Here is a 48,191-nt window from a genome sequence, read left to right on the forward strand (position 1 = left end):
AACGCGAGGGACTTAAGCGAACCACCAAGAACGGGACGACTTCGGGATGCCCCCCTCCGTCGCTGTTCCATAAGAAACGAAGGTCTCCTAAGGCGCAACAAGAGAGAGAGGACTCCGCAGGCGCCTTCGCTTCTTTTCGGACGCATGTTGCACAAATATCACGGCACCGTGAGTGCGCGTGATCGAATAACACACTGAAATACTTAGCTTATTTTGCCTCAGCGTCGGACTGAAATTTAGGCACTCATCAGAAGGGAACTCGATAGCGCGTGCGCGGAGAGGTTTACGACGGCATGAGATGTACCCCACGAGAGAATCATCGGGGAGAATCATTCTTCCTTGGTGTCGCCGATCGATTGCTGGACCCATGTGCCTCGCAACCCGCCAAGACCTTGCGGCGAAGGAGCCGACGAAGGCGCAGGCGATCGACCAGGCGATCAATGAGAGGTTGTCGCTGGCTCAAGATCAGGTGCTCACGCTGCAAGATGCCGCATGGCATCGATCTCGCCATCCTGCCGCACATGGCGACCATGGCAGTCCATGAGCTTGCCATCCGGCTGCACCGCCAGGAATGCGCCGAGCAGGTGCTCCAGCTAGCGTTGCAGGGCACATCGCCCGGTCCGCCCCATTGATCTACGTCAATATGTAGTTGTTACCGTTCTTCCCTTTATTGCGGGCGGCCTTGGCACCGTGGGCGGGCCGAGCACCTTTCGGATTGTCGTAACGCCCGCCCCGATCGGATCGAGACCCGCGCTACGCTGCTATCCAACGTCTTCAAGGAGGAAAATATGCTGAACATGCGAACACTGTTGGCAGTCGCCATACTTCCATTCCTTGCAATCTCATCATCGGCACAAACAGGACAACAGATGGATAGGACTAGGGCCATACGCGCTGAATGCTTCAGGCAGGCCAATGAGGCGGCAAGATCCCAAGTGGGCATGGCTTCTGCTAATCCCGCTGCCACTGCCGAAGGGAACGCTGTCGGCGCAGACGCCTATTACTCGTGCATCCGTAGAAACGGGCTCCGAAGGTAAACACACCCTCGCCGAGGATCGGTCTCACCTGCATCCACTTGCGCTTGGACTGCCGAAATATCCCGGAGCGCGAGATACTCACGCAGGTCCGGCAGATCCTCGACGAGTGCTGCCGCCAATGCACAAGCACTTGCCGTACAGGCTATTGCGACCGCCGTCGTCTGAACCAGCTGCGATGCCGCGCTGTCATCGACACGGCTATCATCGACGTGCGGAGCAATATGCATTTTGTGCCAAGTATTCGAGCAGTTGCCCACAGGTAATACTGGTCCTACAATACAACCGAGATCTCGGCCCGCCTCGGATCTCGAATCGACTTGATGGCGTTGCCCGCTCTTCTTTTGCGACCGAAATCGCTCTTCCCGATTCCCAGTGTTCTCCTTGCTGTAAGCTTAGTTGTCCCGAGTGATTAGTAGCTCTGTTTTCGGGAGAGAACAGAAATGGCGTGGAGTAGAGTTTTTAATTTATCTGATCCGTCACAGTGCAAGGCAGTTATTTGGTCCGCGGACATAGAACTTTTTCCGACGGCGAAAGGAAGCTTTCATGCCGAAATTGCGCAGATCGGCATAAACAGGCTTTTGGTGCAACGATATCAAGTGTCGCTTCCGCAGGTTAACACCCTCGCGATCAGTCCAGGCCGCAGATCAATTGGCTTTCTTACCGAACCCAATGAATCGGCCTTCCTGCACTGCGGCCTGGAGGTCTTGGCCAGCGATCTCGTCGTAAACAGGTCCGACGTCGTACATCAACGATCTGGCGCAAACCTCCACTATGGCACGATCTCTCTCGCGGCTGATGACTTTGATGCTGCTGCCGAGGCAGTACTCGGTCGCGAGTTTGTCGAAATGCCGCAGAATCGAATTGTCCGCCCGCATTCTGCGGCGATGCTCCGACTGCTGAAACTGCACAAGAGCATTGGGCTGCTCGCTCATGACATGCCGGATGTTCTCGAAATCCCGGAAGTGGGACGGGCACTCGAGAATGAGCTCACTTATGTCATGGTGAGGTGCGTTGCCCAAGGCGCCGCTGTAGAGTCGAGGACCGGTAGCCGTCGTCACGACGCCATCGTCGCACGATTTGAGGAATTCCTGGAGGCCAATCCCGACCGGCCGCTTTATCTTGCGGAAATCTGCGCAGCGATTGGCGTCGCGGAGCGCACGCTCCGCGCCTCCTGCGAAGAGCATTTAGGAATGGGGCCGATCCGTTATCTCGCCCTGCGCCGAATGCACCTCGTACACCGCGCGCTCCTGAGCTCGGACCATTCAAAGCGGACCGTCACCCAGATTGTCACCGACCACGGTTTTTGGGAACTCGGCCGCTTTTCGGTTGCCTACCACGCACTGTTTGGCGAGGCGCCATCGCATACCTTGCGGCGATCGGTCGAGCTGCCGGAAACGCGTCCCAATCGCCCAACATCGCTTGCAGCCACAAACTTGCGGGCAGCTTGAGCCAGACAGGGACTTAATACAATGTCGTGGGCAAGAGTTCTCAGATTTACCGATCCGTTTCCCTGTCAGGCGGCCGTTCAAGCGACTGATGTCGAGATACTCCCCACAACGAAGGGAGATTTTTGGGCCGAGATTACACAGATTGGCATGACCAGACTTTGGATGCAGCGTTTCACTGTATCTTTGCCGCAAATCAGCAACGTTGCGTGCAGACCCGACCGGCGATCGATCATCTTTCTCACCGAATCCAATTCGTCCCCACTACAGCACTGTGGCCAAGACGTCTTGCCTGGTGACATCATCATTAACAGAACTGACGTTGCACATCATCGATCCGGCCATGATTATCATTTAGGGGCGATGTCTCTCCCGATCGATGAATTCGACGCCGCGGTCGAAGCGATAGCTGGCGGTGGTTTCAGCAAGCGGCTGGATGAGCGTAGCGTTCACCCGAATCCTGCGTTGATGTCGCGGCTGCTGAAGCTGCACAAGGTGGTCGGACAACTCGCCCATGAAACCCCCGATGTACTCGCAATACCGGAAGTGCTTCGTGCCCTCGAGAGCGAACTGGTGCATGTCATGGTCCGGTGCCTCGTGGAATGCGTCGTGCTGGAAACGACCATGGGCGACCGTCGCCATGACGCGATCGTCGCGCGGTTCGAGGAATTTTTGGAGGCCAATCCCGACCGCCCACTTTATCTCACGGAAATCTGCGCGGCGATTGGTGTCGCCGAACGCACCCTTCGCGCCTCCTGTGAGGAACATTTTGGCATGGGACCGATCCGTTATCTCACCTTGCGCCGAATGCACCTTGTGCGGCGGGCGCTCTTGAGGTCGGACCCATCAACGGCAACTGTCACGCAAATCGTGGCCGACCACGGCTTTTGGGAACTGGGGCGCTTTTCAGTTGCCTACCGAATGTTCTTCGGAGAAACGCCGTCGTGCACCTTGCGGCGCCCGCCGGCGGACCCGAGGGTTCGGCTCGACCGCCCATCAACCCTTGCTTTTGCCGGGCCCGGCCTCGCCTGAACCGGGTGCGCGTGATCGCAAACGCGCGGTCGCCTGCGACAAAATCATGCCACTACGCGCGGAAAATCGCTAAATTCGGAAAAACCTCCGGATAAGGCGGTGAGTTCGATTGCTCTCTTGCTGGCTTCGCTCTCCCCTGCAAGAGGGGAGAAGGAGGCCCTTTGGAATGCGCAAACGCATTTTTTACGGGGCACTCGTTGTTTTCGTTCTGCTCGCAAATACGCAGCGGATTTCTGCGGCTTGCGTCGATCCCACACAGGTTGCGCACTCAGCGGTCAGCATCTTCAGGCATTTCGATGACGCGGAGCGCGAGTCGCATCGGGGCCTCGTCGGCGTGCGAGGCACCGGTTGGTTCCTGTCACCAACAACGATCGTCACCGCTGAACATGTCACCGCCGGCATGGAGCTATCGACGCAGGACTGGAAGTCGCTTGAAATCGTGGACGGGAACGACAGTCAATTCATCGCCGCCCGAATCCTGCGCCTGGCTGGAGGGCAGATGGAAAAGCTGGCCGTAATCGAACTCGGACGCGCCGTTCTCAACGCCCAGAGTGCGGCGATCCGCCACGAGCCACTCGTTCCGGAAGAGCAGGTCGTGGCGCTTGCCTATGGGGCAGGCCGCCCGCAACTCGTCGGAGGACGGTTCGTTCGATTTGGAGACGGCGGGAAGTTGTCGGGCATGGCACTCCTTGAAATGTATGAGGGCGAGAATCGCCTTATCATCGATCACGGTGCGTCGGGAGCACCGGTTCTTGATTGCGGAGGTCGCGTTACGGCGGTCCTGAGCCACGTGTTTACCCAGAACGTTGGGTGGGCCCACCGGCAGATCAGGACTTCGACAGCATGGGGAATGCCCAACGTCGCGTCCGTGCCGGTCCAGGCGTTGGAAGAATTTGCCGAGACGAGATGAGAGCCGGGTCGTCGCATCGTCAGTGTCGCCACAAAATGGGCATCCGGCCACAATTGCTCCGCCAACTACGAAAGACCGCCCGCGGGCGGTCTTTCCACTGAGGGGGCACCTATGGTCGCAGCACCTGGTCGAGATTATCGACCGGCTTGCCGGATTTGCATATTCTTCACATTCCACCCCCGCCATCGACCTTCCGAACCCGCATAGCCGACGACGGCCGACTGCTTGATGCTGCCTTCCTCGATGAGACCGGACCGTGCACCGGTCCGACGGGACGGCGCAGATGGCAGAAGGCGCGACACTCACGTTTGGCGACGCTGACGGCTATGCCGCAGGATTCGGCGATGTCCGTATCAATCTAACGATAACGGGTGCCGGCGATTTCGAGGCACGGCTAACACGGTTGAGATTGAACCACCTGGAATTGTGTCGGTGCCGGGAAATCCTTCCGCGCATCGCATATATTTCGCTGCCCCCCGAACGGATATTCCTTTCTTTTCCGCTGGGTACCGCGTCCCTCGTGTCCGATGGGCTTGTCTTGCGGAACGGCGACATGGTTTTGCACGGTCGCGGCGAAAGCACCCATCAGCGCTCCCACGGCGCGTCCCAATGGGGCTTGATAGCCCTATCGCCGGACCAATTCGGGACTTGCAGCAAAGCCTTGACTGGACGGGAAATCGCGCCGCCGCCCGTGAGCAGAGTGCTCCACCCTACCCGCGCGGATATATCAAGATTTCGTCTTCTCTTCAGAGAAGCTTGCTACCTTGCAGAGGCTGGACGGAAATTGATCGAGCGCCCCGAGGTAGCAAGAGCGCTGGAGCAGGAATTGCTCCACGCGATCATCGATTGTCTGACCGCCGACGACATCGACAACAATAACTCCAAGGCAAGACACCATCACACTGCCGTCATGCATCGATTCGAAGATGGCCTAAGCAAACGCATCGATCAAAGACTCAAAATGCCTGCGCTTTGTGCCGAGATCGGCGTGCCGGAGCGTAGCCTGCGGATGTGTTGCGCGGAGTTCCTCGGCGTAAGCCCCGCACGATATCTCTTGTTGCGGCGATTGAACCAGGCTCGTTCGGCACTGCGACGCGCCGATCCTTCGATAGCCACCGTCGCGGAGGTCGCGCGAAATCATCAATTCCTGGAGCTTGGACGCTTTGCGGTGACGTATCGCACCACCTTCGGAGAGTCGCCTTCCGTCACGCTGCAACGCGATCCGTGATCTGATCCGCCGAAAGCGCACAGCCAGCCCTGCGAAGCCAACATTAGCCTCAGCCTCGTAGGCGAGGCTTTCAATCCTTTGTGCCGATTGACGACTGCGGGCCTAGTCGCTGCGGAACGGCGGCAACGCGCTTTGGTATACCGCTTTCCATCACGCCCTCAATCTGCCGAATGTGCATAGCGCATTCAGGGCCTTTCGCCCAATTTGCCGTCGCAAAGCGTCGGACCGATTGCCGGTTGCGATCTCGCATGAACCGGCAAAGGCAAGTTGGTCGGCGGGTGGAGGTGGGCGAAGGCTGCGGCCCGGGGCTTTCGGCAGCCGCCAACTAAGGAAGCAACCATGAGCTTGTTCCGACCAATTTCGGGCGCTCTTGTCTTGGCGTGTGCTGCGCTCGGCGCCCCGGCGACTGCCTTCCAGTACGACTGGAACCTGTTGCCGATCGGTCAGCAGCTATGGCTGCAGCACCTCCTGACATACGAGAAATTCCCGCCGCTGCAGGCGCCGGAGAGCTACAACCTCAGCGGGATCCTGGACGAGGTCAAGAAGGCCCATTCCCGCGCAGCGAGCGACTAAGCTGCATGAAGCGTGCGCGATGTGAACAGGCAGACGCCCTACGGGGCGTCTGCACACGACAGTTGGAGCGAAAGATGGCTTCTACGCCTGCCCAGAATATTCAACCTTCGCTCCGATCCGTTCGAGCGGGCTCAGCACGAGTCCGGCGACTACGTGCGCTGGGTCATCGAACACGCCTTCCTGCTCGTGCCGCGCAAGCGATCGTGGCGCAGAATTAGGAGACGATCATGCAAGCTCTCTTGCACTATCGCACGAACCGCCGCGTTCTGATTTCGATCTTGACGCTGTTGCCTGCCTTGTCCAGTCCGCTCCTGACGATCCCGGCATTGGCGCAAACAACGTCGCAGGCTCCATTGCCTTCATGGAACGATGGGGCCGCGAAACAGGCGATCCTCGACTTCGTGCGCGTCACGACCGACACCGCGAGCCCGAACCACGTGCCACCGGAGAATCGAATTGCCGTCTTTGACCAGGACGGCACGCTCTGGGTCGAGCATCCGATGTACACGCAAGTGCTCTACTGCCTGGAGCGCGTCCCGGCGGTGGTCGAGAAAAAGCCGGAGCTCAAGAACGTCGCGCCGTTCAAGACCGTGCTCTCGGGCGATCGGGAGGCGATCGCCAGGCTTTCCTTGAGGGACCTGGAGGAGATCCTGGCTGCGACGCTGACGGGGATGTCGGTGGAGGAGTTCAAGGCCGAAGCGAAGCAGTGGATCGCGACCGCGCGGGATCCACGCTGGAAGCGCCCCTACACCGAGCTCGTTTATCAGCCGATGCTCGAAGTCCTGCAATTCCTGCGTGATAACGGTTTCAAGACCTTTATCGTGACAGGTGGAGGGCAGGACTTCGTGCGTGTATACGCCGAACAGGTCTATGGCATCCCGCCTGAGCAGGTCGTCGGTACCGCGGGGGGAACGAAATACAGCTACGGCAAGGACGGCAAGCCGTTTTTGACCAAGGAGCCTAAGCTTATCCTGAACGACGACAACGCCGGCAAACCGGAAGGGATTCACCTCATGATCGGACGTCGGCCGTATGCGGCGTTCGGCAACTCGACGGGCGATCGCGAGATGCTGGAGTGGACCGGTGCGGGTGCTGGTGCGCGTCTGAAGATGCTGGTGCTGCATGACGATGCCGCCCGCGAATACGCCTACGGCCCGGCACAAGGTCTGCCGGACACCAAGGTCGGCACTTTCACGCCCGCGCTCTATGACGAGGCCAGGAAGGACGGCTGGACGGTGATCAGCATGAAAGACGATTGGAAGCGACTGTTTCCGTTCGAGCAGTAGCACCGATTCTGAAGGGGACCCGGCAGGCGATGGACCGGCTCAGCCGGCAATGTCGCGCGGACATTTTGCCGAATCTGCATAGCGCGGGACAGCACCAGAGGATTTGCTGGAATTCGTCCTTAGCCTGCAGCGGGTAGCAATTCGTGGCGCGCAGCGACAACAGAGCAGATAGGAACCAGAGGCCACCGACGCGCGCCGCCACGTGGATGGCGATGGCAGTTCTCGCGTTGGGTGGTTGTGCACTCCTGTTTGCCACCAATGGCGGTATCGTCCGCCCGGCGGCTTTTCGTTCAAGCAAGGCCGCCTCTGCTGCCGTCTTTGTCGGCAGTGAAGCCTGCGCCAGGTGCCATCAGGCCGAAACCGCGTTGTGGAAGGAGTCCCAGCACAAGCATGCCATGCAGCACGCCACCGCCGCTTCCGTGCTTGGGAATTTCAATGACACCGGTTTCGACTATTTCGGCGTCCATTCGCGGTTCTTCAAGAAGGAGAACAAATTCTTCGTCGAGACGGATGGTCCTGACGGCAAGCTTGCGAACTTCGAGATCAAGTACACCTTCGGCATCGATCCGCTCCAGCAATATCTGATCGAGTTCCCCGATGGTCGTATTCAGGCGCTTTCAATCGCCTGGGATAGCCGGCCGAAGGACAAGGGCGGGCAACGCTGGTTTCATCTCTATCCCAATGAGGAGATCAAGCACGACGACGTGCTGCACTGGACCAAGCTCAATCAGAACTGGAATTTCATGTGTGCGGAGTGCCACTCCACGGGCATCCGGAAGAACTACGACGCGGCCGAGGACCGCTTTCGCACGACCTGGACGGAGATCAGCGTCGGCTGCGAGGCATGCCACGGCAAAGGCTCGCGGCACGTCGCTTGGGCGCAGAGCCAGCGGAACTGGTTTGGAAAAGACGATGACACGCGCAAGGGGCTAGCCGTCTTGCTGAACGAGCGGGATGGCATTAGTTGGCACCCCGATCCGAAGACCGGCAACCCGCAACGCAGCATCGCTCCTGCGGTGACACGCAGGGAGGTCGAGACTTGCGGATTGTGCCACGCCCGACGCGGTGAATTTTCGGAAGACTGGGTACCAGGACAACCATTGTCCGACACGCATGCCGTTTCCCTCCTTGCTCCTGGCCTGTATCACGCGGACGGGCAGATGCTCGATGAGGTCTATAACTACGGCCCGTTCAAGCAAAGCAAGATGTTCGCGGCTGGCGTGACCTGCAGCGACTGCCATGACCCTCATGCGGCCAAGCTCCGCGCTTCAGGCGACGGCGTTTGCCTGCAATGCCACGCCTCCGACAAATATGAAGTTGCCTCACATCATCGCCACGAAGGCGTTGTGCCGGCCGTGGCTTGCGCGTCGTGCCACATGCCGGTCAGCACCCACATGGTGATCGACAAGCGGCATGACCACAGCCTTCGAATTCCGAGGCCGGATCTCTCCGTAAAGCTTGGCACCCCGAATGCCTGCAACAATTGTCATGCCGACAGATCCGCACAATGGGCGGCCGACGCGATCGAGCGCTGGCACGGACCGGTCCGGAAAGGCTTTCAGAATTACGCCGAGGCTTTCCAGGCTTCCTGGACCGGCCGCGCCGACGCTGCCACACTGCTGGCCCTGGTGGCGGCCAATCCCACCGCGCCGACCATCGCACGTGCGAGCGCGCTTGGCGAACTTCATTCGCGGGTCTCGGGCGCGAATATCGAGCTTGCGCGCAAGGGATTGGCAGATGCCGACCCGATGGTGCGGGTCGCAGCGCTTGACATGCTCGACGGCCTTCCGGGCGAGCGGATCTGGCCGTTGGTCGCGCCGCTTCTTGCCGATCCAAGCGGCGGCGTTCGTATCAGGGCGGTGTCGATCTTGGCCGCCGTTCCGAGCGCGGCCCAGCCCTCGGCGGACCGCGCAGCCTTCGAAGGGGCCGCTGCCGAGTTCATTGCGGCGCAACGTCTCAACGCCGACCGACCCGAGGCACGATCGACCCTCGGAAACTTCTTTGCGCGGCGCGGATTGGCAGCCGATGCAGAGAGCGAATACAAGGCGGCCCTGCGGCTCAGCCCGCAATATGCGCCTGCGGCGATCAATCTGGCGGACCTTTATCGGCAGCTTGGCCGGGACCGCGACGGCGAAAGTGTTCTGAGAACTGCGATCACGTCTTCACGCCAGGACGCCGGCTTGCACCACGCCCTCGGGCTCAGCCTGACGCGGCAGAAGCGGCCGGATGACGCGCTTGGCGAATTCCGCACGGCGAGCGAGCTCGAACCTGACCGGTCGCGCTACGCCTATGTCTACGCCGTGGCACTACATTCGTCGGGCCGCATCGGGGAATCGATTGAAGTCTTGAAGGCGAACCTGACCCGCCATCCGGACGATCGCGAGTCCCTGTCTGCCCTCGTCTCGTTCAGCCGCGATTCCGGCAATATTGCTGCCGCCCTTGAATACGCCGAGCGACTGTCTCGCCTCCTGCCGAATGACCGTGAACTGACCCGCCTCGCCGACGATCTTCGCGCACGTTTGAAGTGAGTTGACAGCGCTTTCCTGCCGCTGCGGACGAACTGCGCATCGCAGGAGAGTATCGGCGGCACACCGAGTTATGTCAGTCTGCTGACCCTTCAAATGTCGAACTGGAAGTGATCCTGCCTCGCAGAACAGGACCATATTTTCGTGATCGTGATAGCGTGCGTAGCTCGCCGATCTTCCTTGCCGATCGACGCTGCCTTAACACGTCAGCACAGCTTACCTAGCGCCGCCGACACTGTGCTGATTCGGCGCATCTATGTCTTTATCTTTGCTGGGCGAGATGAGACCTTGTCATCGGACGCGATGATAACAACGATCGGAATGGCAGGAAGACCCAGGTGGGCCGAACGAACAAGGAAGTGGCCATGTCCACGTCTGCGTGTGCCGACCGTTTGAACAGAATGCGTCGCATGCGGCAGACCGGACTGCTGATCTTGGTAGCTCCCGTGCTGCTAGCGGCTTGTCAACGTGAGCCAGAAACATCGGCTCCAGCAATCCGTCCGGTTCGAACCGTAACCGTTGAAAAGAGCAAGGCCGGAACACCGCTCACATTTACCGGCAGGATTGAAGCCGAGGACGAGGTCTCGCTTTCATTCCGTATTGGCGGTCGGCTTCTCGAGAACAACGGCAAGCTCGGAGATCGGGTGAAGCGCGGTCAGGTCGTCGCGCGCCTTGAACCTCAGAACGAGATGAACGGCCTGCGGCAGGCGCAGGCTGCTCTCGCAGCCGCCCAGGGCCAATTGGTCCAGGCCCGCAATCAGTTCGAGCGCCAGCAAACTCTCTTCGCGCAAGGCTGGACCACGAACGTCAACTTCGACCAGGCAAAACAGGGCCAACAGACCGCTCAATCGCAGGTCGATGCGGCCGAGGCCCAGCTCAAGATCGCACATGATCTGGTTGGTTTCACCGAGCTCAAGGCCGACGCTCCGGGTATTCTGACGACAATTGGTCCCGCCGCAGGTGAAGTCGTCCAGCCCGGACAAAGCATCGTCAGGCTTGCCCGCAAGGATGGCCGCGATGCCGTTTTCGACATCCCGGCCCAGGTCATCCGAACGGCGCCGAGCGATCCTGAAATCAGTGTGAGTCTGACCGACGACCCCGCGGTGACCGCGCGAGGCCGCATCCGCGAGGTCGCCCCACAAGCCAATCCGGCGACACGCACCTTCGAGGTCAAGGTTGGCCTGACCGATCCTCCGCCGGCCATGCGCCTCGGCGCAACCGTCACCGGACGCCTGGAGACGGAGGCTGTTCCGATCATTGAAATCCCGGCCACGGCGCTAACGAGAGTAAATCAACAGCCCGCCGTGTGGGTCGTCGATCCCTCGAAGAATACCGTATCATTGCGAAACGTCGACGTGCTGCACTTCAACCAGGCGCTGGTAGCGGTTTCCCAAGGAATCGACACCGGCGAAATCGTGGTCACGGCAGGCGTGCAAGCCCTGCACCCCGGCCAGAAGATTCGCATACTCGGCTCGGGGCGGTCATGAGATTCAATCTTTCCGAATGGGCGCTGAATCACCGCTCGTTCGTAGCTTTTCTCATGATCATCGCTGTCGTTGCCGGCGTTGTATCCTATTTCCGTCTTGGGCGCAGCGAGGATCCCACCTTCATCATCAAGACGATGGTTGTTCAGGCGGCGTGGCCTGGAGCAACCATCGAGGATACCCTCAAGCAAGTGACGGAACGACTTGAGCGCAGGCTGCAGGAAACGCCGCATCTCGACTTCCTGCGCAGCTATACCAAGGCCGGCATCACGACGATTTTCGTCAACTTGAAGGGCAACGCAAACGCCAAGGAGGTGGCCGACACCTGGTATCAGGTTCGCAAGAACATCGGTGATATCAGGCATACACTGCCAGCCGGGATCGTTGGGCCCGGCTTCAACGACGATTTCGGCGCTACATTCGGGATCATCTACGGTTTTACGAGCGATGGGTTCACCCATCGCGAACTTCGCGATTACGTTGAAGACATCCGCTCGAAGCTGCTTCTTGTTCGCGACGTCTCGGAAATCGAACTGCTGGGCGCCCAGGACGAACGGATCTTTGTCGAGTTCTCGACCCAAGAACTCGCCGGGCTCGGCATCGACCGCACGGCGCTCATTGCCGCGCTCCAGGCCCAAAACGTCGTGCGTCCGGCCGGCACGATCCAGACCGGCGATGAGAGTCTTTCGCTGCAGGTTTCAGGTGCATTTCGGACGGAGCAGGACGTCGCCAACGTCAACTTCATTGCGGGCGGACGGACGCTCCGCCTGAGTGACATAGCGCAGGTTCGGCGCGGCTATTCCGATCCCCCGCAGCCCATGTTCCGCGTCAACGGCGAGCCAGCGATCGGGCTTGCCATCGCCATGCGGGAGGGGGGCGATATTCTCGCCCTCGGCAGGAACATCAAGCAGGCGATGGACCAGATCACCGCGGATCTGCCGATGGGGATCCAGCCAATCCTGGTCGCCGATCAGGCCGTTACGGTCGATGGCGCGATCTCCGAGTTCATGACGTCGTTGTTGCAGGCGATTGCCATCATTCTCGTGATCAGCTTCATCAGTCTGGGCCTCCGCCCGGGGTTGATCATCGCACTTTCGATTCCTTTGACGCTCGCCATCGTGTTTCCGATCATGCAGATGGCGGGCATCGACATGCAGCGGATATCGCTCGGCGCCCTCATCATCGCGCTGGCCCTGCTCGTCGATGACGCGATGACCACCACCGACGCCACGCTCAACCGGCTCGTTGCGGGCGATGACAAGATTGAAGCTGCGACTTTCGCATTCCGGACCTATGCGTTCGCCATGCTCGCAGGAACGCTGGTAACTATCGCCGGATTTGTTCCCGTCGGCTTTGCAGCCAGCTCCGCGGGAGAATACACCTTCTCGCTATTTGCCGTCGTCAGCATCGCACTGCTCGTATCCTGGTTCGTGGCGGTCGTCTTCGCGCCACTGCTCGGTGTCGTCATTCTGAGACCACCCCAGACCTTGCAAACCGCGACCCCCGGCAGAATTCTCTCTTGGTATCGAGGCTTCCTGACCGCCGCTATGCGGGCAAAATGGGTGACTATTCTTCTCACCGTGGCGCTCTTCGTTCTGTCCTATCTCGCCCTTCCGCTCATTCCCCGCCAGTTCTTTCCGTCCTCCGATCGTCCGGAGCTTCTGGTCGATATCAGCCTGCCGCAGAATGCGTCGATCTATGCCAGCGAAGCCGCCGCGAAGCGCTTCGACGCGGCGCTGAAGGGCGATGCGGACGTGGCGCGCTGGAGCACCTATGTCGGACGCGGCGCCATTCGCTTCTATCTGCCGCTCAATGTCCAGTTGGCGAACGACTTTTTCACGCAAGCGGTGATCGTTGCAAAAGATGTCGCCGCACGCGAACGAATTCGCGTCAGGCTTCAAGAACTCCTGGCCAATGAATTCCCGAATGCGATTTCCCGGATCTCTCCGCTCGAACTCGGCCCGCCGGTCGGCTGGCCTGTGCAATATCGTGTGAGCGGCCCCGACATTGACCAGGTGCGGGACATTTCGCTGACGCTTGCCCAGATCATCGCGACCAACCCGCAAGCCGCGCAGGTCAATTTCGACTGGATCGGGCCGGCGCGTCAGCTCCGCATCCGTGTCGACCAGGACGAGGCGCGATCGCTGGGTCTGAGCTCGCAAGCCGTGGCTAACGTCCTGAACACTGTGATTTCAGGCACGCCTGTCACCCAGGTTCGCGACGACATCTATCTTGTCGATATCCTCGTGCGCGCGACCGACGAACAGCGCGTCTCGCTGGCGAACCTGAGCACCTTGCAAGTGCCGCTGCCTAACGGGCGAACAGTTCCGCTCAACCAGTTCGCTACATTCGAATACAAGCAGGAATATCCGTTGGTCTGGCGGCGCGATCGCATACCTACGCTCACGGTGCAGGCCGATGTGGCGCCCGGGGCGCTTCCGGAAACCGTGATCAATGCGCTTGCGCCGGCGGTCGATAAGCTGGCAGCAACCCTTCCCCGCAGCTATCGCATCGTCGTGGGCGGAACCGTCGAAGAAAGCCAATATTCGCAAGCTTCCGTCATCGCCGTTGTTCCGGTCATGCTGTTGCTGATGTTCACGGTCCTCATGGCCCAGTTGCAGAGTTTTCAGCGGCTGTTCCTGGTCCTCAGCGTCGCGCCTCTCGGCTTGATCGGCGTTGTCGCGGCGCTTCTCGTGTCCCGCAGGCCGCTCGGCTTCGTCGCCATCCTTGGCATTCTGGCTTTGATCGGCATGATTACCAAAAACGCCGTGATCCTGATTGGCCAAATCGAAGCCGAACGCGCACGGGGAGAGAACGTCTGGTCAGCCGCAATCAATGCCAGCAGCTCCCGCTTCCGCCCAATCATGCTGACCGCCGTATCGACCGTTCTCGGCATGATCCCGATCGCTCCAACGGTGTTCTGGGGACCGATGGCCTTCGCGATCATGGGAGGATTGCTGGTCGCGACGATACTTACACTTATCTTCCTTCCTACCCTGTATGTAGCTTGGTTCAAGGGAACCGAAAAATCAGCCGATCCGCAGATGCCGGCGGAGATCGGTATTCCGAGGATCAACGCATAACACTGGGTTGCTGACAGTCTGGGTTGCTGACAATGGCGCCAAATCAGCCCGCCAGCGAAACGACCGAGCGGTTTCCTATGGCTATCGGTGCTTCTCACATTTATCTGGTTCGCGGCGAACTCGCCCTTCGCCATCAGCGCGCGCGACCGCGCGTTGATTTCCGTCGCTCTGGCCTACATGTTCACGCGCAAACCGAGCGCGTGGCGAGACGTCCGTCAGCGGCATCACGCAGAGGATTTGCCACGCCAGATATTGGCTCGATCGCAGCGGGCTAGTTTCCACGAAAGACTGGCCTGCGCTTCTCTCGCTGAGCCGCCCGACCCTCCGCATAATCTTGACTGGCATAACATCGATCCGCCGCCCGCTGCGCACGTTCGAGATCCGGCGGTCCGTCGCGCCGAGCAAGTTCATGGAATGCGATCCGCGCTGCGGCCAGACTAAGCGGTGCACCAGACAACAAATCGCCTACCGCCGTGTCCACGATAGTTGCCATCGCTCCGACGCTGTCGGCCAACCAGTTTACCAAACCAAGACGAAGCGCATCCTCGCCTCCGTAGCGTCGCCCTAACAATACCATCTCGCGTGCCTGAGCCAGCCCGACCACATTGAGGATGGTCGCTATATCTTCGAGCCGATAGGGCAGACCGAGCCTTACCGCAGGTACTCCAAACTGCGCGTTCTTCGTGCAGACCCTCATATCGCACATCAGAGCCAGCTCAAAGCCAGCTCCAAGGCAATAGCCGTTGATCGCAGCAATGCTCGGCTTTATCAGCGCGCGAAACTGAGTAGCCACATCGCGTTGCAGGGCGTTGTAAGCCGCTGCAGCGACAGGATCGGCCCGAACCTTGTCGAACTCGCTGATATCGTTGCCCGAGCAGAAGCTGCGGTCGCCCGCGCCCTGAAGCACCAGGACACGGACGGCGGCATCATCCTGCACCTTCGCCAGAAGCTCTGGGAAGGCGCGCCACATGTCCTGGTTGATGGCGTTCAGCCTGGATGGATTGTCGAATGTGAGCCGAGCAACACCTCCGTCAATCGTCAGACGTAACATTCTCCCAACTCCGTCCGTTTCGGCATTCTCAGGGAGATCATCGGCCGACCCATCTCCCCGTGAAAGGCTCGAGCTCCTACGTCGACGCGATCACTACGTCCTCTAGGGGGTGCGCTCGCTGGCGGCTTTGGCAAAAGGCGGCGCCAGACGGCTGGCAATCTCCAGATGCCGGCGTAGGAGCGTCGCGGCCCAAATCTGGTCGCCTGCCAGGAGGGCATCCATGATCTCGCAGTGTTCGCGCACCAACGTCTGGATACGATCCTCGTCGTCGTAAACGTAGTATTCGCTGAGTTGACGAAGCCTATTCTGCTGTTCGACCGCTTGTGCAACGAACCGGTTTCCCGACATGACGGCGAGCATTTCGTGGAACTTCGCATTGGTATCGAATATTTCTCTGCCGCTCAGTTTCCCGCTCTTCGCGCGGACAAGCATCTGCTCATGCGCCGCGCGGCACCGCTCCGTCGCCGGCCTGTCCAGCACAAAGGTCGCCTCCATCAGCCCTGCCGGCTCTACGATGATGCGAAAGCGATAGCTGGCGGCATAAGCCTTCGCTGAATTAAGGCTCGGCATAAATATCCAGCCATGACCGGTGCTTCGTCTGACCAGGCCATCCTGGGACATCTTCGTGAGAGTGCGGACGAGCTGAGCACGCGATACGTCGTAGCGCCTCATGAAGCTTGCTTCGGTGAATTGCTCTGGAACTCTGTCGCGCATGCGGTCCATGGCAATTCGGTCATACAACGACACATCCGGTGGCGGCGAGATAGGCAGATCGATCGCGTCCAAGGTGCCACCATCGCGAGCGAGATAGTGCCCTTTGTTCGCGGCTGAGATCACGATACCCTTCTCGGCCAGCAATTGGAGCGCAGCCCGGATTGGAGAGCGTGAGACACCGACCTCCTCAGCCAGCTGACTTTCCGTCAGTCGAGAATCAACGGGTAACTTTTCACGTCTGATATAGTCGATGATCTTGGCGACAACGTCGCTTTGGACCCTGGTGAGTGTGGTATCGCGTATATTGCTCATGGCCCTGACGCCTATAGTTCGCTCTCGATTCCACAACGCTCCACTTTAGTCGCCCATGGACCCGATTCTGGCGAGATCATCTCTTGAAATCATCTGCAGGACCAGGCCCGCGCCCGCAAGCACAATCATGGCGGTCGATCCGAGGCCCACGTAAAGGCTTCCTGTTGATTCGCGGAGCCATCCAATCAATGACGGAGAAACGGCGCTACCGACAGCCCCTACCATACTGACGAAGCCGATCGCACCGGCGGCTCCTCTGCCATGCAGATATGAAGTTGGAATGGTCCAATAGATCGCCAGTAACGAAACGCCTCCGATGGCTGCAGCGGCCATCAGCAGAACGGTCCCCAGCATGCTCGCAGAAGCCAGAGGTAGCAGCAGATAGGCCCCGGCCGTCATCAACGCGCAACCAACGAAATGCCAGCGCCGCTCCATGAAAGCGTCGGAACTACGCGCGATCAGAAGCATTCCTGCAGCCGCCGCGATAGAAATGCCGCCGGTGACCCACCCGATTCCATCAAAACTGGCGAACCCAGCATTTTTCAGTACGCTGGGGGTCCAGAAGGTTGCTGTATTGGAGGCTGTGTTGGCCGCGAAGTTCAAGAGCGCCATCACATAGATGCGCGGATCCCGCATTGCTTCAGCAAAACTGCCTGTATTTCGCCTGTTGCCGACGGCTTCATCCGACTTCAGCTCGTCGGCGAGACGCTGCTTTTCGTGCTCGCTCAGCCATCTGGCGCTCTTTGGGTCGTCGTCGAGATAGAAATATGCGATGATGCCAAGGAAAATGGCCGGAATGGCGAAAAGCAGAAACAACCATTGCCACCCGCGAAGGCCGAACACGTCGTTCATGCTCTGCATGATCATGCCCGACAGCGGCGCACCGATGATGGATGATGCCGGACAAGGGAACACCAAGGAAGAACAAACCGGTGATGCGGGCCCGATAGCGAACCGGGAACCAGAAAGTAAGATACAGCATGATCCCCGGGATGAAACCGGCTTCCGCGGCGCCGAACAGCAGGCGCAGGACGTAGAGATCGGATGCATTGCGGATGAACATCTGAGCTCCGCTGACAACTCCCCACAAGATCATGATGCGGAATAGCGTCCTGCGCACGCCCACCCGCGCAAGCATCAGGTTGCTGGGAATATCGAACAGACTGTAGGTGACATAGAACAGTCCGGCTGCCAGTCCATAGTGCGCGTCAGTCAGATGGAGGTCGCCGAGAAACTGTAACTTCGCAAAGCCGATGTTTACGCGGTCAATGTAGCAAACGAAGTACAGCAGCAGGATGAAAGGGATCAATCGGTATGACACCTTCCGGAAAATCTCATCCGATGCTTCGAGCGGCGGTGAGCTGGCGATCTGCATGTCCCGACCTCTCTCCTTCGCTATGCCGCTGGAAGGTTGGAAGCAGACGACGAAGCCCCTTCCTCACCCTGAAGCGCTTCGTCCCGAGAGCGGCGCAGTGAGGGAAGCGCGATCAACACCACGAGCACGGCCGTAAAGATCATTAACCCGAGTGCAATCGGATGCCGGATGAACGTCGTCCAATCTCCATCGGAGAGCAGCAGCGCGCGGCGCAGTTGTTCGTCAAGCTGCTTGCCCAGCACCAGCCCCAGCAACAGCGGCGCCACAGGAAAATCCAGCTTCTTGAGCGCGTATCCAAGGACTGCAAACCCGGTCAGCACATAGATGTCGAAGACTTGATTGCTCTCCGCGAACGCACCGATCGCCGCGAGCACGAGGATGCCGGGAAACAGAAATACATACTTGATGCGAAGCAGGGAAACCCAGATTCCGATCAAAGGAAGATTCAGGATCACCAGGATCAGGTTTCCGATCCACATGCTGGCGATCAGTCCCCAGAAAAGGTCCGGCTGACGTATCATGACCTGCGGCCCCGGCGCGATGCCGTGCGTGATCATCGCCCCCATCATGAGTGCCATCAGCGCATTTGGCGGGATGCCAAGGCTTAGCATGGGAATGAAATTGGCCTGAGACGCAGCATTGTTGGCTGATTCCGGACCGGCCACACCTTCCACCGCGCCGCGCCCGAACATTCCTGGTCGTCGCGAGACTTTGCGCTCCAGGCTATAGGCGCCAAACGCCGCGATGGTCCCGCCGCCGCCTGGCAAGATCCCGAGCAGCGTTCCGAGAGCAGTGCCGCGCAGGACAGGCGCCCACGACCGCTTGAAGTCATCGCGGGTCGGCCAGAGGCTTGTAATCTTTGCAATGTTGCGCCCCTTGCCGTTGGTGTCCTCCAGACTAGAGGCAATCTCGGCGATTCCGAACAGGCCGATCGAGACTGCCGTGAAACCCAGCCCATCCGAGAGTTCGAACATTCCAAAGGTGAAACGTTCGACGCCCGAATTGACGTCCATCCCTACCAGACTAAGCAATATCCCTGTCAGCACCATGGCGATGGCTTTCGCAATGGAGCCTCCGGACAACAGCACTCCTGAGACGAGGCCAAGTGCCAGCAACGCGACGTATTCCTCGGGCCCGAACAGCAGCGCCAGCTTGACCAGCGTCGGCCCCGCGATGGCGATGAACACCGTAACGACGCAGCCGGCAAAGAACGAGCCGAGCGCGGCTGTGGCCAGCGCGGCACCCGCGCGCCCTTGCAGCGCCATCTGGTGACCATCAAGACAGGTGACGACAGTCGATGCCTCGCCGGGAATGTTGACGAGGATCGACGTGATCGAGCCGCCGTACTGAGCGCCGTAGTAGACGCCGGCGAGCATGATGATCGCGCCGACGGGCGGAAGATAGAACGAGATCGGGAGCAGGATCGCGAAAGTCGCCAGTGGCCCGATGCCGGGAAGAACACCGATCAGTGTCCCCAAGAGTGCGCCAAGGAAACAGAAGCCGAGATTCTGCAGACTGACCGCGACGCTCATCCCGTAGATGAGATTGTTCAGGAGATCCATGTCGGCCACACGCTGATATTGAGTCCGAGGAGATATTTGAAGATCAAGACGGCCAAAGTGCAGATGATGATGATGGTGGCGCAGCGTTGCTTCCAGCCGGGAAATGGAGCGGCGAGCGATCCGATGAAAGCGCAACAGCCGCCGGCGAGGACAAGTCCGGCATGTTCGATCAGAAGGCCGAAGGTCAGCACGCCGAGTATCAGCGCGCTGAGAGGACGCCACGACCAGGCCGCCATTTTCACCGGCGCTCTCAAACCCTGCGCGCCAATGAAGGCGCCTGTCGCGAGTACTCCATAAGCAATAAGCCTGGGCAAATAAGCGGCGCCGGCCGTCCCCCCTGCATCAGCAGGCAATCGTGCGACAAGCAGCAGCGTCACTATGCCGATTGCGAGCACCAGCAATCCTGCAATCACGTCCCGGTTCATCTCGATCCTTTCGAAGGATGTCAGCGCTGACCGGCGGCGCGAGCCAAGCACGCACCGCATTCGGACGAACGGCTCACTGTTTGAGAGCCGCCTTGATGCGCGTGAGTTGCTCCTGTTGAGCTGATGCAAACTCCGCTGCATTCCGATAGTTGGAGGGCTCGCCGACCCGCTCGGCAAATTTTCGCCAGGTATCGCGATCCATCGCCTGATGGAACCTATCGTGGAGATATTTGACGACGTCAGGCGGCAGACCGGCCGGACCAACAAGACCCTTCATGTTGGTGCACACCACGTCGTATCCCTTTTCCTTCAAGGTCGGCACGTCGGGATAATGGCTGGAGCGCTCCGCGCCAGTGCTGGCAAGGATACGGATCGTGTTCGCCTGCACCTGGCCTTCGATTTCCTCGGTCGCTCCCAGCGCAATGTCAATCTGGCCAGCGATCAACGCCTGAATCGCCGGCGAACCGCCCTGATACGGAACGTGTTTAAGTTTCACACCCGCGGCACGCTCGAGCAGCACTCCGGCAGAATGCGTCAGACCGCCGAGGCCGGTATTGGCCTGCGAAATCTCACCGGGCTTGGCTTTGGCCGCGGCGATAACGTCCTCGATCGTCTTGAACGGTGAATTGGCGGCGACGATAAAGAAGAAGGGATTGTTGGTCAGGCGGATGATCGATGTGAAATCTTTGTCCGGATCGTACGGCACTTCGCGATGGGCCGGAACGGACGTCGTCTCCGAGCCGCCGGCTACGAGCAACGTGTATCCGTCGGGCTTGGACCGCGCGACCTGCTGCGCGGCGAGAACGCCCGCGGCACCGGGCTTATTGGTCACGACCAAGGGGACCGGAAAGCTTTCCTGCGCAGCCGCAGCAATTATTCGGGCGGCTTGATCGCTACCTCCACCTGGGGCGAATCCTACGACAATTTCAATCGGTTTCTTCGGCGTCCATTCTTCCGCGTGGATCGCTCCCACCCACAAAGAGAAGAGCGCCGCACCGATTGCAGTCCACGTGCCTGTCTTCATTTCGTCCTGCCTTGGGATTCCAACCTGTTGTTGTAATAATTTCCTAAATGGGTGCCGCGCCGAAGCCGCCGCCTCCTGGCGTCTCGAGCGTCAGCCGGGCGCCGGGCTGGACGATCAAGATCTCACGGGGATCCACCGGCGCGCCGTCGAGAAGAACCCGCCCTGTTGCTCCGGGCCCGCCTCCCTGCAATCCGGGGGCGGGAGTCCTGAGACGATCCGCCATGAAGGACACGGTGACCGGACTATCGGCGAGCAACAGGAGTTCGAACACCTGTCCGTCTCCGCCGCAATGCAGCCCACGGCCGCCGGTGCCTCGTCTCAGGGCGCGACGCTGGATGCGCACTGGTGCTTGCGATTCGATGACCTCGATCGGCGTATTGGAAAGATTGCTTGGAAAACTTAGAGTCGGCAGACCAGCACCGTTCGCACCGGCGCCCTGCCCTCCGTTGAGGAAGAAGGTGGACGTGAAGCGCTGGCCTTGGTGCTGTCCTGATAAATGAACGCACCACAAAGGCGAGCCAGACGCCGCCCGCACCTTGTTGGGTATGACAGGCGCGAGCGCGCCCATGACGGCTGGCGGAATGAGGTGCCCTGTCATAGCCCGTGCGCTGACCGCCGCGGGAAAACGTGGATTGAGGATTGAGCCCAGCGGAGCCGTGGCGGCAATGGGCCGGAACGAGCCATCGTTGTTGGGTACGTTCGGCGCCAGCACGCATTTGAGAGAGTAGGCCGTATACGCAAACGTGTAGATCGGAACGACGTTGATGGCCTTCGGCAGTTGGAGCGATGAACCGGCATAGTCAACGCTCACGGCCTCGTCACCGACATCGATGCGACAGCGAATGACCACCGGCTCGACGAAGCCGTCGACGCTGATTTCATTTTCATAGGTGCCGTTCGGCAGGGCACGAATTGCGTCACGCATCGCGCCTTCAGCGCGGAGCTGCATTTCGTTTCCGACGGATGTCAGCTCGCAACCGGTATCTTCGAGCGTGTCGAGCAGCCGTCTTGCCAGCATCTTGTTCGCTGCGACCTGCGCCCACAGGTCGCCCATGACCTGATCAGGCACACGCACATTGTTGCGGATGATTTCGATCAGCGTCTCGTTGGTGACGCCACCATCGACCAGCTTTGTCGGCGGAATGCGCAGCCCCTCTTCGAAAAGCTCCGCGGTGCTCGGCGAACGCAGCCGTCCGCCGATGTCGGGTGCATGGGCCGCTGTGCCGGAAAAGCCCACCAGCTCCTCGCCGCGGAAGATCGGAACCGCAACGTTGATGTCGGGAAGATGCCCGGTGCCGAGCCAAGGATCGTTTGTGATCATGACGTCGCCGGGACGCAGCTTCTCCCGCGGAAAAACCTTCAGGAAATGGCGAACCGTCGCCGGCAGCGTGCAGATGAAAGACGGAATGCTCTGGCTCGACTGAGCAAGCAATTGGCAATCGCGATCCAGCAGCACGACGGCGTAGTCGTTGGACTCTCGTACGATTGTCGAGAATGACGTGCGCACCAGGGTTGCCGCAGCTTCATCGACGAGGCTGACCAAGCGGGTCCACAGAATTTCCAGCGAAATCGGATCGATGCCGTTCATGGCCGAACCTCCAAATGAACGAGGACACTGAGATTCTTGAGAATCTCCACCCGAGCTGCCATTGGAACGACGATGGTTGATTCCTCTTCCTCCAGGATCAGTGGTCCTTCCAGGCAGCAGCCCGCCGGCACGGCGTATCTTTCGTACACCGGCACCTCCTCGAAGGTGTCTGTCTCGGTCCTGAAGATGACTCTGCGAGCCTTGGGGCGGGCCGCGCCCCCGCGATCCTGCTTGGTCGGCCAGACGAAATGCCTGACGTCCTGACGGGTCGCGCCCACGACGCGCCACGTGACAGTTTCGGGCGTACCCGACGGCAACAACCCGCCATAGTTCTCTTGATATTTGCGCTGAAACGCATCCACGAGATCGGCCCTGAACGCTGCGTCCGGATTCCGGAAAGGGAATGCGACCGTGAGATTTGCGCCCTGGCCCGCATAGCGCATCTCGACCAGCAGTTGCCAATCAACCTCGGCGTCACGCGGCGCCGCTGCGCTCAACTCGGCCTCGGCATCGACCTTCAGGCCGGCAAGCACTCTCGCCAGCTCGGCCCAATCAATGGCATCGATTCGCGTCGACCGTGACCAGGACCGATCGACTCGCACCGGCGCAGCCAGAAAGCCAAGGCATGACCCCGTGCCGACGGCGATGGGAAAGAGCACCCTCGGGACGCGCAGCTTGCGTGCAATTTCCACCGCGTGAACAGGACCCGCACCTCCGGTTGCCACCAAGGTGAATTTGCGCGGATCTTGCGCTTTCTCCGCAATATGAACCCTGGCAGCCCCCGCCATCGCCTCGTTGACAACATTGAAGATCCCCTTGGCGACCGCCTCGGCCGAAAGCGTCAGACGCTCACCCAGAGTGCGAAGCGCTCGCATCGCCGCATCAAGATCGAGATGCATGCGCCCACCCAGAAAATAATCTGGATTGAGATATCCGAGCGCCAGATCAGCGTCTGTTACCGTGGGCTGTTGGCCGCCTTGGCCATAGCAGGCTGGACCCGGCTCCGCGCCGGCGCTTTGCGGGCCGACGGTGAGCAACCCCAGCTCACTCGTCCTCGCGATGCTTCCGCCGCCCGCACCGATTTCAATGAGATCGATGCTGGCCACCAGAAGCGGAAAGCCACTGCCCTTCTTGAAGCGCCGCACGCGGGCAGCCTCGAAGACGTGCACAACAGAGGGAGCGCCAGAGAGGATCGTGCAAATCTTGGCGGTTGTGCCGCCCATATCAAAAGCCAGAATGTCATCGAAACCCGCGGCGCGGCCGGCGTTGGTCGCACTCAGCACACCGCCGGCGGGACCGGACTCGATCGTGGAGATCGGCACTTCCGCAGCCGCGGCCACCGAACTGGTACCGCCGCTCGATACCATGATGCGCAAGCTCGCATCGATTCCCGCCTGCCGCAGCCGGCTCTCCAGCTCACCGAGATATCGCCTGACGATTGGCTGCACATAAGCATTGGCGATGGTGGTCGTCGTCCGCTCATATTCGCGGATTTCGGCAGCGACCCGCGACGAGAGGCTCACGCACATTCCGGGAAAGGCATCACGGAGCGCCGCTCCAACTTCATTTTCGTTGGCCGCATTGACGCAGGAATGAAGAAGCGAGACGGCGATGGACTGCACATTGGCCGTCCGCAGCTTCGCGACGAGATCGCCAAGCGCATCTTGGGGGCGCTTCAGAACTACGCCGTCCGCCGTGGTGCGCTCAACGATCTCGAAGCGACGCTCGGCAGGAACCAGCGGCTCAGGCATCTCGATATCGAGATCATAGAGGTCATAGCGAACCTCGCGCCGGATATCGATCACGTCGGCTGTCCCCGCCGTGGCGACGAGCGCAGTGGGAACGCCTTTTCGCTCGATGAGTGAATTCGTGACGAGCGTGCTGCCGTGAATCACCTCCGCTACGTCGGCGGAGACATTTCGCTTCGCACGTGCCGCAACCGCCGCAAGCAGGTCATTGACGACATTGGAGAGTGCCTCGCCAGGGTCACTTGGGGTCGTCAAACGCTTGGCCAGGTAAACTCGACCGTCGGAGATTTTCTCGATCACGCCGTCGGTAAAGGTCCCGCCGATATCCACGGCAATACGATAGCCCATAAACTCGATCCTCCCGGCAACGCCTTCTGTGGAATATTATCTACATAAAAAACAATATCGTGCAACCTCCGAGATGCGCTGAATTCCATCAATGCTTCAAAATCTCCGCACCATTCGCGAGCAGTATGCCTCACTTTTCGTCATCCCGCCTTCTTCCCGCCTCATGAGCCATCTCTTGCAAAATGTTTTTTAACAACATAAAAGACCATTGGTCGAATTGAGATGAACCAACCCGGGCGGACACCCGGTCGCGTGCATCGGCGGCTTCAGTCGTCGAATGCGACAAAAATCATGAAGGAGACGGTGACTTGGACAATCTGCTGATGCTGCGGGGCGCCCGCAAACTGGTGACGACGTGCGCGAATGTGCAGCCGGGGGAGGAAGTCGTAATCGTAACTGATTTCGCCGGGCATCGTGTCGCCGAAGCGGTCGCTGCGGCGGCACTCGAGCGTACCGACGCGGTCAACATCATTGTCATGCCGCCAAGGTCGATCGACGGAGAAGAGCCGACCAAGACAGTTGCTGCGGCCATGTCCGCGGCCAACGTCCTGTTCACGCCGGTCAAACAGTCAATCACTCATACCTATGCAACCCGCACCGCGATCGGAAATGGCGCGCGCGGCATCATGCTGTCGCAGTTCAATCCAAACATGCTGGTGACCGGTGGCATCAACGCCGATTTTGAAGCGATCCGGCCACTCTGCTTTAAAGTCGGCGAACTTCTCGCCAACTGCGACAAGGTGCATCTCACCACACCCGCAGGAACGGATTTGCGTCTCGGCCTGAAGGGCCGTCCCTCGAACCCGCATTGCGGCTTGGTTCGCAAGCCGGGCGACTTCACGACCGTGCCCAACATCGAATGCAGCTCCTCTCCCATTGAGGGGACCTCGGAGGGCGTAATTATCGTGGACGCGAGCATCCCCTATTACGGGGTCGGCCTCGTGAAGGAGCCGATAAGGTTCGATGTCGCCAGTGGTCGCGTGACACGGATCTCCGGCGGCTATCAGGCGGACTTCCTCGATCAACTGTTGGCTCGTCAGGGAGACCCGGCCGTCTACAACATCGCCCAGATATCGTTCGGCCTCAATCCACATTGCCCCATGGAAGGCGTGATGCTGCACGACGAAGGCGTTTACGGGACGGCCCATATCGGCATCGGGACCAGTGTCCTGCTCGGCGGTGAGGTGAAGACCCTCACTCATTTCGATTCACTGATGTGGAAGCCGACCCTCTCGCTCGACGGCAAGGTCGTCCTGAAGGACGGCAAGTGGTTGTTGCCGGAAGCCGAAGTTATTCATAGCGGGCGCGCTTAGCCCGGATCCGTCGCGGTCAAGATCGCGGCGGATGCTCTCCTTGATATTATTCCCATCATCTCTGGAGAACCCAGATGCACGATCCTGCTCGACAAAGCGCGTCACAAGACCGTCTAGCTCGCTTGAGAATTTCTGGCCGCGCCGGCTTGGGAGGCAAATCAGTACGACAAGCGGATCTCGATTTGCTGGCCAAGGCCCCAGCCGGTTTTCTTGACACAACCCATTTCGACACCGTGAGGTTTCCGCCACCTCCCTGGGCCGACGAGACATTCGGCCGCGCCGCGCGCGATGGAGCCCTCGCCTACACGGGTTACCGCGGCCATCCCGACGTCCTCAAGAACGTGGCGGATAGCACGGGCAAGTTTATTGGGATCACGCTGCGCCCCGGCGAAAACGTGATCCTGACGCCCGGCACGCAAGGCGGATTGTTCGCGTCCCTGAGCGCGCTGGTGCAGGAAGGCGATCGTGTCGCTCTGATGGATCCGGACTATCTCTTCAGCGAACGGATTGTGCGTTTCCTTGGCGCAGAGCCGGGCCACGTTCCGCTGCATCTCGATGCCGGCGACCCACATCCGGACTTCGACGTCCTGGAAGCCGAATTTGCGAACCGCGGCGCTCGGCTGTTCGTATTCTCTCATCCGAACAATCCGTCTGGCGCAGTATTTTCGGAGGCAGTGATCGGCCGTATTGCGGAGCTGGCAAAGCGCTACGATGTCACTGTCCTGGTGGATGAACTCTATTCCAGGCTGATACACGAAGGATCTTTCACTCACCTGGCCGCGCAGCGCGGAATGTTTGAGCGTACAGTGACATTGCTGGGGCAGAGCAAGACCGAATCCTTGAGCGGCTATCGCCTTGGCGTGGTGGTTGCACCGGAGAAGATAGCTACGCGCATTGAGGACGTGCTGTCCGTCACTGCGCTGCGTGCGCCTGCTTATGCGCAGCACCTCCTCACTTGCTGGCTGCGCGACGACCATGCCTGGCTGGCGGAGCGAATGACCGCCTTCACCGCGCTAAGGACACTCACCGAGCAGAAGCTGCGTCAGCTTCCCTGGCTCAAGTGGCAGCCGCAACGTGGCACCGCCTATGCATGGGTCGACATCAGCGCCCTTGAACTGCCCGGGCCGGCCGTGGCCGAGGCTCTTCTCACGGAGGCTGGAGCGTTGGTCAGTCCCGGATACCAATTTGGCCCTGCAAGTGGCGGCCACTTTCGGGTTTGCTACGCGCGCGATGAGACCGAGTGGAGCTCAGCGCTGGATCGCACGGTTCGCACGCTGGACACTCTGAAGAAAAGGCGCGGGGCGGTTGCATGACGACCCGCCAGGCGATCTCGACCGTCGCGGCGCCCCCACCGGCGGGTCCCTATTCGCAGGCCATCAGCGCAGAAGGACGATTCGTCTTTCTTGCCGGCCAAACACCTCGGACAAGGGACGGGCGGCGCATCAGCGATGCGCCGTTCGTTGAGCAAGCTCGTCTTGCGCTCGACAACCTCGAAGCCGTGGCGCGTGCAGCGGGTCTTTCGCTTCGGCACGCCGTGAAGATAAATGTCTATCTTCGGTCTCTCGAGGACATCCCCGCGTTCAATCAGGTGTTTGCGGAATATATTGGTGATCCACCACCGGCCCGCACGTTGACTCAGAGCAGCTTCATCGATTTCGCCGTCGAGATCGATGCCATCTTGCTAACGTGACAAAAGAGCGGTTCGAACAAAGAGGTGACATCATGATCCCAATCCGATCATGATCTCATCGACCAATCGTTTCGGGCGCAGGCGTCAGGCCAAACCGCTGCCGGAAGATTCGCGAAAAATGCGTGGGCAAGCGGACCGCAGAGTTGGTGCGGTGCACATTGCTGACACAGCATGCATTCGCAGGGGAGCGCAACCGGTCTCAAGACAGACCTTTAGATCAGCGCTTCAAGTTGCGGAGGTCACGCGGCGAAATATCATAGCTCGCCTTGAACGCATGACTGAAACTCGCACCGTCTGAAAAGCCGTTCCTGAGCGCAATTTCGGTAATGCTCACGTCAGGGGCATCCAAGATTTCCGCTCGCGCGCGCTCCAGACGGAGCTGTTTGATAAAATGCGCTGGCGTTAGTCCAATCCGACCGAATGCATTGTACAGAGATCGCCTCGAAAGACCGAGATCGTGCGCCAGTCGATCCGGACCATAGCTCTCGTCAGCGATGTTTTGCGTAACCATCACACGCGCGCGAAGAATGATTGCTGGCAGCGGCCGGTCGAACGAGGATCCGGCTCCAGGGCCAAGTGAAAGAAGCGCGATATCGATCAGAGATTCAACGGTCAGCGCATCTGCAGGTGAACGATGCCCATGCCATAGCAGCGCCTTCGATCCTCCCGCGGCCGCCGCAAGCGGCCCGCTAGAAGCGTGGGGCGCCCCCATCTTCTCATGCACCGTCTCTTGCCACGAACGCTTCGACATTGGGTCGAAGATGAGCACGAGTCCCTCGTAACCTTCATCCATCTCAAGATGATAGGTCCAGGCCATCGAGGCAATCAGCATCTCACCCGGCTGCAATGCGAACGATCGGTGGGCATCCTCGTACCGCATTGTCCCCTTGAGCTGCCAAATAAGCTTAACGTACGTACCAAAACCAGCCAGCGCTGCTTTCTTACCCGAGGCGTCGACCATCGTCTGGGGAGTCAAAAGATGCGCAATCGAATGACCTTCGATTCGTCGGGACAAGACCGAGCGACGGACGCTGTCGTTTCGGAGCGCAACCGACAGATTTGGGAAAACTCGGTTGGCCTGCGCGATCGCTTCCGCGCTCGAGTAACGGCACGAGGGCGTGCCTGCAGAGTTGGCGGAAATCATTGGATACGCAATCGACGCCATTAATGCCTATCCCCCAGCTAGGCCGATATCTTTCTATTTCAAGCATCCGGCTCGTCCCGACGGCGCTCCGTTGCAACTGTAACAAACAACGCGAGGTGGGTCGTTGGCGCGACAAATTATGTCACCACGGTGACAAAACTCGAAACACCGAAATCGCGCCGTAACAAAGCCGATGTACTGCCCTCCCCCAATTGGAGCAGCAGAGAAGTAAGAGATGACACGAAGGCGACACGCACGACGTCCGCTGGTCGGTCGGACCGATTACCGTGATCGCGAAGCCAAGGTGTGCTGCGGGCATGACGCCCTGCGCCGTCCTCGCCCGCCAAAGCTCTACAGCCTGCAACGTCAGATTTCTCGTCCTGGAAATTAGGCAGTGGCTTTATTGTTGCGGCTGTTTGACCTGGTGGCGTTTGCCCTTCTGCCTGGAATCGCAATCCAGTTGTACAATGAGTTCGACCTCCGTTTCTCGCACCAAATGGAAGTGCAAGAGCTGGCGCTTGGTCTCGCCAAGCTCGCCGCCGCCGAGCAGCAGCAGATCATCCAAGGAATTCGCCAGGCATTGATTGCACTCTCGGAGCTTCCCGCGGTCAAGGCAAAGGACGCCCGCGGATGCGAGGCTTACCTCTCCAGAATCAAGGAGCGCTATCCGGAGTTCATTGATTTTATTGTGGTCGACATGAATGGCGATTCGTTCTGCGACTCGACCAGCGATTACAAGCCCTCGACCGCCGCCGGGCGCGCCTACTTTGCCAACGTCCTGAAAACCAGCAAGTTTACCGTCGGAGAGTTCGCGCACGGCCGAGCGACCGGCCGCAACGTTCTCCACTTTGCCCTGCCATTCTACGACGACGATGGCCACATGGGCGGCGTCGTAATAGCCGCCCTCAGCCTCGATTGGCTGGCTCATTATCTCGCCCAGAAGGGCCCGCCCCCCGGCGTCGCCCTCGCCATTAGAGACCGCAACGGCACGTACCTCGCACGCTATCCTCGCAACGACCAGTTCGTCGGCCGGAGGATACCCGATGACCGTTACTTGCACTCGGATCCCTCGGGCACAACAACCGCGCGCGACATTGACGGTGTGGAACGGATCGTAGGCTACACGGCGCTGCAAGCAGACGCCGGAGAGATTTTTGTTACCTTCGGCGTCGACAAGACGCTGGCCTTCAGTCAGATCCAACGTCGTACGCGGCTAGGCATCCTTCTGATTGTCCTGGGCACGTCGGTGGTGCTGGCCTTGACCTGGTTTGGTGCCCGTCGGTTCATCCAGCATCCGCTGGGACAAATGGTTGATGCGGCCAACCAATGGCGGCTTGGCGACTACGCGCGTCGAGTGCATATCCGGGACAAAGGATCAGAGATTACCCGGGTCGCCGACGCATTCAACACCATGGCCGATGCGCTCGCGAACCGCGAACACGAGCTGCACGATGCCAAGGAGAAAGCCGAGCAGGCAGCGGCTCGGATCACGACAATATTCGAGAGCACGACCGACTGCGTCCTTATCGTCGATACAGGATGGTACATCACTTATCTGAACGAGAGGGCGAAGGCGCAGCTCGCTGTAGGATATGACCTCATCGGCATGAATCTGTGCGAGATCTTTCCGGATTGGACCGACAAAGACCTCTCGGGCCGAGCACATACGGCTATGTCGGAACAGAGCTCCGCGTCCGTCGAAACGTTCTTCCGAGATGTCTGGTACGCGGTCAATGCATTCCCATCCGGCGAAGGCATCGTCATCCTGTTTCGAGACATCACCGAACAGAAGCATGCCGTGGAGGCGCGGCGCTTGATGGAAGAACAACTTCATCAGAGCCAAAAAATGGAGGCCGTCGGTCAGCTCACGGGCGGCGTTGCCCACGACTTCAACAATTTGCTGATGGTGATTTCCGGCAATCTCGAACTTATCGAGAGCCGTACGGCAGACGACAAATGCGTCCAGAGACTCGCAGTAGCGGCGCGGAAGGCCGCCGACCGGGGTGCGAGCCTGACCGCGCAGCTACTCGCTTTTTCCCGACGGCAGAAGCTGAACCCGAAGACCATTCACATTGATGCTCTCATTCGGGATTTTCAGGGACTGATCCTTCGCGCACTCGGGGACAGGTGCAAGATCAACCTTGTCGCGGATGATCAACTGTGGCCATGCCATCTTGACCCTGCGCAGCTGGAGACAGCACTCCTCAACCTGGCCCTGAACGCGCGCGACGCCATGCCGGACGGCGGCAGGCTGGATATCGAGGCACGAAATATAACCCTTGACGAGGGCGCCATTGCCGGCGTCGCGTCCGGATCGTACGTCAAGCTCTCCGTCACCGACACTGGCTGCGGCATGCCGCAAGACACGCTGGATCGGGTGTTCGAACCGTTTTTCACCACGAAGGAGGTCGGCAAAGGAACCGGGCTCGGCCTCAGCATGGTTTATGGGTTCGTCCGGCAATCCGGCGGCCATGTCGCCATCGAAAGCACAGTCGGAATGGGAACCACGGTCAGTCTCTATCTGCCCAGATCCGGCCAAGCGTCCGATGTGGGGAGGGATATCACCCAACTCCAGGACATAGCAGCAGGGTCAGGCAGGGTTCTCATGGTCGAAGATGATCACGACGTCATGGACGTCACGTCAGCAATACTGAGAGAGCTCGGCTATGAAGTCCTCTGCGCCCAAGATGGCGCCGACGCCATCCGGATTCTGAGGGATAACAAGAAACTGGATCTGCTATTCAGCGATATCATGATGCCAGGAGGCATCAGCGGTGTTGAACTGGCTCGCGAAGCGAAGCACCTCTGCAGCGGCATCAAGATTTTGCTCACTTCAGGCAACGCGGCAGACACTTTGTCGCGCCACGGGGCAGAGGGCGAGTTTCCCGTTATCGGCAAACCCTTCCGTCGCGCCGAGCTGGCGCAATATCTGCGGGCGGTTATGGGCGCAGCCTGAAATCATTGCCGGCTGGGAACGTTTCAACGCAATGCACGGGGCCTCACTCCCGCTCCGAATCCTTCCGCATCAACCTAGTCGTGTAACTATATCGATCGGCCGGGTGAATGCTGAGCGATACTTCGGCCATCTCGTTCGAGCTGAAGAGATATTGACGCCGGATCGCAAGCGCGTGCGCGCCCGGCGTGGCCTTCAAAGGCACTGCCATGTCATGGGACACGCCGACCGCACGGATATCCTGACGAATTTCGCTGAATCGCCGGCCGGATATCTTTTCCACCAGCGTGCCGAAGATGTCGCGATGGTCCTCCATCCTGGATCGAACCTCGCGCGCAAAAGCGTCGTCAATGTGGACATCAGTCCAGCAGATCGGAGTCTTCGTTGCATCGCCGGGGATCATGCGGAGGCTCGATATGCGCAGCCAGCGACGCCCGGGCTGGCATCCGAGATCCCGTGCCAGCGCATCATCGGCGACGACCTCGGCAACCCGCTGGACGTGGCGTTCGGTTTCGACGCCGAACCGCTGCACGGCCTCTATGGATTCGAGCGCCTGGGTAAATCCGCCACCGCTGCGCTGCGGCGTCAGCGCTTCGACGCGGGTGCCTGCATTCCGCTTGCGGCTGACGAGGCCTGACGCCTGAAGTTCGCGCATCGCGGCACGCACCGTCGAGCGGCTCACGGCAAACTGTTCGGCCAGCTCGAACTCGTTGGGCAGAACCGAACCTATGGGATGTCGACCGCCCGCGATTGCCTCCGTGAGCAGGCGAGCAACGTAAGCGTAACGCGTTTCCACACCTGCCTCCGTTCTATCCGGTCAATGGAAGCCCAATGGGAGTGGGATTCGTCAAGAAAGGATGTTGACTCGTCCTTTATGTACGTACATATTAATATGTAGGTACATAACATAACACAATGATCCAAAGGGGGTCGACGGATGGGCAGCACAGTTTTCGATTCGGCTTTGTTTCGCGACATGTTCGGGACTGCCGAAATGCGGGCGGTCTTTGCCGACGAAGCGCTCATCGCGCGCTATATCGAAGCCGAAGTCGCCCTTGCCCGTGCCCAGGCCCGATTGGGCGTGGTGCCGAAAGCCGCCGCCGACGCCATCGAGGCGGCTGCGCGCTCCATCAAGATCGACGTCGAAAAGCTGCGTCACGAAACCGAGATCGTCGGTTATCCCATCCTTCCGCTTGTGCATCAGCTTTCGGAAGCTGCGGGTGAAGCTGGTCGTTACGTTCATTGGGGGGCGACGACCCAGGACATCATGGACACGGCCAACGTTCTGCAGATCCGGGCAGCGCTTCAAATCGTTGCGCGTGACCTGCGCGAGGTCCGTGACATCCTGGCGACGATGGCACGGAAATACCGCGACACGCCGATGGCCGGGCGAACCCATCTCCAGCAGGCGCTTCCAGTGACGTTCGGCTACAAGGCCGCGGTCTGGCTGTCCTCCATTGACCGGCATATCGAGCGTGTCGATCAGGCGCTGCCGCGTATCCTGCTTGGCGAATTCTCCGGAGCCGCCGGCACGCTTGCCTCTGTCGGCGCCGCCGGCCTCGAAATGCAGAAACTGTTCTGCGACGAGCTGGGACTGCATCAGCCGTCAATCACATGGCACGTCGCCCGGGATGGCATCGCTGAGTCCGTGACTTTGCTGGGCCTCATCACCGGCACATTGGGGAAGATCGCGACCGACGTGATGCTGATGTCGGCGTCGGAATTCGGCGAGGTCTCCGAGCCGTTCGTGCCTGGGCGTGGTGCCTCGTCGACGATGCCGCAGAAGCGCAATCCCATTTCCAGCGAGCTGATGCTCGCGGCGGCGAAGGCCGTGCGGCAGTACGTCGCCGCGATGCTTGACGGCATGATCCACGATTTCGAGCGGGCGACCGGCCCCTGGCATCTCGAATGGGTGTCGCTGCCGGAGAGCTTCCTGCTGACGGCCTCGTCGCTGGCTAACGCCAAGTTCATGCTCGCCGGCCTTGTCGTCCATGAGCGGCGAATGCTGGACAATCTCGATCTCACCCAAGGCCTCATCGTTGCGGAGGCCGTGATGATGGCCGCCGCGCCAAAGCTCGGGCGGCAAAAAGCGCACGACGTCGTCTATGACGCCTGCCGCAAGGCCATCGAAGGCGGCGGACAACTCGCCGACATTCTCGCTGACGTGCCGGAGATCGCCGAAGCTCTCGGTGGCAAGGATGCGATCAGGCGTCACTGCGATCCCGCGAACTATTTGGGCCTGTGCGGCCCGATGGTCGATCGCGTTTTGGACATTTCAGGCGCGAACGCCGCTCGCGACGACTGATATCGCCCGCGCAGAGCACCCGATCTCATTAATGCGCCGCAGAGCGCCGCTTCAGCCCAACAGATGACCCAGGAGGACACCATGGCCGCCATGGCGACAACGCAGCGCGACGACATCGCTCTCGAACAGACCGTCAAGCCAACGAAGAAGGCCCTGTGGAAGAACCTCGGTCTCCAGGTTGCCGTCAGCATGGTGCTCGGAATCATCGTTGGTCTTGTGTGGCCCGAATTCGGCGCTTCCCTGAAGATCCTCGGTGATATCTTCCTGCGGCTGATCAAGACGGCGGTCGCGCCGCTGGTTTTTCTCACAGTCGCCGTCGGTGTCGTCGCGGCCGGAGACATCAAACGGGTCGGCAAAGTCGGGCTGATCGCCATGATCTATTTCGAGATCGTCTCGACGATTGCACTGGCACTTGGCCTGCTGTTCGGAAATCTCGTCGGGGTCGGCAAGAACCTCGATCATATCACTGCACCGGCAACAGCGACCAAAGGCGCCGAAGCCGCGACGAAGGCTGCGGCAACCTCGCACACAACATTCGACCAGTTCCTGCTCAACGTCTTCCCGGACAATTTCGTCGGGGCCTTCGCGCGCGGCGAGTTGCTTCAGGTTCTCGTCATCGCCTTGATCTTCGGCTTCGGGCTGATGGCGCTCTCGCCGGAGAAGCGCGCACCCATCGAGAGCGGACTGAACACGATCTCGACCGCGTTCTTCGAGTTCATCCACATCATCATGGCCCTGGCGCCGATTGGAACGTTCGGCGCCGTCGCCTATGCCGTCGGCTCCAATGGAACAGCCGTACTCATTTCGCTCGCATACTTCGTGCTGACGTTCTACGCCTTGGTTATCCTCTTCATTGTGGTGGTCCTCGGCGCAGTCTGCGCCATGTTCAGTATCAATATCTTCCGGCTGCTGCGTTACATCCGCGACGAAATCATCATCATGCTGGGCACCGCCTCCTCGGAAAGCGTGTTGCCGCGCCTGCTGGAGAAGCTGCCGGCGTATGGAGCCTCGAAGCAGACGGTCGGGCTCGTCCTGCCGACCGGATACGCCTTCAATCTCGACGGCACCTCCCTGTTCATGTCGATGGGCGTGATCTTTCTGGCCAATGCCTATGGCGTGCCGCTCAGCTGGGATCAGGAAATCGGAATTCTCGCGATCATGCTTTTGACATCGAAGGGCGCGGCCACGGTCTCGGGTGGTTCCTTCGTCGTCTTCGCCGCGACCGTCACGGCATCCGGAATTCTGCCGGTCGACGGCCTCGCGCTGATCTTCGGCGTCTATCGCTTTCTCTCAATCGCGCTTGCGACGTGCAACGTCATCGGCAACACGGTGGCAACGGTGGTCGTCGCGAAACTGGCCGGAGAGTTCGACGAGACCGCCTGGAAGCGCGTCGAAACTGCCTAGCGCAAACTGAACTTAATCTCCGGTTTCGAGTCTCCACGGGAGGACAGCCAACGTGGTCCAGTCACGCATCGAACATGACGCATTTGGCGCCATCGAAGTGCCAGCCGATCGCTATTGGGGCGCGCAGACGCAACGCGCGCTTGGGGTATTTGAAGTCGGTGACGAGCGTTTTCCTGTGTGTCTGTTTCGCGCTTTTGCTGTGCAGAAGATCGCGGCGGCCCGTGCCAACGTTCGGCTCGGCGCGCTTGATCGGGCGATTGGCGAGCCGATCGAGCTGGCTGCCGTGGAACTGCGGGAGGGCCGCTTCGACGATCATTTTCCATTGACGATCTGGCAGACTGGTTCTGGCACGCAGACCAACATGAACGTCAACGAGATCATTGCCAACCGCGCCAACGAAATGCTGGGTCAGCCACTCGGCACGAAGGCACCGATCCATCCCAACGATCACGTCAATTGCTCGCAGTCGTCCAACGACAGCTTTCCAACGGTGATGCACATTGCCGCCTCGCTGGAGATACGCGACCGCCTGCTGCCGGCTTTGAAGACGCTGCGCGACGAACTCGCGGCGAAGGCCGTATCTTTTTCGGACGTCGTGAAGATCGGACGCACGCATTTGATGGATGCGGTTCCCATGACGATGGGACAAGCTTTTCAGGCCTTCTACACCCAGATCGATAATTGCATGGCCCGGATCGACGATGCGTTGCCTCGCCTCCATGTCGTCGTGCAGGGCGGGACCGCGGTCGGATCCGGCCTCAACGCGGCCGCCGGCTTCGACGTGGCGTTCTGCGATGAACTGAGCGCATTGAGCGGCTTGGCCTTCACGTCCAATCGGAGCAAGTTTGAGGGGATGGGCGCACACGACACCCTGGTTGAAGTTTCCGGCACGCTCAACACGCTTGCAGTGTGCCTTCTCAAAGTCGCGAACGACATCCGGTTTCTGGGTTCAGGCCCGCGCTGCGGCCTGGGTGAGCTCGTCATCCCGCATGACGGACTGACCTCGTCCATCATGCCGGGCAAGCGGAACCCGACCATCGCAGAAGTGGTGACGCAGGCTGCCTTTCAGGTGATCGGCAATCACGCGACCGTCACGGCAGCGGGCGCGTCGGGTAACTTCGAGCTCAACGTCGCCAAACCCGTGCTGATCTACAACATCCTGCAGTCGATCCGGATTCTGGCGGACAGCAGCCGGACGTTTGCGGTGCGTCTCATTCATGATCTGGACATCGACCGGCAGCAGCTTGATCGAAACGTGTCGAACGCCCTTCTGCTCGCGACCGCTCTGAATCCGATCCTTGGTTACGACAAGGTTGCGAAGATCACCGCCAAGGCGTTGAGCGATTCCACGACACCGCGCGAATCTGCGGTGGCGCTCGGTTTTCTTAGTGCCGAGGACTATGATCGTCACGTCGATCCGCATATCATGGCAGGGATCGGAAACAGAAACCGATAGGTGGCGATTTTGATTCCAATGCGAACGATGAACGCGATTCCGTCTCGCGGGCGATCGCGCTCCAGCGAGTCCACGCCTCCCCCAGATTCATAAGCGCGTCGCGGGCACTAGCCAGCCAGTGTCACAATCCCATGTCGGACATGGTACACACGGGTCGCTGCAATGCTGGTATTATGATGTCGATGGTTTTGCGAGCGCCCGGCTGTTCGTGACCGAGCTTAGCTCGCGCTCGGCTTTATGCGTGCTGGACAAGCGAATGCAGCGCCTTGACCGCGGCCTCGCGGTTCTCCACCGGGACGAACAGACTGACCGAATGCGGCGACAACACGTAACTGTCGGGGACGATCCCGTGTTGTCCGAGAACCTGCAACGCCCTGAACGGCAATTCCGACGAAACGCCGCCGAAGCAGGTGAGACTGACCGAGCTTGAGGCTTCGCGCTGCGTGCGCAGATCCTTGGCGTGCTCCAACGTGCGGAGCAGGGCGTCGAGCCACTCTGCATCGCAGGCCACGGTCATGCTGGTTTTTCCCAGGGTGAAGCTCGAGGCGAGGAGCTGCGGCCAGGACAGGCTGCTTTGCTTGAGATGTTGCGCGAATACTTCGAAGCCATGATTGAGATCGTTGGAATCGATTTCCACATGCTCGATGCGCGCCATCGAGTTGACGGCCAGAACCCTTCCGTTTTCCATGCCTGCAACCTCCTTCATCACTTGCGTGCTGTGTTCGACGCCGCCCCACCGCTTGATGACCAGCGGCACATCCTGACTTTGCGCCAGCTCTACGCTGCGAAAATGCAGGATCTTTGCACCCCAGAAGCACATTTCGGACAGGGATGCGAAGTCCACTCGCCGCAGGGGTCTTGCATCCGGCGCGATGCGCGGATCGGCCGAACAAATTCCGTCGACCTCTTTGATGATTTCACAGCGTTCGGCTTTCAGCGCCGCGGCCATCGCAACGGCCGTGGTGTCGCTGCCGCCCCGGCCGAGCGTGGTGATTTCCCTGGTCGCCGGGTTCACGCCCTGAAATCCTGCCAGCACCACGACGCGACCGCGATCAAGCTCCTCACGCACGCGAATGGGCCGTACATCCAGAATGCGTGCCGAGGAATGCGAGTCGTCGGTCATCACACCGGCCTGGCTGCCGGTGAAGCTGATCGCGGGTACACCGAGGTCGGCAAGCGCCATGCTCATCAGGGACATGCTGATGCGCTCGCCGGTCGTCAGCAGCATGTCGAGTTCACGGCGATTGGGAGCAGGACTTACCTGATAGGCCATCTGGATCAACTGGTCGGTGGTCTTGCCCATGGCGGAGACAATCGCCACGACACGATGACCGCGGCCTTGCAGGTCGGCAAGACTGCGCGCGACCGCGCGAATTTTCTCCGGTGTTTCGAGACAGACACCGCCATATTTTTGCACGATGATGGAATGGTTGCGCATCTAACCTCGGTGAGAAGCCTCGCCCGTCTCGTCCATTGAACCGACACCGCCTATCCATGTGCCGACGACTTCAAAGTTCGGATTGAAGGCGACAAGGTCCGCGCGGTATCCAGGCGCGATCCGTCCAAGCACGGACTCAAGGCCCAGGAATGAAGCGGGCGTCCGAGAGGCCATGATGAGGGCATCGAGAAGAGAGATTCCGGCGAGCTCAACAGCGTTGCGCACCGCCTCGATCATGGTGAGGTGAGCACCCGCGAGGCTGCCATCGGGGCCAGTCAGGCGATTTTCACGCAACGTGATTTGCCTTCCCTGCAGCGTGAATTGTCGGTCGTTCGTGCCCACGAGTGGCATGGCGTCAGTGACCAGCATCAATCGATCGCGTCCCTTGCAACGGAAGGCAACACGCAAACCGGCGCGGTCAACGTGGATGCCGTCGCAGATGATCCCTGCAAACAGCCGGTCATCCCAAAGCGCGGCGCCCACCAAGCCCGGCTCCCGGGCGTTCAACTGCGACATGGCATTGAACAGGTGGGTCACCCCCGAGACACCGCGATCGACCGCCTGGCCGATTTCGGCTGCGGTGGCGTCGCTGTGGCCGGCCGCGATACGCAATCCGGCGCCAATCAATTCATCGATCATGGACGCGGGCACGCATTCCGGGGCCAAGGTCACAATGGAGCGGCCGCGGCCCCCAAAACTTTTGATCGCGGTGAGATCGCGCCGATCGGGCACGCGTATCTCGGCTTCCGGATGAATGCCCTTGCGAGACCTGTTGAGGGCCGGCCCTTCCAGATGAAAGCCGAGCACGCCGGGAATCGTCAGACAAGCCTGGGCGACTGCAGCCAATCGCTCGATGACCTCGCTGCGATCGGTGATGAGGGTCGGCAGGCAGCCCGTGGTCCCCTGCTTACGGTGCGCCTCAACGATGCGTCGAACGCCAGCCTCCGTCGGCTGGTCGTTGAGAAGAACGCCCCCGCCTCCGTTCACCTGGATGTCGATGAATCCGGGTGCAAGGATCGCGTCTGCGGGAAGGTGGATGGAGGCGTGTGCCGCCGCCTCGCCGAAGGTGATGCTTTCAATCCGCCCCTGCGATATCCTGACCGACCCCGGGCCGCGCATGTCGACACCATCAAAGATGTGTTGCGCGGCAATCGAGAGAGAGGCGGAAGACCAAGCGTGGCCCATCTGTATTGATCCGAGAATGGCAGTCACGGACTCGTGAGGCGAGTCTGGTACAACACCCCATATGTACACCAAGCGGCTTCGGGAGGGACCCGGAGCGAAACCCTGGCGTTAACTTTCCATGGGAACAAAAGGTACCACGTATCTCGGCATTGATGGCGGCGGAACCCGCTGCCGCGCCCGGATCGAGGACGAAAGCGGCAGGGCGGTCGGTGAAGCGAGCTCCGGACCTGCTACGACGCGGATCGGCTTCGAGAAGGCCTGGCGGTCCATCATGGAGGCCACCGAAGCGGCAGCCGCACAGGCCGGACTGACGCACGAGGATTTCGCGCGGATGCACGCCGGATTTGGCCTTGCCGGAATTGGTCGCCGGGGCGCGGAAGCGGCGCTCAACAAGATCGCGCATCCCTTTGCGTCTGTCATCTTCATCAGCGACGGCCTCGCGGCCTGTCTCGGCGCCCATAGCGGCGCGGAAGGGGCCATCGTGGTAGCCGGTACAGGCTCGGTGGGTGTCGGCCTGATCGACGGCCGCGAAATCCGTCTCGGCGGTTACGGCTTTCCCGTGTCGGACGAAGGCAGCGGCGCTGACATCGGCCTGCAGATTGTTCGATTGGCACTGCGGGCCGCGGATCGCCGCGGCGAGCTGACCCCATTGCTTTCAGAGGTGCTGGGTGCATTCGATCATGACCCCTATCAGGCGGTGGCTTGGTCTGAAGAAGCCAGAGCCACGGACTACGCTGCGTTCGCGCCGATCGTGATGCGCCACGCCAACCAGGGCGATCCGGTCGGCCGTCGCATTGTCGAACGCGCGGCCGATGCCATTGGCGATCTGCTCGATCTGTTCCTGGCGAGAGGAGTTGACCGGCTCTCGCTGGTGGGCGGACTCGCGGATGCCATTACCCCCTGGCTGACGCCTGACCTGCGCGCTCGCCTGAGGCGTCCCGACGCCGACGCGGCGGCCGGCGCGTTGCTGGTGGCGCGAGGGCGGCTTGACCTGCCCAAAAGAGAAACCGACCATGAACAGGATTCAAAGTTCCGCGTTTGATGGCGCACGGATCAACTATATGGCCACCGAAGAAGTCGATCCCCGCTTTGCCGATCTTGATGCATGGTCGCTGACGTCAGCGATGGAAGCGATGTGGGAGGGCCAGCTTGCGGCAGTCGCGGCGATCGGCCATGCCCTCCCCGCGATCACTGCGGCGACCGAAGCGGCCAAGGCGGCGCTGGGCGATCACGGACGCATTGTATATGTCGGCGCCGGCACCTCGGGCCGCGTGGCGGTCCAGGACGGCGCCGAGTTGCTGCCGACCTTCGCCTGGCCCAACGAGCGCGTCCGCTTCATCGTCGCCGGCGGAGACAGCGCGTTCGTCACCAGCGTCGAGGGCGCGGAGGATGATGTCGATGATGCGGTCACGCAAATCAATGCCGCGCGGCTCACACCGCACGACGTGGTGATCGCCGTTGCCGCCAGCGGGACAACACCATTCACGGTCGCGGCGCTGCAGCAGGCAGGCTCTTTCGGTGCCGTGACGATCGGCGTCGCCAACAATCCCGGCACCGCACTGCTGGCATCGGCAAAGTTTCCGATCTTGATCGAGACCGGCTGCGAGCTGATCGCTGGCTCGACGCGGATGAAGGCGGGCACCGCGCAGAAGGTTGTGCTGAACCTGATCTCTTCAGGGATCATGCTGCGCCTTGGCCGGGTGTATCGCGGCATGATGGTGAACATGCAGCCGACCAATGCCAAGCTGAAGCGGCGCGCCGAGGCCATGGTGGCGCAAATCGCGCAATGTGATCCGTCCCACGCGGCACGCTCGCTCGAGCAGGCCGAGGGAGACATCAAGACGGCTAGCCTTCTGGCGTTGGGTGTCGACAGGGTTGATGCCGAGACCATTCTGAAAAACTGTGACGGCAACCTTCGGCACGTGTTTGCCGAGCTCGCCAAGGATAGTGACAAGGATCGTAACAAGGATGGTGACCGGCATCCCAAGGGAGCAGCGGCGCGCAAGCAAGGCGGAGAGATTGACCCGTGACAACATCCGCGATGGCGAGCGAAATCGGGGAAAGCGCGGATGTCGTCGCCAAGATTGTTCGTAACCGCCCCGCCACGCGCGACATCGCGCAGCGAATTGGGATTGGCTCCGCGCCCCTGTGCGTTGTGTGCGGCCGGGGAAGCTCCGGGCATGCGGGGGTTTTCCTAAGATACCTTGTCGAGACGCGGCTTCGCCTGCCCGTTTCCGCCAGCGCTCCTTCGGTGATCACGGCATTTCGTACGCCCTTGATGCTGCGCGATGCGCTGTTCGTCGTAATCTCGCAATCCGGGCGCAGCCCGGATCTTGTCGCGGCGACCAGGTCGGCGCGATCAGCGGGCGCCCGCACCGTCGCCATCGTCAATGCGACGTCGTCGCCGGTGGCTGACGCAGCGGAGTTCGTGATTCCGATCGAAGCCGGCAAAGAACACTCCGTAGCGGCGACCAAGACCGTGATCGGCTCGATGGCCGCCAGCGCCGGACTTGTTGCCGAGCTGGCGGAAGATCGTGCGCTGCGGTCAGCCCTCGACAGGCTGCCCGAGCGCCTGCACCGCGCGCTGGCGCTCGACTGGTCCGGGATTGCCGATGATCTCGCCAAAGCGTCGGCCGTGTTTGTGGCGGCGCGGGGCCTGGGCCTGGGCTCGGCGCGGGAGATCGCGCTCAAACTTTCGGAAATCCTGCGCCTGCCTTCCATGGGTCTGAGCGCCGCCGAGCTGCAGCATGGGCCGCGGGCCGCGTTATCATCGCGCACGCCGGTTATCATGATGCGCCTCATGGATGAAACGGCGGCCACGGTGGACGCGCTGGCAGAAGAATTGCGCGCACAGAAGATCGCGCTGCATCTATGCGGCGGACCGCATGGCTCGCTGCCCTGGCTCGCCGAGGATGACCCCGCAACCGACCCGATCACCATGCTCGTTCCAGTCTATCGGATGATCGAGCAGACGGCGCGCGCGTGCGGATTTGACCCGGATCGCCCCCCTCGCCTGAGCAAGATTACCGAGACGTTTTGACAGGTACTGCCGTTGACTGGCGACCGAAAGCTGGACCACCGCCGCGCCAGTTTCGCAGAACAAGCGACCTCATGAAAACGTAACAAATGCGACAAAGACCAAACGAACCAGCAAAATCAACGAATTCGCGGGTGTCCGCGTGCTCGACACGGTCTGGTTGCAGGTTGGTGTGATATTCAAATGATAACGAAACAATGGCGAGACAGGAGGCTCGATGCGGCCGCGACGGGCTTTTGCTGCAAACACCAGGAGCGTTAGCGACAGTCCGACAACTCCATCGCGCGAAAATTCATCCCTGATCCAGGCCTTACCTGTCTCTAACGTCGTCCCATTTTTGTGATTAATAAATTTTAAATATTTAATTGACGTCTAAATTAAACGAATTAAACATTTAAAACTGTGTCACTCCGAATACTAAATCGATTGTTCGAGGGTGATTGCCATGCTGACACAGACGCCGAGCCTTTTGTCTGGGGAGCCACTCCCTGTTCCTCTGCCGCCAGAGGCCGGGCTTTCTTCCGTGAACTCGACGCAGACTTCGAATGCGACCCCATCCGGCCCTCCTGTCGGTTCGAGCACTCCTGCGGATACCGGCAGCCTTACAGCGGACCCGCCGCCGAGTGATCTGCTCGCGACGACGTTGCCCGAGGCGGCGACGACGGCCAACTCAGAGGCGGAGTTCAATCCGCCGGCGTCCGAAACGGCGAGCGAGCCGAAGCAAGACCTGATGATGGCTCGAACGGTGCCCGACAACTTGGCCAACCTCCCTCCGAGCACGATCGCCCACTGGAGCAATCCGGGCGGCGGGTCCTGGAACGCCGCGACGAACTGGACTACCGGTGTCCCTGGGCGTGCCAATAACGTGGTGATGGATGCGGCTCGAGCTTATACCGTCACGAGCGCGAGCAGCGTCGACATAAACAACCTGGTCGTCCATTCAGGCGTGAATTTGTCGAGCAATCCGGGCACGCTCTTCACCGTCGAAGGCAGCGTAGCCGATAACGGAATCATCCGAGCCGGCCCGTCCGATGGAAACCAAATTTCCACCGTAGATATCAAAGGCAACGTCCACGGCACCGGATCGTTGCACATTTCAGACCAGGCAGTCCTCGAGATCGGAGGTGCTGTTTCCGGACAACTGACAAAGGGGTCGTTTTCCGGGATCATCGTATCTTTCGACGCGGCAAATGGTGAACTCGTCCTCGATGATTCGGCGCAGTTCCAGGGCCTGATCACAAGCTCGTCGCCGGGGGCGGCGCTTGCGGCGGGTCAGCTCATCGATCTGAAGGACCTTGCGTTCACCTCGTCGATGTCGACGTCTGTTCAGTACGACGTCACCTCAAACACCAGCAAAGTAAACTTCAGCAACGGTTCTACCGCCATCTCCTTGCTATTTTCCGGACAGCATTCGACCTGGACTCTGAATAGCGACGGGCATGGCGGCACCGTTGTCGCCGATCCCTCTGGCACGCATCCGTTGGAGGCGGCTCTTGCGCCGAGCAACATGGTCGGCGCGTCGTCCGCAACCCTGGCGCAGTCGGCCACAACAGACCCGACCGGTTCACCGGGGACGAATGCGTCCCCATCCGACCCTCCTGTCGGTTCGAGCACTCCTGCGAATACCGGCAGCCTTACAGCGGACCCGCCGCCGAGCGATCTGCTCGCGACGACGTTGCCCGAGGCGGCGACGACAACGGCCAACTCAGAGGCGGAGTTCAACCCGCCGGCGTCCGAAACGGCGAGCGAGCCGAAGCAAGACCTGATGATGAGTCGAATGTTGCCGGACAACTTGGCGAACTTCGCTCCGAGCACGATCGCCCACTGGAGCAATCCGGGCGGCGGATCCTGGAATGTCGCGACGAACTGGACTACCGGTGTCCCTGGAGTTGCCAATAACGTGGTGATGGATGCGACTCGAGCTTATACCGTCACGAGCACGAGCAGCGTCGACATAAATAACCTGGTCGTCCATGCAGGCGTGAATTTGTCGAGCAATCCCGGCACGCTCTTCACCGTCGAAGGCAGCGTCGTCGATGCCGGAATCATCCGAGCCGGCCCGTCCGATGGAAACCAAATTTCCACCGTAGATATCAAGGGCAACGTCAACGGCACCGGATCGCTGCACATCTCAGACCAGGCGGTTCTCGAGATCGGAGGTGCTGTTTCCGGACGACTGACAAAGCGGTCATTTTCGGGGATAACCGTATCTTTCGACGCGGCAAATGGTGAGCTCGTCCTCGATCATTCGGCGCAGTTCCAGGGCCTGATCGCAAGCTCGTCGCCGGGGGCGGCGCTTGCGGCGGGCCAGCTCATCGATCTGAAGGACCTTGCGTTCACCTCGTCGATGTCGACGTCTGTTCAGTACGACGTGACCTCAAACACCAGCAAAGTGAACTTCAGCAACGGTTCTAGCACCGTCTCCTTGTTGTTTTCTGGAAAGGATTCGACCTGGACTCTGAATACCGACGGGCATGGCGGCACCGTTGTCGCCGATCCCTCTGGCACGAATCCGATCGTGCAGGAAAACCAGTTGCCGGGCACGCCGAGGAGCACCTGGTGGGTCAATCCAGGTGCCGATTCGACTAACCTCGAGGGATTCACGACCGCGATCAGCACCAATATAGGCGACACGGTGCAGTTCAAGATCGATGATCTGACGGGCAGCTCGAACTATCAAATCCAGATTTATCGACTTGGGTACTACGGAGGAAACGGCGCCCGTCTGGTGACCACGCTGCAACATCAGGGCACGGCCCCGGTCCAGCCGGCCCCGACCACGAACCCGGCGACCGGAGAGGTCGACGCCGGCAATTGGAGCGTCACTGATTCATGGTCCATTCCGACCACGGCCGTATCAGGCGTTTATGTCGCCAACGTCGTCCAAGGCACTCAAGTTTTCCAGATTCCGTTCGTCGTCAAGGATCCCAACTCCACAAGCGACATCGTCTTTCAGACGTCTGATGAGACCTGGCAGGCTTACAACGGTTGGGGCGGCGCCAGCCTATATGGAGGCAACGGTCCTTCCCAGGGCGGCGCGGCCTACGCGGTCAGTTACAACCGCCCGATCATGACCCGGGATGGAGTAGGTCTGTACGCAAATTCAGATGATAGTGTGTTTACAGGCGAATACCCCGCAATCTACTGGCTGGAAGAAAACGGCTACAACGTAAGCTACATTTCCGGCATGGATACAGCGACCAATGGCGCGTTGCTGCTCAACCACAAGGTGTTCATGGATGCCGGACACGACGAATATTGGACCGACAGCCAGGTCGCGAATGTTCAGGCCGCGGCAAACGCGGGCGTCAACCTCACGTTCCTCAGCGGCAACGAGATCTTCTGGCAAACCCAGTTCACACCGAGCATAGACAGTAGCAAGACAGCCAATCGCACACTGGTCACCTACAAGGACAGCCACTTTGAGCAATTGATCAACCCTAGCGGGCAGGGGACGGGCACCTTTGAGGCCCCCACCAATTGGGGCGGTGCCGCCATGCCGTCCAATGCGCTGACGGGAACGGTGTTCTCGGTTGACGAGAGCGGGAGTCTTGGGACCATCAAGATTCCCTACAGCATGACCCAGTTGCGTTTCTGGCGCAACACAAGCGTCGCGGCCACGACACCCGGCCAGACAGCTTCGCTGGAAAGCGGCCTGCTAGGATATGAATGGGACTCCTCTCCTGATAACGGCTTCATGCCTGCCGGCCTGATCGACCTCTCTTCGACGACGGTCCAGGAATCGTCGGCGTTCAATACGGAGTTCGGGAACGTCGACACAAGCGGTACCGCAACCCACAATCTGGTCGAGTACCGTGATCCCACCAGCGGCGCGCTGGTGTTTGGGGCGGGCACCGTCTTTTGGTCATGGGGCCTGTCAAACCAGCACGATTCTTCGCCGGACGGCAATCAGACAAACGCCGATCCGAACGTCCAACAGGCGATGGTGAATCTGTTTGCGGACATGGGCGTCCAGCCGCAGACGCTGCAGGCAAGTCTGGTGATCGCGAGCCAGTCGACCGATCACACCGCGCCAACGTCCAAGATCACCAGCGTGTCATCCTCGTCCGTGATCGAAGGCCAAACCGTGACCGTAAGCGGTACCGCGACTGACGTCGGCGGCGTGATTGGCGGCGTTCAGATTTCGACCGACGGTGGAAAGACGTGGCACGTGACGAGCGGTCAAGTTGGCACGCAAACAGTCAATTGGACCTACACTTTCAATGCGCCGGCCAAGGGGTCGTACAGTATCGAAACCCGAGCGGTCGATGACAGCCTAAATCTCGAGACACCGGGTTCCGGCGTGTCGTACACGGTTTCACCGTCCACGTCCCTCAACCTGTTCGGCTCGAGCGCCACGCCTGCTACGGCTGATGTAAGTGACCCACACGGCGTGGAAGTCGGTCTCAAGTTCACGTCAAGTACCAACGGCCAAATCACCGGGATCCGCTTCTATAAGGGGTCCCTGAACACCGGCGCCCATGTGGTTGATCTTTGGAGCGCCAGCGGCACACTGCTGGCGACCGCCACGTCCACCAACGAGACCGCCAGTGGCTGGCAGCAGGTCAGCTTCTCCAGTCCTGTGAACATTGTTGCAGGCACGACCTATGTCGCCTCGTACCACATGACCAATGGCCAATACTCAGATACGCCTTACTATTTCGACACGCTCCAAAATCCGACAAACGGATCTCTGTCCGCAACGGCTAACGGTCTGAATGGCGTTTTCGCCTATTCCTCAGGGAGTATCTTCCCCACTAATATCCCTGCCTCTGGCGACAACTACTGGGTCGATGTCGTCCTTAACGATACCGGCTCGACGACCGAGACGCCGCCGGTGCTGGTGACCCAGACCGCCAACCAGAATGCGGTCGTCGGCTCGGCCTTCTCGCTGACGCTGGCTGGCACCTTCAACGATCCCGATGGCGGTGCCCTCACCTATTCGGCAACCGGCCTGAACGGCGCGGCGCTCCCCTCATGGCTGACGTTCAACGCGGCGACGCAGACGTTCAGCGGCACGCCGGCATCGGCCAATGTCGGCACCCTTGGCGTCCAGGTTTCGGCCACCGATCCGGCCGGCCTCTCTGCCAGTGAGACCTTCAATATCGCCGTGACCACGACGTCCACGACGGTGAGCCTGTTCACCGCGTCGAACACCCCGACGCAGACCAGTTTGAACGATGGCTCCGCGCTCGAGGTCGGAGTGAAGTTCACCTCGTCCACTGCCGGCCAGATCACCGCGCTCAAATTCTACCGCAGTCCCGGCGATACCGGCACCGATCTCCTCGACCTGTGGAGCTCGACCGGCACCAAGCTTGCCAGCGCCACCTTCACCAACACCACCGCAAGCGGCTGGCAGACCGTGACCTTGGCGACGCCGGTCTCGATCACCGCCAACACCACCTATGTCGCGTCCTACCACACAAACGGCGCGTATGTAGCGACCAGCAATTTCTTCACCAACGCCGTCTCGAGCGGCGCGCTGACGGCGCCCTCCTCCGCCTCGTCCGGCGGCA

The 48,191-nt window shown here is 60.3% G+C and carries 33 protein-coding genes and 1 pseudogene; 21 read left to right on the top strand and 13 right to left on the bottom strand.

The genetic code is table 11. The annotated features are described in order from the left end of the window. Positions 1-485: 485 nt before the first annotated feature. The 10 genes from AC5ZGW_RS02065 (at position 486) to AC5ZGW_RS02110 (ending at position 14,603) form a co-directional block, all read left to right on the top strand. Positions 486-632: a hypothetical protein gene (locus AC5ZGW_RS02065; RefSeq protein ID WP_165435048.1), complete on the top strand. Its 147-nt coding sequence runs from the start codon at positions 486-488 to the stop codon at positions 630-632. Between the two features lie 845 nt (positions 633-1,477). Beyond that, positions 1,478-2,485: an AraC family transcriptional regulator gene (locus tag AC5ZGW_RS02070; RefSeq protein ID WP_130223244.1), complete on the top strand. Its 1,008-nt coding sequence runs from the start codon at positions 1,478-1,480 to the stop codon at positions 2,483-2,485. 162 nt (positions 2,486-2,647) lie between these two features. Then, positions 2,648-3,514: an AraC family transcriptional regulator gene (locus tag AC5ZGW_RS02075; protein WP_165435049.1), complete on the top strand. Its 867-nt coding sequence runs from the start codon at positions 2,648-2,650 to the stop codon at positions 3,512-3,514. A gap of 166 nt (positions 3,515-3,680) precedes the next feature. Then, complete coding sequence (locus AC5ZGW_RS02080; protein ID WP_130223248.1) at positions 3,681-4,424, top strand: S1 family peptidase; 744 nt, start codon at positions 3,681-3,683, stop codon at positions 4,422-4,424. A gap of 283 nt (positions 4,425-4,707) precedes the next feature. Continuing rightward, positions 4,708-5,652, top strand: coding sequence for a helix-turn-helix transcriptional regulator (locus AC5ZGW_RS02085; RefSeq protein ID WP_130223250.1), 945 nt, complete (start codon positions 4,708-4,710; stop codon positions 5,650-5,652). Between the two features lie 339 nt (positions 5,653-5,991). Next, on the top strand, positions 5,992-6,225 hold the full coding sequence (locus AC5ZGW_RS02090; RefSeq protein WP_130223252.1) for a hypothetical protein: 234 nt from the start codon (positions 5,992-5,994) through the stop codon (positions 6,223-6,225). A 227-nt stretch (positions 6,226-6,452) separates the two neighbouring features. Next, positions 6,453-7,511, top strand: a complete 1,059-nt coding sequence (locus tag AC5ZGW_RS02095) for an HAD family hydrolase (RefSeq protein ID WP_130223254.1) — start codon at positions 6,453-6,455, stop codon at positions 7,509-7,511. A gap of 206 nt (positions 7,512-7,717) precedes the next feature. Further along, on the top strand, positions 7,718-10,039 hold the full coding sequence (locus AC5ZGW_RS02100; protein WP_130223256.1) for a tetratricopeptide repeat protein: 2,322 nt from the start codon (positions 7,718-7,720) through the stop codon (positions 10,037-10,039). Positions 10,040-10,437: 398 nt separating this feature from the next. Beyond that, positions 10,438-11,523, top strand: coding sequence for an efflux RND transporter periplasmic adaptor subunit (locus tag AC5ZGW_RS02105; RefSeq protein WP_130223320.1), 1,086 nt, complete (start codon positions 10,438-10,440; stop codon positions 11,521-11,523). Next, positions 11,520-14,603 (top strand): efflux RND transporter permease subunit, encoded by a 3,084-nt coding sequence (locus tag AC5ZGW_RS02110; protein ID WP_130223258.1) that lies wholly within the window; start codon positions 11,520-11,522, stop codon positions 14,601-14,603. The genes AC5ZGW_RS02105 and AC5ZGW_RS02110 overlap by 4 nt, the downstream gene beginning before the upstream one ends. A 271-nt stretch (positions 14,604-14,874) precedes the next feature. Here the strand turns inward: AC5ZGW_RS02110 and AC5ZGW_RS02115 are convergent, their stop codons facing one another. From AC5ZGW_RS02115 to AC5ZGW_RS02155, 9 genes and pseudogenes are all read right to left on the bottom strand, one after another. Continuing rightward, positions 14,875-15,654, bottom strand: a complete 780-nt coding sequence (locus AC5ZGW_RS02115; RefSeq protein WP_130223260.1) for an enoyl-CoA hydratase-related protein — start codon at positions 15,652-15,654, stop codon at positions 14,875-14,877. A gap of 102 nt (positions 15,655-15,756) precedes the next feature. Next, positions 15,757-16,680, bottom strand: a complete 924-nt coding sequence (locus AC5ZGW_RS02120) for a GntR family transcriptional regulator (protein ID WP_130223262.1) — start codon at positions 16,678-16,680, stop codon at positions 15,757-15,759. Between the two features lie 45 nt (positions 16,681-16,725). Beyond that, complete coding sequence (locus AC5ZGW_RS02125; RefSeq protein WP_245474520.1) at positions 16,726-17,532, bottom strand: MFS transporter; 807 nt, start codon at positions 17,530-17,532, stop codon at positions 16,726-16,728. 100 nt (positions 17,533-17,632) lie between these two features. Beyond that, positions 17,633-18,055: pseudogene (locus AC5ZGW_RS02130) on the bottom strand (MFS transporter); the annotation flags it as partial. 20 nt (positions 18,056-18,075) lie between these two features. Continuing rightward, positions 18,076-19,617, bottom strand: a complete 1,542-nt coding sequence (locus tag AC5ZGW_RS02135) for a tripartite tricarboxylate transporter permease (protein ID WP_130223264.1) — start codon at positions 19,615-19,617, stop codon at positions 18,076-18,078. After that, a complete protein-coding gene (locus tag AC5ZGW_RS02140; RefSeq protein ID WP_165435050.1) occupies positions 19,605-20,042 on the bottom strand; it encodes a tripartite tricarboxylate transporter TctB family protein in 438 nt (145 codons plus the stop codon). The genes AC5ZGW_RS02135 and AC5ZGW_RS02140 overlap by 13 nt, the downstream gene beginning before the upstream one ends. Before the next feature lie 73 nt (positions 20,043-20,115). Further along, positions 20,116-21,066, bottom strand: coding sequence for a Bug family tripartite tricarboxylate transporter substrate binding protein (locus AC5ZGW_RS02145; RefSeq protein WP_130223268.1), 951 nt, complete (start codon positions 21,064-21,066; stop codon positions 20,116-20,118). A 43-nt stretch (positions 21,067-21,109) separates the two neighbouring features. Beyond that, positions 21,110-22,654, bottom strand: a complete 1,545-nt coding sequence (locus tag AC5ZGW_RS02150; RefSeq protein ID WP_130223270.1) for a hydantoinase B/oxoprolinase family protein — start codon at positions 22,652-22,654, stop codon at positions 21,110-21,112. Further along, positions 22,651-24,750 (bottom strand): hydantoinase/oxoprolinase family protein, encoded by a 2,100-nt coding sequence (locus tag AC5ZGW_RS02155; RefSeq protein WP_130223272.1) that lies wholly within the window; start codon positions 24,748-24,750, stop codon positions 22,651-22,653. Before AC5ZGW_RS02155 ends, AC5ZGW_RS02150 begins: the two co-directional genes overlap by 4 nt. A gap of 308 nt (positions 24,751-25,058) precedes the next feature. On the opposite strand from AC5ZGW_RS02155, the gene AC5ZGW_RS02160 reads away from it, so the two are divergent. The 3 genes from AC5ZGW_RS02160 to AC5ZGW_RS02170 all read left to right on the top strand — a co-directional run bounded on the left by AC5ZGW_RS02160 (position 25,059) and on the right by AC5ZGW_RS02170 (position 27,753). After that, positions 25,059-26,063: an aminopeptidase gene (locus AC5ZGW_RS02160; protein WP_130223274.1), complete on the top strand. Its 1,005-nt coding sequence runs from the start codon at positions 25,059-25,061 to the stop codon at positions 26,061-26,063. 182 nt (positions 26,064-26,245) lie between these two features. Next, positions 26,246-27,376, top strand: coding sequence for an aminotransferase class I/II-fold pyridoxal phosphate-dependent enzyme (locus tag AC5ZGW_RS02165; RefSeq protein WP_207230941.1), 1,131 nt, complete (start codon positions 26,246-26,248; stop codon positions 27,374-27,376). Continuing rightward, positions 27,373-27,753, top strand: a complete 381-nt coding sequence (locus AC5ZGW_RS02170; protein ID WP_130223278.1) for a RidA family protein — start codon at positions 27,373-27,375, stop codon at positions 27,751-27,753. Before AC5ZGW_RS02165 ends, AC5ZGW_RS02170 begins: the two co-directional genes overlap by 4 nt. 217 nt (positions 27,754-27,970) lie before the next feature. Here AC5ZGW_RS02170 and AC5ZGW_RS02175 read toward each other — a convergent pair whose 3' ends face one another. After that, entirely contained in the window at positions 27,971-28,918 is a 948-nt protein-coding gene (locus AC5ZGW_RS02175) for an AraC family transcriptional regulator (RefSeq protein WP_130223280.1), read from the bottom strand. A gap of 373 nt (positions 28,919-29,291) precedes the next feature. Between AC5ZGW_RS02175 and AC5ZGW_RS02180 the strand changes: the two genes are divergently transcribed. Continuing rightward, complete coding sequence (locus AC5ZGW_RS02180) at positions 29,292-31,853, top strand: ATP-binding protein (RefSeq protein WP_130223282.1); 2,562 nt, start codon at positions 29,292-29,294, stop codon at positions 31,851-31,853. 43 nt (positions 31,854-31,896) lie between these two features. Here the strand turns inward: AC5ZGW_RS02180 and AC5ZGW_RS02185 are convergent, their stop codons facing one another. After that, positions 31,897-32,646 carry a GntR family transcriptional regulator gene (locus AC5ZGW_RS02185; RefSeq protein WP_130223284.1) on the bottom strand — a complete coding sequence of 250 codons (750 nt, stop codon included), beginning with the start codon at positions 32,644-32,646 and terminating at the stop codon, positions 31,897-31,899. 141 nt (positions 32,647-32,787) lie between these two features. Here AC5ZGW_RS02185 and AC5ZGW_RS02190 point away from each other — a divergent pair, with 141 nt between their 5' ends. The 3 genes from AC5ZGW_RS02190 to AC5ZGW_RS02200 all read left to right on the top strand — a co-directional run bounded on the left by AC5ZGW_RS02190 (position 32,788) and on the right by AC5ZGW_RS02200 (position 37,015). Beyond that, complete coding sequence (locus AC5ZGW_RS02190; RefSeq protein WP_130223286.1) at positions 32,788-34,155, top strand: class-II fumarase/aspartase family protein; 1,368 nt, start codon at positions 32,788-32,790, stop codon at positions 34,153-34,155. A 90-nt stretch (positions 34,156-34,245) separates the two neighbouring features. Further along, positions 34,246-35,559 (top strand): cation:dicarboxylate symporter family transporter, encoded by a 1,314-nt coding sequence (locus AC5ZGW_RS02195; protein ID WP_130223322.1) that lies wholly within the window; start codon positions 34,246-34,248, stop codon positions 35,557-35,559. 97 nt (positions 35,560-35,656) lie between these two features. Next, complete coding sequence (locus AC5ZGW_RS02200; RefSeq protein ID WP_349645050.1) at positions 35,657-37,015, top strand: class II fumarate hydratase; 1,359 nt, start codon at positions 35,657-35,659, stop codon at positions 37,013-37,015. 235 nt (positions 37,016-37,250) lie between these two features. Here AC5ZGW_RS02200 and AC5ZGW_RS02205 read toward each other — a convergent pair whose 3' ends face one another. Both AC5ZGW_RS02205 and nagA read right to left on the bottom strand, forming a co-directional pair. Beyond that, positions 37,251-38,453, bottom strand: a complete 1,203-nt coding sequence (locus AC5ZGW_RS02205) for an aspartate kinase (protein ID WP_130223290.1) — start codon at positions 38,451-38,453, stop codon at positions 37,251-37,253. Beyond that, on the bottom strand, positions 38,454-39,638 hold the full coding sequence (nagA, locus tag AC5ZGW_RS02210; protein WP_130223292.1) for an N-acetylglucosamine-6-phosphate deacetylase: 1,185 nt from the start codon (positions 39,636-39,638) through the stop codon (positions 38,454-38,456). It abuts the gene before it with no gap. A 118-nt stretch (positions 39,639-39,756) separates the two neighbouring features. Here nagA and AC5ZGW_RS02215 point away from each other — a divergent pair, with 118 nt between their 5' ends. The 4 genes from AC5ZGW_RS02215 to AC5ZGW_RS02230 form a co-directional block, all read left to right on the top strand. Further along, complete coding sequence (locus AC5ZGW_RS02215) at positions 39,757-40,680, top strand: glucosamine kinase nucleotide-binding domain-containing protein (RefSeq protein ID WP_130223294.1); 924 nt, start codon at positions 39,757-39,759, stop codon at positions 40,678-40,680. Positions 40,681-40,699: 19 nt separating this feature from the next. After that, complete coding sequence (locus AC5ZGW_RS02220) at positions 40,700-41,668, top strand: N-acetylmuramic acid 6-phosphate etherase (protein ID WP_130223324.1); 969 nt, start codon at positions 40,700-40,702, stop codon at positions 41,666-41,668. Beyond that, positions 41,665-42,678: an SIS domain-containing protein gene (locus AC5ZGW_RS02225; protein ID WP_245474522.1), complete on the top strand. Its 1,014-nt coding sequence runs from the start codon at positions 41,665-41,667 to the stop codon at positions 42,676-42,678. The genes AC5ZGW_RS02220 and AC5ZGW_RS02225 overlap by 4 nt, the downstream gene beginning before the upstream one ends. A gap of 442 nt (positions 42,679-43,120) precedes the next feature. After that, positions 43,121-48,191: N,N-dimethylformamidase beta subunit family domain-containing protein (locus tag AC5ZGW_RS02230; protein ID WP_496113849.1), on the top strand; the 5,071-nt coding region annotated here is incomplete at its 3' end.

Source organism: Bradyrhizobium sp. Crot121 (assembly GCF_059512385.1).

Bases quoted from the DNA above. Each gene is read 5' to 3' on its own strand.
- AC5ZGW_RS02145 (WP_130223268.1), bottom strand. From the start codon at position 21,066: ATGAAGACAGGCACGTGGACTGCAATCGGTGCGGCGCTCTTCTCTTTG.
- AC5ZGW_RS02085 (WP_130223250.1), top strand. From the start codon at position 4,708: ATGGCAGAAGGCGCGACACTCACGTTTGGCGACGCTGACGGCTATGCC.
- AC5ZGW_RS02125 (WP_245474520.1), bottom strand. From the start codon at position 17,532: ATGAACGACGTGTTCGGCCTTCGCGGGTGGCAATGGTTGTTTCTGCTT.
- AC5ZGW_RS02100 (WP_130223256.1), top strand. From the start codon at position 7,718: ATGGCGATGGCAGTTCTCGCGTTGGGTGGTTGTGCACTCCTGTTTGCC.
- AC5ZGW_RS02070 (WP_130223244.1), top strand. From the start codon at position 1,478: ATGGCGTGGAGTAGAGTTTTTAATTTATCTGATCCGTCACAGTGCAAG.
- nagA (WP_130223292.1), bottom strand. From the start codon at position 39,638: ATGGGCCACGCTTGGTCTTCCGCCTCTCTCTCGATTGCCGCGCAACAC.
- AC5ZGW_RS02220 (WP_130223324.1), top strand. From the start codon at position 40,700: ATGGCCACCGAAGAAGTCGATCCCCGCTTTGCCGATCTTGATGCATGG.
- AC5ZGW_RS02205 (WP_130223290.1), bottom strand. From the start codon at position 38,453: ATGCGCAACCATTCCATCATCGTGCAAAAATATGGCGGTGTCTGTCTC.
- AC5ZGW_RS02075 (WP_165435049.1), top strand. From the start codon at position 2,648: ATGCAGCGTTTCACTGTATCTTTGCCGCAAATCAGCAACGTTGCGTGC.
- AC5ZGW_RS02065 (WP_165435048.1), top strand. From the start codon at position 486: ATGCCGCATGGCATCGATCTCGCCATCCTGCCGCACATGGCGACCATG.
- AC5ZGW_RS02175 (WP_130223280.1), bottom strand. From the start codon at position 28,918: ATGGCGTCGATTGCGTATCCAATGATTTCCGCCAACTCTGCAGGCACG.
- AC5ZGW_RS02090 (WP_130223252.1), top strand. From the start codon at position 5,992: ATGAGCTTGTTCCGACCAATTTCGGGCGCTCTTGTCTTGGCGTGTGCT.
- AC5ZGW_RS02190 (WP_130223286.1), top strand. From the start codon at position 32,788: ATGGGCAGCACAGTTTTCGATTCGGCTTTGTTTCGCGACATGTTCGGG.
- AC5ZGW_RS02135 (WP_130223264.1), bottom strand. From the start codon at position 19,617: ATGGATCTCCTGAACAATCTCATCTACGGGATGAGCGTCGCGGTCAGT.
- AC5ZGW_RS02120 (WP_130223262.1), bottom strand. From the start codon at position 16,680: ATGAGCAATATACGCGATACCACACTCACCAGGGTCCAAAGCGACGTT.
- AC5ZGW_RS02110 (WP_130223258.1), top strand. From the start codon at position 11,520: ATGAGATTCAATCTTTCCGAATGGGCGCTGAATCACCGCTCGTTCGTA.
- AC5ZGW_RS02115 (WP_130223260.1), bottom strand. From the start codon at position 15,654: ATGTTACGTCTGACGATTGACGGAGGTGTTGCTCGGCTCACATTCGAC.
- AC5ZGW_RS02095 (WP_130223254.1), top strand. From the start codon at position 6,453: ATGCAAGCTCTCTTGCACTATCGCACGAACCGCCGCGTTCTGATTTCG.
- AC5ZGW_RS02140 (WP_165435050.1), bottom strand. From the start codon at position 20,042: ATGAACCGGGACGTGATTGCAGGATTGCTGGTGCTCGCAATCGGCATA.
- AC5ZGW_RS02195 (WP_130223322.1), top strand. From the start codon at position 34,246: ATGGCGACAACGCAGCGCGACGACATCGCTCTCGAACAGACCGTCAAG.
- AC5ZGW_RS02170 (WP_130223278.1), top strand. From the start codon at position 27,373: ATGACGACCCGCCAGGCGATCTCGACCGTCGCGGCGCCCCCACCGGCG.
- AC5ZGW_RS02155 (WP_130223272.1), bottom strand. From the start codon at position 24,750: ATGGGCTATCGTATTGCCGTGGATATCGGCGGGACCTTTACCGACGGC.
- AC5ZGW_RS02150 (WP_130223270.1), bottom strand. From the start codon at position 22,654: ATGAACGGCATCGATCCGATTTCGCTGGAAATTCTGTGGACCCGCTTG.
- AC5ZGW_RS02080 (WP_130223248.1), top strand. From the start codon at position 3,681: ATGCGCAAACGCATTTTTTACGGGGCACTCGTTGTTTTCGTTCTGCTC.
- AC5ZGW_RS02215 (WP_130223294.1), top strand. From the start codon at position 39,757: ATGGGAACAAAAGGTACCACGTATCTCGGCATTGATGGCGGCGGAACC.
- AC5ZGW_RS02105 (WP_130223320.1), top strand. From the start codon at position 10,438: ATGCGTCGCATGCGGCAGACCGGACTGCTGATCTTGGTAGCTCCCGTG.